Genomic DNA, 57,361 nt, shown 5'->3' on the forward strand with positions numbered 1-57,361 from the left:
CCAGCGTTCAATCTGAGCCATGATCAAACTCTTCAGTTCAATACTGCTTGGGTTTTTAAGAAACCCTAAACTTGGCTCAGCAATCTCAAATGACTATGTGATTTCTCGCATCGTCACTTGTGATGCTGATAATCTTTGTGACTATCAGCCCGTACTCACAAGCACCCACACGAATTGCTTGATTCAATTTGTTAAAGAGCGTTTGGTTAAGAGCTTTTCGTCTCAACCGAGGCGCGCATTCTACGCTTTCCTCAGAGCCTGTCAAGCGTTTATTTTGAAGTCTTTAGCGAGAAACTCGTTTAGCTTCAAACACTTGGCTCGCTGCGATCTCTCGTAGCGGGAGGCGAATCATACAGCGTTTAGAAGCGCTGTCAACCACCATTTCAACCGCTGACGATCTTTCGATCGAAGCCCTTCAAACTTCGTCTTCACTATTTAACCCATTGAATCTCAAGGAGTTTTTCGTTCCGACTACGCTGGAAGTGGGGCGCATTATAAGGGGATTCGAAACCCCGTCAACCTTTAATTTCACGAAACCTTAATATCGCTAAAAAGCAAAGCGGGGAGGCCTTCGGCCTCCCCGCTATTCCACTTCTCTATATAGGCTCAAAGCACCCCAGCACTGCGCAAGCGGTGCACGGCATCCGTATCCAACCCAAGCACCTCACTCAATACCGCCTCGGTGTGCTCACCCAACAGCGGCGGCGCCCGCCGGTACTCCACCGGCGTCTCCGACAGGCGAATAGGGCTGGCTACCTGCGGCACACTCCCCGCCAGTGGATGCGGGATAGTCACCGCCAACCCTCGAGCCACCACCTGCGGATCCTGGAACATCTGCGCCAGGTCATTGATTGGCCCACACGGCACCCCAGCCTTCTCCAACTGGCTCACCCACTCCGCCGTGGTCTTGAACACCGTAGCCTGACGAATCAACGGAATCAGCTCACCACGGTTGGCCACACGCAGCTTATTTGTAGCGAAGCGCGGATCATCCGCCCACTGCGGCTGCCCAGCCACCTCGGCAAACTTGCGAAACTGACCATCATTACCCACGGTAAGGATGAAATCGCCGTCTGCTGTAGGGAAGTCCTGGTAAGGCACGATATTGGGATGCGCATTACCCAGGCGCCGGGGCGGGGTGCCCGTGGTCAGATAGTTCATGGCCTGGTTCGCCAGGCAGGCCACCTGAACATCGAGCAATGCCATGTCGACATGCTGACCGATCCCGGTCTGGTCCCGATGGGCGAGGGCAGCCAAAATCGCCACAGTCGAGTACAGCCCAGTAAGAATGTCAGTCAGCGCCACGCCAACCTTTACCGGCCCAGCACCTTCTTCCCCCTCAGGCCGACCGGTCAGGCTCATCAACCCACCCAGCCCTTGGATCATGAAGTCATAGCCCGCGCGCTTGGCATAGGGCCCGGTCTGGCCAAAGCCGGTAATGGAGCAATAGATAAGCTTTGGGTTGAGCGCTTTCAGGCTTTGGTAATCCAGCCCATAGGCTGCGAGGCCACCGACCTTGAAGTTCTCGATGACGATATCCGACTTCGCCGCCAGCTCACGCACCAAGCGTTGCCCTTCAGGCTGTGTGAAGTCGATCGTCACCGAACGCTTGTTGCGATTGGCCGAAAGGTAATAGGCGGCCTCACTGGTGTTCTCACCCCGGGCATCCCTGAGGAAAGGCGGCCCCCACGAGCGGGTATCATCGCCATTACCAGGGCGCTCGACCTTGATCACGTCAGCCCCAAGGTCAGCGAGAATCTGGCCAGACCATGGGCCGGCCAACACGCGCGAAAGGTCCAGCACCCGCAGATGTGATAGCGCGCCCATGGGCTGGCTCCTTATTAATAGAAGGCCTGGATGCCGGTCTGAGCACGCCCCAGGATCAATGCATGCACGTCATGGGTACCTTCATAGGTGTTGACCACCTCAAGGTTCACCAGATGGCGAGCCACGCCGAACTCATCGGAAATGCCGTTACCCCCCAGCATGTCACGTGCCATGCGGGCGATGTCCAAGGCTTTACCGCAAGAGTTACGCTTCATGATCGAGGTGATCTCGACAGCCGCCGTGCCTTCATCCTTCATGCGCCCCAAGCGCAAGCAGCCCTGCAGTGCCAGGGTGATCTCGGTCTGCATGTCGGCCAGCTTTTTCTGGATCAGCTGATTGGCTGCCAGCGGGCGGCCGAACTGCTGACGGTCCAGGGTGTATTGGCGCGCGGTATGCCAGCAGGCCTCGGCAGCGCCCAACGCCCCCCAGGAGATGCCATAGCGTGCCGAGTTCAGGCAGGTGAACGGGCCCTTGAGGCCGCGCACGTCTGGGAAGATGTTCTCCTCAGGCACGAACACGTTGTCCATCACGATCTCGCCTGTAATCGAAGCACGCAGGCCCACCTTGCCGTGGATCGCCGGGGCGCTCAGGCCTTCCCAACCCTTTTCCAGCACGAAGCCGCGGATATCGCCAGCGTCATCCTTGCCCCACACCACGAACACATCGGCGATCGGGCTGTTGGTGATCCACATCTTGCTGCCGGTCAGGCGGTAGCCGCCGTCCACCTTTCTGGCCCGGGTGATCATCGAGCCCGGGTCGGAGCCGTGGTTAGGCTCGGTCAGACCAAAGCAGCCGATCCACTCACCCGTGGCGAGCTTGGGCAGGTACTTCTGCTTCTGCGCCTCAGTGCCGAATTCGTTGATCGGTACCATCACCAGGGAAGACTGCACACTCATCATCGAGCGATAGCCAGAGTCGATCCGCTCGACCTCGCGAGCGATCAGCCCGTAACACACATAATTAAGACCGCTGCCGCCATACTGCTCGGGGATGGTGGCACCCAGCAAACCGATTTCACCCATCTCGCGGAAGATCGCCGGGTCGGTCTGCTCATGGCGGAAGGCTTCGAGCACGCGCGGCGCCAGCTTGTCCTGGGCGAACTGATAAGCGCTGTCACGCACCATGCGCTCTTCTTCAGTGAGCTGCTGATCGAGCAGCAGCGGATCGATCCAGTTGAAGCTTGCTTTACCGGCCATGAGCGAAATCCTCGAAAAGAGAGAGCAAATTCTTGTGCCCTTGAGCCTAGGCCTGATCGGCCGTCGGGACAAACGAGGATTGCGCACGGATTAGTGATAATTTGTCACTTCGTAAATCAGCAAAACGCCACATTGACAGCCTTACAAGTGAGGTTGACGTACATGCGCCGCAAGATCCCCAGCACTGCCGCCCTGGTCTGTTTCGAGGCGGCGGCGCGTAACGAGAGCTTCACCAAGGCCGCGCAAGAACTCGCGCTGACCCAGGGCGCCGTTTGTCGGCAGATCGGCGGCCTGGAGGCCTTCCTTAATGTGGAACTGTTTCGCCGCTCAAGGCGCGGGGTGAAGCTGACCGAGGCTGGCCTTTCCTACAGCCGCCAGGTTGCCGCGCAGCTGGATGCGGTAGAGCGCGATACCTTGTCGGTCATGCGCCAGCAGGGCGCCAATGTGATCGAACTGGCCGTGGTACCCACCTTCGGCACCCAATGGCTGCTCCCCAGGCTCAAGGACTTCCAGCAGCGCCACCCCGAGGTCACCGTCAACCTGACCAACCGCACACGGCCATTTCTGTTTGCCGACACAGCCTTTGATGCAGCCATCTATTTCGGCGATGCCGACTGGTCCGGCACCCAGTCGCATAGGCTGATGGGCGAGAACCCTGTCCCCGTTTGCAGCCCGGCGTTGCTGGACGGGCAGGGCATGCTAGACGCCCGCCGCATTGCGCAACTGCCCTTGCTGCAGCAGACCACGCGCCCCTATGCCTGGCGGCAATGGTTCGGCGGCCTGGGCATGAACGTGGAGCGCGACATGACAGGCCCGCGTTATGAACTATTCTCGATGCTCGCGCAGGCGGCGATGCACGAAATGGGGATCGCGCTGATCCCGCCCTTTCTAATCCAGCGGGAGTTGCAGGAGGGTAGGTTGGTGGTCGCTAACAGGCATGCCCTGAGCAGTGACAAGGCCTACTATCTGATGATTCCCGAACGCAAAGTGGAGTCTGCCTCGCTACGGGCTTTCCGCGACTGGCTGGTAGCACAAGCGCAGGCTTACACCACCGCCTCTGCCTAGTCGCAGCCAACCAACCTGACTTCGTAGTCAATTATTTTAAACACCTACAGATATATGTATTTGTCGCATATTCGAAAACTGTTACGCAAGCCTGAAAATCCCGTTTAACCCTGCTGACTGCGCGGCTTTCAGGCTTAAATTGCGACATTGAGCGAACCGTAAGCGAAATACCGCAATTTTTTTTAGTTTTATCTCCTAATCTCCCAATGGCCCATGGTTGACGGGCTGCAACCGAAGGCTTGCGACATACGGTCACAGGGTGACTTGTAGTTTTAACTTCGTTTCGCTCCAGAACCGGTTGAAGCCCCTTGGGTTCATCTGCAAAATGCCTGGCCCGCCTAGGATTCGGCGGGTTGGACCGCACCAGCGCACCAGCCGAAGTACGCTGGCTTCAACAAAGACAAAAGGTCACCGCAGGAGACATAGTCGTGCACATTGGTGTTCCTCTCGAGACGCAGACGGGTGAGACAAGGGTCGCCGCGACCCCTGAAACCATCAAAAAACTGGTTGCCCAGGGCCATCAGGTCACCGTCCAACGGGGGGCAGGGCTAAACGCCAGCATTCCGGACAGTGCCTATGAGGCTGTGGGTGCCTCCCTGGGTACCGCCGCCGATGCCTACGGCGCGCAACTGGTACTTAAAGTAGTCGCGCCCAGCGACCAGGAGATGGCGCTGATCAACAGCGGCAGCCTGCTGGTGGGCATGCTCAACCCGTTCAACAGTGAACTGATCGACAAGATGGCCGAGCGCGGTATCACCGCCTTCGCCCTCGAAGCAGCGCCGCGTACCTCGCGGGCACAAAGCCTCGATGTGCTGTCGTCCCAGGCCAACATCGCCGGTTACAAGGCGGTGCTGCTGGCAGCGCACTACTACCCTCGCTTCATGCCCATGCTGATGACGGCCGCCGGTACCGTGAAGGCTGCCCGCGTGCTGATCCTCGGTGCAGGCGTTGCAGGCCTGCAGGCCATTGCTACCGCCAAGCGCATGGGTGCCGTGATAGAGGCGTCGGATGTACGCCCCGCCGTCAAAGAGCAGATCGAATCGCTGGGCGCCAAGTTCATCGACGTGCCTTACGAAACCGATGAGGAACGTGAGTGCGCCGAGGGTGTTGGTGGCTATGCGCGGCCGATGCCGGCCAGCTGGATGCAGCGCCAGGCCCAGGCCGTACACGAACGCGCCAAGCAGGCCGACATCGTCATCACCACCGCACTGATCCCTGGCCGCAAGGCGCCGACCCTGCTCAGCGCCGAAACCGTCGCGCAGATGAAGCCTGGGTCGGTGGTCATCGACCTGGCCGCCGCCCAAGGCGGTAACTGCCCACTGACCGTCGCCGACCAGGTGGTGCAGGAAAACGGCGTAACCATCGTCGGCCCGACCAACCTGCCTGCCCAGGTGGGGGCCGATGCATCGGCGCTGTACGCACGCAACCTGCTGGACTTCATGAAGCTGTTGTTCGACAAGGACAACGCGCTGGTCATCAACCTCGAAGACGACATCGTCGCGGCCTGCCTCATGTGCCGCGATGGCCAAGTCGTCCGCAAGAACGGCTAAGGAGCACGACAAATGGAAGACATGCTGATTTCCCATGGCATCTACAACCTGATCATTTTCGTGCTAGCCATCTATGTGGGCTACCACGTGGTGTGGAACGTCACCCCGGCGCTGCACACGCCGCTGATGGCGGTCACCAACGCCATCTCGGCCATCGTCATCGTCGGTGCCATGCTGGCGGCGGCGCTGACCGTAACGCCCGCCGGCAAGCTGATGGGCACGCTGGCCGTGGCCTTGGCGGCGGTCAACGTGTTCGGTGGCTTCCTGGTCACCCGTCGCATGCTTGAGATGTTCAAGAAGAAAGCCAAGAACGAGGCGAAGAAGTAAGCATGAGCATGAATCTGGTAACGCTTCTCTACCTGGTCGCCTCGATCTGCTTCATCCAGGCGCTCAAGGGCCTTTCGCACCCGACCACGTCACGCCGCGGCAACCTGTTCGGCATGATCGGCATGGGCTTGGCAATCGTCACCACGGTTGGCCTCATTTATAAGCTGGGCGCAGAACTGGCAACGGCCGGTATCGGCTACGTGATCGTCGGCCTGCTGGTCGGTGGTACCGCCGGTTCGATCATGGCCAAGCGGGTCGAGATGACCAAGATGCCGGAACTGGTCGCCTTCATGCACAGCATGATCGGCCTGGCCGCGGTGTTCATCGCCATTGCCGCCGTGCTGGAGCCGCAGTCGATGGGCATCGTCGCCAGCATCAGCGACCCGATCCCGACGGGTAACCGCCTGGAACTGTTCCTCGGCGCGGCAATTGGTGCCATCACCTTCTCCGGTTCCGTGATCGCCTTCGGCAAGCTGTCGGGCAAGTACAAGTTTCGCCTGTTCCAAGGCGCACCGGTACAGTTCGCCGGCCAGCACAAGCTGAACCTGATCCTGGGCCTGACCACCATCGCCCTGGGCCTGCTGTTCACCTTCACCGGCCACTACAGTGCCTTTACCCTGATGCTGGTTCTGGCCTTCATCATGGGCGTGCTGATCATTATTCCGATCGGTGGCGCGGACATGCCGGTGGTGGTGTCGATGCTCAACAGCTATTCGGGCTGGGCAGCAGCGGGTATCGGCTTCTCGCTGAACAACTCGATGCTGATCATCGCAGGCTCGCTGGTCGGCTCCAGCGGTGCCATCCTCTCGTACATCATGTGCAAGGCGATGAACCGTTCGTTCTTCAATGTCATCCTCGGCGGCTTCGGCGGCGCGACCGATGCCGGTGGCCCCGCAGGCACCCAGGAAGCTCGCCCGGTAAAATCGGGTTCGGCCGACGACGCTACCTTCCTGCTCAGCAATGCCGACACGGTGATCATCGTGCCGGGTTACGGCCTGGCAGTCGCCCGTGCCCAGCACGCGCTGAAGGAGCTGACCGAGAAGCTGACCCACAACGGTGTGACCGTGAAGTACGCGATTCACCCGGTGGCAGGCCGCATGCCGGGGCACATGAACGTGTTGCTGGCCGAAGCCGAAGTGCCGTACGACCAGGTGTTCGAGATGGACGACATCAACGCCGAATTCGGCCAGGCCGACGTGGTACTGGTGTTGGGCGCCAACGATGTGGTCAACCCGGCAGCGAAAAACGATCCCAAGTCGCCGATTGCCGGCATGCCGATCCTGGAAGCGTTCAAGGCCAAGACCATCATCGTCAACAAGCGCTCCATGGCCAGCGGCTATGCAGGCCTGGACAACGAACTGTTCTACCTGGACAAGACCATGATGGTATTCGGTGATGCCAAGAAGGTAATCGAGGATATGGTCAAAGCCGTGGAGTAACCCACTGGCTGCAAACCGTGCGCTATATAAGAAGCCCCGCCGAGAAATCTGCGGGGCTTTTACATTTGCCTGATCCAGATCAACGGCTCTACTTCCGGGCTTCTCATACGACCATGGTCGTGGGACGGCAACCGGCGAAATCTCTAGACTGCGCTCCAGTAGCTTCAGTAGCCTGAGATAACAATCCATGTACCGTGATCGTATCCGCTTGTCCTCCCTGCACAGCAAGGTAATGAGTGCGGCTGATGCCGCTGGTCTGATCGAGGACGGCATGACCGTCGGCATGAGCGGCTTCACCCGCGCCGGCGAAGCCAAGGCCGTACCCCATGCCCTGGCCGAACGTGCCAAGCAGTCGCCGCTGAAAATCAGCCTGATGACCGGCGCCAGCCTGGGCAATGACCTGGACAAGCAGCTGACCGAGGCCGGCGTGCTGGCTCGCCGCATGCCCTTCCAGGTCGACAGCACCCTGCGCAAGGCCATCAACGACGGCCAGGTGATGTTCATCGACCAGCACCTGTCGGAAACCGTCGAGCAATTGCGCAACCAGCAGCTCAAGCTGCCGGACATCGCCGTCATCGAAGCCGTGGCCATCACCGAACAAGGCCATATCGTGCCGACCACCTCGGTAGGCAACTCGGCCAGCTTCGCGATCTTCGCCAAGCAAGTGATCGTCGAGATCAACCTGTCGCACAACGCCAACCTCGAAGGCCTGCACGACATCTATATCCCGACCTACCGCCCAACCCGCACACCGATCCCGCTGGTCAAGGTCGATGATCGCATCGGCAGCACCGCCATCCCGATCGACCCGGCCAAGATCGTCGGTATCGTCATCAGCGACCAGCCGGACTCGCCATCCACTGTATTGCCGCCGGACGACGAAACCCAGGGCATCGCCGACCACCTGATCAACTTCCTCAAGAAGGAAGTCGACGCTGGCCGCATGACCAACAAGCTCGGCCCACTGCAGGCCGGTATCGGCAGCATCGCCAACGCGGTGATGTGCGGCTTGATCGATTCGCCGTTCGAAGACCTGACTATGTACTCCGAAGTACTGCAGGATTCGACCTTCGACCTGATCGACGCCGGCAAGCTGAGCTTCGCCTCCGGCAGCTCAATCACCCTGTCGACCCGCCGCAATGCCGATGTGTTCGGTAACCTGGAGCGCTACAAGGACAAGCTGGTGCTGCGCCCACAGGAGATCTCCAACCACCCAGAGGTGGTCCGTCGCCTGGGCATCATTGGTATCAACACCGCGCTGGAGTTCGATATCTACGGCAACGTCAACTCCACCCACGTGTGCGGCACGCGGATGATGAACGGCATCGGTGGTTCTGGCGATTTCGCCCGTAACGCGCACCTGGCCGTGTTCGTCACCAAGTCGATTGCCAAGGGTGGCGCGATTTCCAGCGTGGTGCCGATGGTCAGCCACGTCGACCACACCGAGCACGACGTCGACATCCTGGTCACTGAGCAGGGGCTTGCAGACTTGCGCGGCCTGGCGCCACGCGAGCGTGCCCGGGCAATCATCGACAACTGTGTGCACCCGGATTACCGCGCAGCGCTGAACGACTACTTCGATCGCGCCTGCCAGCGCGGCGGCCATACGCCGCACATTCTGCGCGAAGCATTGAGCTGGCACGAAAACCTGGAAGAGACCGGGCGCATGCTCGCCAGCTGATACCCACACGCCTGTAGTTACACCGCTCCAAACAAGCCGCCTTCAGCGGGAACAGCGCGCGATTCGTCGTCAGCGCCGTGCCGGTTGAAGACGGTTTGCCGGCGATACGGCCGGTACAGTCAAAGCCCTCGCTCGATACAACGTCTAAGCAAGCTACAAAACTGTACTACTGTACTGTTATTTTTAGCTGACCCTCTGCTGACCACCTCTCCCTACCGAGCATTTTGCACCATATAAGTGCAGACCAGTACAGTTGCGCCTATTTCGAGTGCAACAGTAGGATTACACAGTTAACTGAACCATCGTAATGCCGCAGAACTGTATCTACTGTTATGGACAAGAGAGGAGGATCATTGGCATCAGTTAAATCACTACCTAATCCCGCCATAAGCGGAAGGATGAAACATCATGGAACGTACACTCAGTTCCGGTCTGGTTTTTGAAAGCAACGCCCAACAATCCAACGCTTCGATGCCTCTGCGCGCCCTGTCCACCCTGCTGTTGTGGCAGCGTCGCATGGCCAGCCGCCGTCAACTGGCTCGCCTGGACTCCCGCCTGCTGGCCGACGCCGGTATCAGCGAGTCGCAGCGTTACGAAGAGCTGAGCAAGCCTTTCTGGCGCTAAGCTCCGGCTTGCCGGCTATGCCCGGCACCGCGAATTCCTAAACCCGTTGCAGGTGACTGCAGCGGGTTTTTTGTTTGTACCCTACGTGCCAGAGCGGCTCTCAGCCATACAGGTACAGTTTCTTATAAAGCAAAAACATACCAGTACAGTACTAGGAAGGGCTGTTGATTAACATCCAGAAACATCGACGCGTGATACGCTTGGCTTAACAGTCTGGTAGAAACCAGATGTTGAAAAGTACCGAGACGCGCAGTGCGAGCGTCCGATTAGCAGAATCCCCTAGGAGTCCACGATCATGTCCCTTAAACACCTGATTGGCGCCGCCCTGATGCTGAGCTTGGCCGGCACCGCCAGCGCCACCAGCTTCGTCGTCACCACTGACGCAGTCGTGGGCGCTGTCGCTGCATCCACCGACGCCACCTCCGACGTATCGTCGTCGTTCCGCGACGACAAGATCGTCCAAGCCGCCCGTGACGATGCCGCCAGCTTCGTTGGCAGCCAAGGCGACATTCGCGGCGCCAAGCTGGAAAGCGCCTTCCTGCACATTCGCGCACAAATGCCGACCCTGCAGGCTACCGACGCACAGCTGGCACAGGCCATCCTGGCCATCTGACCTGCACTGAGCCCTGCGGCTGTACGGGTGCTCGCCCACAGCCGCAGGTGTCTTCACCCCCTCGTTCCCAGCCGTCAGAAGCCCATGCGTTATCTGTTGCCGTTGTTGTTAGTCGCCGTTGGCATCCCCCTGAGCATGGCACCTGCCCATGCGTTGGACACCACCACGCAAAGCCTGGTCATCACAGGCTATGTCACCAGCCAAGTCACCACCGCGCCGTTCGACCGCAAACTGGTCAGTCAGGCCCGTGACGATGCTGCGGCATTCGTCGCCAGCGATGGCCTGATCCTCGGTGCGCGCCTGGAAGCGGCCTTCACCTCGCTGCGCCAGCACGGTGCCGCACAGGCTGTCGGCGACCTGGAACTGGCGCAGGCAATTCTCGTCCAATGACTACACCTGACTCCCTGTATTTTTCGGAGATGCTCCATGCGTAAACCGCTGATTGCCGCTACCCTCGGCATGCTGCTGCTGGCCGACCTGGCCCAGGCACAGACGCTGGTGGCCACCAGCAACATCATCGTGCGTGCCTTTGGCCGTTCGATCGATTTCACGTCCGACACCACCACCTCGATCCGTGATTCCAAAGTCGTGCGTGAAGCGCACGACGATGCCGCCAGCTTTGTCGCCAGCAACGGTGATATCCGTGGCGCCCAGCTTGAAGCTGCGTTCAATACCCTGCGCGAGCGCCTGCCTGAAGCGCGAGGCGCCAGCGACCAAGTGCTGGCTGAAGCCATTCTCGCGCTGTGAACCAGGTGCGTGCCTGGCTGCTCGGCTGCGCCCTGACGCTGCTCGGCACACCCGCCCTGGCCGACCTGCAGCTTGAGCTGCAGGCTTCCGGCCTCGACCCTCAACAACGCCAAGCCAGCCAGGCACTGCTCGACGAAGCACTGAGCAAGCTGCCGCCGCGCTTCAAGCAGCAACTGGACCGGGGTGTGCAGGTCAGCTGGACTGCGCGCATGCCCGCCGACGCCTATGGCCAGGCGTCGCTGGTTTCTACCCTGGAGCTCAACAGCCGCTTGCTGCCGGGGCTGGTCGACGGCAGCGCCGCCCGCGAACGCACCCACCGCCCACACGGCACCGTGCGCGAAGAGCTGTTGGCGACTGTCCTGCATGAACTGACCCATATTTACGACCGGGCCCGGTTGTGGCCGGCCACCGAGCGCTCGCTGATCGCCCGTTGCAAGCGCCAGCAGGGCACCGTGGGCAAAATCGGCTTGCCAGAGGCGTGCCGCGGCCAGGCCGAACGGCGCTTCACCTTGAGCGATGACCCACGCCTGCTCGACCTTGCGGGCTGGCAGCAATATGTCGGCCGCCGCGGTGAGCGCGAGCAGCACAACGGCCAGTTCGTGCGCAGCCCAGACACCTATGAGCTGAGCAGCCCTAAGGAATTCATCGCGGTCAACATGGAGTACTTCCTCCTCGACCCGAGCTATGCTTGCCGGCGCCCCGCCTTGAACCAGTACCTGCGCGACCACTTCGGCTGGGCACCCGCACAAGAGAGCTGCGCCAAGGGCTTGCCATTCCTCAACGCGGGCAGCGACTTCGCTCGCCAGCCACTGGGCGAAATCGACCCCGAACGCGTTTATGAAGTCGACTACCTGCTGGCCGAGGCCAATCAGAACTGGGTCAGCCGCTGGGGCCACAGCATGCTGCGCCTGGTCATCTGCAAACCTGGGCGACCGCGCGGCCCGGATTGCCGCCTAGACCTCGACCAGCACCTGGTGCTGTCGTACCGCGCCTTCGTCAACGATGTGCAGTTGTCCAGCTGGGACGGCCTGGTCGGTGCTTATCCGTCGCGGCTGTTCGTGTTGCCGTTGGGCCAGGTCATCGACGAGTACACCAAGACCGAGCTACGCAGCCTGGCGTCGATCCCCCTCAAGCTCGACCGCCAGGAAGTCGAGAACCTGGTGCGCCAGGCGGCGGAAATGCACTGGAGCTACGACGGCAATTACTACTTCCTGTCCAACAATTGCGCGGTCGAATCGCTGAAACTGCTGCGCAGTGGCACCGCCAACCCGCGCCTGAACGACCTCGACAGCATCATGCCCAACGGCCTGCTGGAAGTGCTCAAAGGGCGGGGCATTGCCGATACCAGTGTGCTCGATGACCCCCGCGAAGCCCTGCGCCTGGGTTACCGCTTCGACTCCTACCGTGACCGCTACCAGGCCATGTTCGACGTGCTGAAAAAGCAGCTGCCGATCAAGCAGGACAAGGTCGAGGACTGGCTGGCCCTGGATGCCGAACAGCGCCGCGGCTGGTTCGCCCAGGCCGACCTGCGCACCAGCGCTGCCTTGCTGCTGCTCGAGCAGGCGAGCCTACGCCGCCAGCTGTTGCTGGCCCAGGACGAGGTCAAGCAGCGCTACCTGAACGCGGCGGCGCTGAAGGATGGCAGTATCGACAAAGCCAACCAGACGCTGCAGCAGATGCTCGCCAACAGCGGCTTCCTCAGCCGCCCGGCAGAACTGCTGGACGCCAAAGGCTATGGTCTACCGCAGCCCGATGAGCGCAAGCACCTGGAGAAAGTCAGCAGCGAGCGGCAGGCCCAGTTGCTGCGCCTGAGCACCGACCTGGACAAAGAGGTGAGGGCGCTGCTGGACCCCTCGCGGGCCAAGGAGATTGCCGCGATCGAGACCAACGTGAAGCAGGTGGGTGAGCATCTGCGAACGCTGCACAAGGCCGCAGGCGGGTTGCAGTTGTAGTCGTGACAGCACCAGCCTCTTCGCGGGCTTGCCCGCGAAGGCCATGTGACCAAACAGATGACCTACAAGCTTTCCCCAACCTCCCCAGGCAAATCCTCATCCAGGTGCAACCAGGGCAACCGGCTACCCGTCCAGATATGCCGGTTGGCCCGCACCCGCTCCGGGTGATCCAGCGTCGCCACCGTCACGTCGATGCTGTCCGGGCTGTGCGAAGTGACCAATGCCACATGCGCCCCACACTGCCCACAAAAATACCGGCTGCAACTGGCCGGCGCCACATAGCAGCGCGGCTCGCCCGCCAACCACTGGAATGCGGAACGCGGCACCGTCAGCCAAGTCACCACCAACCCGCCACTGACGCGCCGACAGATCGAACAATGGCAGTGGGCGACATCCGTCAGCGCCCCCTCCAGCCGATACCGCAAGCCACCACAGTGGCAGCCACCTTCGGTCACATTCTGCATCACCTACCTCCCGTCGCCTTTGTCACAGCGAAAGCTGGCTGAAAGCTTGCCCTCTTAGGATAGCGCCCACTACCGGCACAAGACCGGTCAGCCAGGGCACCCGGAATCTTCCGCGCCCGGCCCAATCAACAACAACAATGGTGATTCTGATGTATTCCTGTGCCCGCCTTCATGTCGTCCCCCTCCGCATGCTCCCTGCACAGCGCCTGACGCGCTGATCCGCCCGAATCGACTGTCCTTTCGCCGCGCCACGCCTGGAGTATTGCCATGCTGACCTTCCTCGGCTTTGCCATGGTCATCACCTTCATGTACCTGATCATGACCAAGCGCCTGTCGGCCTTGATCGCGCTGATTCTGGTACCGATCCTGTTCGCCCTGTTCGGCGGTTTCTCCGCCAAGATCGGCCCCATGATGCTCGAGGGCATCAGCAAGCTCGCGCCAACCGGCGTGATGTTGATGTTCGCCATCCTCTACTTTGCCCTGATGATCGACTCCGGCCTGTTCGACCCGGCCGTGCGCAAGATCCTCAAGCTGGTCAAAGGCGACCCGCTGAAAGTCTCGGTCGGCACCGCCGTGCTGGCCCTGGTGGTCTCGCTCGACGGTGACGGCGCCACCACCTACATGATCTGCTGCGCCGCCATGCTGCCCATGTACAGCCGCTTGGGCATGAGCCCGCGGATCATGGCCGGCCTGATCATCCTGGCCGGCGGGGTGATGAACATGACCCCCTGGGGTGGCCCGACCGCACGCGCCGCCAGCGCACTGCACGTGGACCCGTCGGACATTTTCGTGCCCATGATCCCAGCCATGCTGTTCGGCGTACTGGCGATCCTGGCCATTGCCTATATGTACGGCAAACGTGAACGTGCCCGCCTGGGCGAACTGCACCTGCCGACCGACGACATCGACCACAGCGAAATCACCGTGTCGCAGTTCCCGGAGGCGCGCCGGCCAAAACTGTTGTACTTCAACGGTGCCCTGACGGCAGCCCTGATGGTTGCCCTGATCGCAGGCGTGCTGCCACTGCCGGTGCTGTTCATGATCGCCTTCAGCATCGCCATGATCGTCAACTACCCCTGCCTGCAGCAGCAAAAAGACCGCATTGCCGCCCACGCCGGCAGCGTTCTGGCGGTAACCGGGCTGATCTTCGCCGCCGGTATCTTCACCGGCATCCTGTCCGGCACCGGCATGGTCGATGCCATGTCCAAGAGCCTGCTGGCGGTCATCCCCGAGGCCCTGGGCCCGTACCTGGCGGTAATCACCGCGATCGTGAGCATGCCGTTCACGTTCTTCATGTCCAACGACGCCTTCTACTACGGCGTGTTGCCGGTACTTGCCGAGGCAGCCAGCCACTACGGCATCAGCCCGGTCGAGATGGCCCGCGCGTCGATCGTCGGCCAGCCGGTACATCTGCTCAGCCCCTTGGTACCCTCCACGTACCTGCTGGTGGCCCTGGCCGGCATCGAGTTCGGTGACCACCAGCGCTTCACCCTGAAGTGGGCAGTTCTGGTGTGCCTGTGCATAATGCTCGCCGCGCTGCTGATGGGGATTTTCCCGCTGTTCAGTAGTCTTTAATAAACACGTATTACCCCTCCCGCGATGCGCCCCAAATTGGGGCGCATCGCCTTTACCGTTCGAAGGAATACACATGGAATGGCTGACCAGCCCGGAAATCTGGGTTGCCTTTTTCACCCTCACCGCGCTTGAGATCGTTCTCGGGATCGACAACATCATCATGATCTCGATCCTGGTCAGCCGCATGCCCAAGCACATGCAGCCACGTACCCGGATCTTCGGCCTGGCCCTGGCCATGGTCACGCGTATCATGCTGTTGCTGTCGATCACCTGGGTCATGCGCCTGACCGCCGACCTGTTCGTGGTCTTCGGCCAAGGCATCTCCGGCCGCGACCTGATCCTGTTCTTCGGCGGCCTGTTCCTGTTGTGGAAGAGCTCCCAGGAGATCTACCACGGCCTGGAAGGCGAAGACGAAAGCTCGGACGAACCGAAAGGCGCGGGCGGCAAGTTCTTCTACACCATCATCCAGATCGCCATCATCGACATCGTGTTCTCGCTGGACTCGGTGATCACCGCTGTGGGCATGGTCTCCCATGTGCCGGTGATGATCGCCGCCATTGTCGTCGCCGTGCTGGTGATGATGCTGTGCGCCGGTGCCATCAGTAACTTCATCGACAAGCACCCTTCGCTGAAGATGCTCGCGCTGTCGTTCCTGATCGTGGTCGGTACCGTGCTGATCGCCGAATCGTTCGACGTGCATGTGCCAAAAGGCTACGTCTACTTCGCCATGGCGTTCTCGCTGGCGGTAGAAGCGATCAATATCCGTATGCGCACCGCCCTGTCGCGCAAAGATGGCAAAGAGCATGACCCGGTGAAACTGCGCAAGGACATTCCGGGTCAATAAACCCAGGAAGCGCGTTTCAAGCAAGGGCCCTTCGGGGCCCTTTTTCGTGCCTGCCCGGCGGGTATGCAGTTTTTTGTGCCGGCCTCTTCGCGGGTAAACCCGCGCCCACAGGCCGCCAACGATCCCTGTGGGAGCGGGTTTACCCGCGAAGAGGCCAGCAGGGCAATCATTCATGACCGGTTGTTTCAAATCGCCGACAGCCATGCGAAGCTGGCAAGCGCTGCACAAAACAACTAAAGCTTTGAGTGGGCACTGAAATTTTCCAAAACGCCCACGCTCCACTTATTGGCCTACATGGGCCATTGGCAACAGGGGGTTTCGCCATGCTGACCCTGCTCAACCTGCTCTCGGCCGTGACGCTATTGGTCTGGGGCACACACATCGTGCGTACCGGCATCCTCCGGGTTTTCGGCTCTGACCTGCGCCGCATCATCAGCCAGAACATGAACAAACGCCCCCTGGCGTTCATCGCCGGGATTCTGGTTACCGCCATGGTGCAGAGCAGCAACGCCACCGCGATGCTGGTCACATCCTTCGTCGGCCAAGGCCTGATGGCCATGACACCGGCCTTGGCGATCATGCTTGGCGCCGATGTCGGTACCGCGCTCATGGCCCGGGTGCTGACCTTCGACCTGTCGTGGCTGTCGCCCCTGCTGATCTTCCTAGGGGTGATCTTCTTCCTCTCGCGCAAACAAACCCGCGTCGGCCAGCTGGGGCGCGTAGGGATTGGCCTTGGCTTGATCATCCTGGCCCTGGAGCTGATCGTGCAAGCCGCTGCGCCCATCACCCATGCCCAAGGGGTGAAAGTCCTGTTCGCGTCGTTGACCGGGGACATCTTGCTCGACGCCTTGGTCGGCGCGCTGTTCGCGATGATCTCCTATTCCAGCCTGGCGGCGGTGTTGCTCACCGCGACCCTGGCCGGCGCTGAAGTGATCAGCCTGCCGGTGGCCATCGGCCTGGTGGTGGGTGCCAACATCGGCAGCGGCTTGCTGGCCTTCATCAGCACCAGCATGCAGAACGCCGCCGGGCGGCGCGTCGCGCTGGGCAGCCTGCTGTACAAGCTGTTCGGCCTGTTGCTGATCATTCCGGTGCTGCACCCACTGGTGGAGTGGATGGACACCTTGAGCTTCAGCCCTCAGGAGCTAGTGATCGGGTTCCACCTGCTCTACAACACCCTGCGCTGCTTGCTCATGCTGCCAACCGTCAAACCCATGGGCCGGCTGTGCAACTTCTTACTGCCCGAGCGCGAAAACGGCAATGGCCAAGTACGCCCGCGCCACCTCGATGCCTCAGCGCTGGAAACGCCCAGCCTGGCACTGGCCAACGCGGCCCGCGAAACCCTGCGCCTGGGCGACATCGTCGACAGCCTGCTCGAAGCCATGCTCGGGGCCTTGCGCGGCACGCAGACCGCCCTGCCACAGCAGGTGCGCGCCTTGGCCGAGGACGCCGAGGCCCTGTACAGCGCCATCAAACTGTACCTGGCGCAGATGACACGGGAGGACCTTAGCGAGCGCGATAACCGGCGCTGGGCCGAAATCATCGAGTTAGCGATCAACCTCAAGCTGGCCTGCGACCTGGTCGAACGCATGCTGCGCAAAGTCCAGCAGCAGAAAACCAGCCAGCGCCGCGCGTTTTCCCAGGTCGGCCTGGAGGAACTGACCGGCCTGCAGGAGCAGTTGCTGTCGAATCTGCGCCTAGGCCTGTCCGTATTCCTCAGCGCCGACCCCGAAAGCGCGCAGCTGTTGCTGCGTGAAAAACGCCGGTTTCGTGCACAGGAACGGCGCCTTGCCCACGCCCATGTCAGCCGCCTGCAACGCAAGGTGGTGCAAAGTATCGAGACCAGTTCGCTACACTTGGAGCTGATCGCTGACATGAAGCGGTTGAACTCTTTGTTCTGCAGCAGTGCCTATGTGGTACTCGGTGGCTCGGACACGGGCGGGCTAATGCTCGACAGCGTGCCGGACGAAGCCCGCTTGCCGTGATTTCGCCAACCAGGAGATCCAAGCTCGCCCATGCGTTGCCTGATGTTCGTTTGCCTACTGATCTGCAGCCTGCCCACGCTCGCCCTCGACCGCTCGCGGGTTGAAGGCTACCTGCTGCCCAACGGCCTGCAGGTCATCCTCAAGAACGGCTATGAACGCGACCACGTGGCCATCCGCCTGGTGGTGGGGGTCGGCCTGGATGACTTCAGTTGCGAGCAGAAAGAGCTGCCGCACTTGCTCGAGCACTTGCTGTTCAGCGGCATCGACGAAACGGGCGAGGGCGGCCTGGAAGAGCGCCTGCAAGCCCTGGGCGGCGAGTGGAATGCCTACACCAGCAGCGCCGATACCACCTTCGTGGTCGAAGCGCCGGCGCGCAACCAGCGTAAAGTCCTCGACTTGCTGCTGGCGATAATCCGCGACACCCCGATCGACGCCAACGCCCTGGCCACGGCGAAAAGGATCATCGAGCGCGAAGATGGCGGCCACTATGGCCACCTGCAGCGCTGGCTCGACCGCCAGGACATCGGCCACCCCGCCAGTGACCAGTTGGCCACCGAGCTGGGCCTCAAGTGCGCCGAGCGCTCGAACATCGACGACATGACCCTGGAACAGGTGCAGGCCCTGCGCGACCGCTGGTACGCGGCCAACAACATGACCCTGATCCTGGTCGGTGGCCTCGACCGCCTGCTGCCGGCCTACCTGGAGCGGACTTTTGGCGAGCTGCCTGCCACCGAACCGGAAGAGCGCCGCAACCTCGAGAGCATCAGCCAGCAGGCCGACCAACGCCGCGACCTGACCCGCGGCTGGCTGGGCGACAGCGTCAAGTTGCACTGGCTGTTCATCGAGCCGGTGCTGGACAACGACCACCAGCCGACCCTCGACCTGCTGTCACGCTACCTGGACTGGGCACTGTACGACCAGTTGCGCCTGCGCAATGGGCTGTCCTACGGCCCATCGGTGCAGCGCGAAAGCTTCGGCGACAGTGGCATGCTCAGCCTTAACGCCGACCTGGAACGCGACGACATCGACAAGGCGGTCAAGGTGATGCAGGGCTTGTTCGATCACCTGCGCAAGGAAGGCCTCGACCCGGACACCTTCGCCCGTATCAAGGACGCCAGCGTTGCCCGGGAAAGCTGGAGTACCCAAGGCAACAGTGCCTTGGCCGACTATTACTGGGGCGCGTTGAACGACTACACCGACGGCCGCTTTGCCAACCCTGCGCGCAAGTTGCGCCAGGTCAGCCTGGCACAGGCCAATGAGGCACTGAAGGAATTGCTCAAGGACCCGGGTTACCTGCGCATCGAGAAACCGCTGCTGGGTTACGACGAGCTGTACGGGCTGCTCGCCCTGCTGCTGGGGCTGTTCCTGGCGGCAGGGTTGCTGCGTTGGCGCCGGCACACCTCGCAACCACCGAGCGGTGCTACACGGCAGAAGTGATTCGGCGGTATCCTTTAGCCAGTACCGGCCTGTTCGCGGCCCCGCTCCCACAACGGTAGACATTGCCCCTGTGGGCGCGGGCTTGCCCGCGAAGCGGCCGGCACAGCCACCCTATCTCTCCTGTTGTAGACCCATGCCCCCAATTCCCCGCTTCGTCCAGCGCGTCATCGAACTGCTTAAACGCTACCCCGGCATCATTGCGCTTGGGGGTTTCCTCTCTGGCATCGGCAGCTTCATCCTGGTCGACCGCCAGGCCGGCCTGGCCAGCTGGGTAGCCGTCCTGATGCTGGTCAGTTGGGTCTGGCTGATGCTGGAAAACACCCTTACCGGCCTGTTCGCCCGCACCTTCAACCGCGAAATCCCGCAGCCCTTGCTGCGCTACGCGACGCAGATGATCCACCAGGAAACCCTGTTCTTCGTCCTGCCGTTCTTCTTCATCACCACCACCTGGAACAGCGGCCAGCTGGTGTTTACCGGCTTGCTGGGCGCTGCCGGGCTGATTTCGATCGTCGACCCGCTGTACTACAAGTGGCTGGCCCCACGGCGCTGGCTGTTCCTCGCGCTGCACACCCTGACGTTGTTCGCAGCATTGCTGACCGCGCTGCCAATCATTTTGCACCTGACCACCGCCCAGAGCTTCAAGCTGGCGTTGATCATCGCCATGGCCCTGTCCTTCCCAAGCCTGGCCAGCAGCTTCCCGGTGAATACCTGGCGGCGCGGCGTGGCCCTGGTGCTGGTGACGCTGTCGGTCGGGGCCGGAGGCTGGTTGCTCCGCTCCTGGGTACCACCGGCGACGCTGTGGATGACCGAAGTGGCCGTCAGTACCGAAGTGCTCAACCGCCAGCCCGGCGAGTCGCTGGACGAGATCGCTGCCAGCCGCATCAAGAGCAGCGGGTTGTATGCGTACACCTCGATCAATGCACCACGAGGCCTGAACGAGCGGATCTATCACGTGTGGCAAAAGGACGGCACGGAAGTCGACCGTATTGCCCTGGACATCCACGGTGGGCGCAAGGAAGGCTACCGCGCCTGGACCCACAAGCAGAACTTCCCGCCTAACCCGGTGGGCAAATGGCAGGTGAGGGTGCTGACCGAAGACGGGCAGGTGATTGGTGTGCTGCGCTTCAAGGTGGTCGACGACGCTGCGGCAAAGTGATGGTTGGGGCTTGCCGGGGCGCTAAACCGCTGCGATGGGCCGCAAAGCGGCCCCCAGCGCCCACACTCAGCACATAATCAACAAACCAGCCCATGCCCTCTGCGCTATGATCAGCCCCTAAGCCTTAGTGCCGAGTCAGTTGCATGGAGCCTATGACCACCCCTCCCAGCGCCACCCTGGACACCAACCAGCACCCCGCCTGCCTGCGCATTACCGGTGATTGGACCCTGGCCCACTACGCCAGCCTCAAGCGCGAAAGCGACCAATTGCGCACGCAATGCAGCAGCGACACCGTTGCCGACCTCAGCCAGCTGGGCCGCCTCGACACCGCCGGCGCCTCGCTGCTGGCCGAACTGCTCGGTTCCGAGCGCCTGTCCCATTGCACCGACAGCCTGCCCGACGCCAGCCGCGCCCTGCTCAAGAACGTCTACTGCTCCGTCCAGGACTACTGCATCCCGGTCAAGGAAGCAGAACGCCCGGTGCTGCTGTTGCTGCTGGAGCGCATCGGCCGTGCCGTCAATACCCTTTGGCAAGACACCCGGCAATTGCTCGGCTTCGTCGGCCTGATTCTGGAAACCCTGCTGCGAAGGGCCTTCCAGCCGCACCGCTGGCGGCTTACCCCGGTGGTCGCTCACATTGAGCAGACCGGCCTGGACGCCGCCCCCATCGTGGCCTTGCTGACCTTCCTGGTAGGCGCGGTGGTGGCGTTTCTCGGCGCCACGGTGCTGGCTGCCTTTGGCGCGACCATCTTTACCGTCGACCTGGTGGCGTTCTCGTTTCTGCGTGAATTCGCCGTGCTGTTGACCGCAATCCTCATGGCCGGCCGCACGGCCAGTGCCTTCACCGCGCAGATCGGCTCGATGAAGGCCAACGAAGAAATCGACGCCATCCGCACCCTGGGCCTGAACCCGATGGAGTTGCTGGTCGTGCCCCGGGTGTTGGCCCTGCTGATCTCGTTGCCGCTGCTGACCTTCCTCGCGATGATCTGTGGCATCGTCGGCGGCGCGGTGGTCTGCGCGCTGTCGCTGGACATCTCACCGGCCATGTTCCTGTCGCTGCTGCAAACCGACATCGGTGTGCAGCACTTCCTCGTCGGCCTGGCCAAGGCGCCGTTTTTCGCCTTCCTGATCGCTGCCATCGGCTGCCTTGAAGGCTTCAAGGTCAGTGGCAGTGCAGAATCCGTAGGGGCACACACCACCTCGGCAGTGGTGCAGTCGATTTTCGTGGTCATCGTGCTGGACGCGGTGGCGGCACTGTTCTTCATGGAGATGGGCTGGTGAGCGGGCGCGAAACAGTCATCGAGGCCCGGGGCATCTGTAACCGCTTCGGCAGCCAGAGCGTGCATGAAAACCTCGACCTGGACCTGTACCGGGGCGAGATCCTGGCCGTGGTCGGCGGCTCGGGTAGCGGCAAATCGGTGCTGCTGCGCAGCATCATTGGCCTGCGCCGGCCCAACGAAGGGCAGATCAAGGTATTCGGCCAAGACCTGGCCGAGCTGCGCGAAGAGCAGCGTTCGTTGGTCGAGCGGCGCTTCGGCGTGCTGTTCCAGAAGGGTGCGCTGTTCTCGTCGCTGACCATCACCGAAAACGTCGCCTTGCCGCTGATCGAGCATGCTGGCTTGTCCCGCGCGGATGCCGAGCACCTGGCCGGGGTCAAGCTGGCCCTGGCCGGGCTGCCGATTTCGGCCGCCGACAAATACCCGGCCTCGCTGTCCGGCGGCATGATCAAGCGCGCGGCGCTGGCACGCGCCTTGGCCCTGGACCCGGACATCCTGTTCCTCGATGAACCCACCGCGGGCCTCGACCCGATCGGCGCCGCCGCGTTCGACCAGTTGATCCTGACCCTGCGCGACGCACTGGGCCTCTCGGTGTTCCTCATCACCCACGACCTGGACACCCTCTACACCATCACCGACCGCATCGCGGTGCTGTCGCAGAAGAAGGTGCTGGTGGCCGGCCCCCTGGCCGAGGTCGAGCAAGCCAACGACCCCTGGATTCAAGAATACTTTCACGGCCCCCGCGGGCGTGCAGCCGAACAGGCCGCCGCCCGCCCGAGGCAGGAGCGCTGAACGATGGAAACCCGAGCACATCATGTCCTCATTGGCCTGGTCACCGTCCTGGTGGTGGCCGGTGCCATGCTGTTCGGCCTGTGGCTGACCAAGTCCAGTGTCGACGATGCCTTCAAGGATTACGAAGTGGTGTTCAACGAAGCCGTCTCGGGCCTGTCCCGGGGTAGCCCGGTGCAGTACAACGGCATCAAGGTCGGCGACGTGTCGACCCTGCGCCTCGACCCCAAAGACCCGCGCCGCGTGCTCGCCCGCGTACGGCTGAGCGGCGATACACCGGTCAAGGAAGACACCCAGGCCAAGCTGACCCTGGCCGGGGTCACCGGCAACTCGTTCATCCAGCTCAGCGGCGGCACGCCCCACAGCCCGGAGCTCAAGGGCAAGGACGGCAAGTTGCCCGTGATCATCGCGTCGCCTTCGCCGATCTCACGCCTGCTCAACGACAGCAGCGACCTGGTGACCAACATCAACCTGCTGCTGCACAACGCCAACCAGATGTTCTCTGACGACAACATTGGCCACCTCAGCAGCACCCTGGCCAACCTCGACAAGACCACCAGTGCCTTCGCCGGCCAGAACGGCGGCATTGCCCAGGCCATCGAACAACTGGTGCAGGTTGGCAAACAGGCAAGCGCCACCCTGGCCGAAACCCAGGCACTGATGCGCAACGCCAACGGCCTGCTCGGCAGCGAAGGCAAGCAAGCCATCGGCAATGCCGGGCAGGCCATGCAGTCGCTGGCCGACAGCACGGCAACCATCAACCAGTTGCTCAAGAACAACAGTGAGGCCATTGGCGACGGTGCCCAGGGCCTGAACCAGCTAACCCCCGCAATCCGCGAGCTGCGCGAGACCCTCAACGCACTGAAGGGCATTTCCCGGCAACTGGAGGCCGACCCAAGCGGCTACCTGCTCGGCCGCGACAACAACAAGGAGTTCCAGCCATGAAACCTTCGCTGCGCCTTTTGGCCCTGGCGGCCGCGATGAGCCTGGCCAGTGCCTGCTCGATCCTGCCGCCAAGCGAACCTGTGGACCTCTATCGCCTGCCCGTGAACCAGCCAAGCCGCGTTGCCACACCGCTGGACTGGTCGCTGCGGCTGAACAAACCGCTGGCCAGCGAAGTGCTGGCCGGCCCACGGATCACGGTGATTCCACAAGGGGACGTGGTCAGCAGCTACAAGGGCGCACGCTGGAGCGACGCTGTGCCGGTACTGTTACGCAACCGCCTGCTCGACGGGTTCCAGCGTGACGGCCAGGTGCAGCGCCTGAGCGCCGACGACAGCAACCTGCAGGCGGACTACGAGCTGGCCGGCGAACTGCAGGCGTTTCAAAGCGAGTACCGCCCGGACGGGGCAGTGGAGGTGGTGATTCGTTACGATGCGCGGCTGGTCCAGGGCCGTAGCCAGCGCATCCTGGCCAGCAAACGGTTCGAAATCCGCCGGCCGTTGGCCGACAAGCAGGTCGCGGCTGTCGTCGCAGGCTTCGGCGCGGCCAGCGACCAGCTGGCAGGGCAGGTGGTGGCCTGGACAGTCGCCCAGGCCGCGCAGGCTCAGCCGAAGAACCAGTAGCAGACGAAGATCGCCGCGACCACCCCGGAGAACTCCGCCAGCAGTGCGCAACCGACCGCGTGGCGCACCCGCTGGATGCCCACCGCACCGAAGTACACCGCCAGCACATAGAACGTGGTCTCGGTACTGCCCTGGATGGTCGCTGCGACCAGCGCCGGGAAGCTGTCCACGCCTTGCGTCTGCATGGTCTCGATCAACATCGCCCGCGCGGCACTGCCGGAGAACGGCTTGACCAGCGCGGTGGGCAGGCCTTCGACGAAGCGTGTATCCAGGCCCATCCAGTTCACCGCATGGCGAATGCCATCCAGCGCCAGCTCCAGGGCGCCCGAGGCGCGCAGCACACCCACCGCCACCAGCATGGCCACAAGGTAGGGCAGCAGGTTCTTGGCCACGTCGAAGCCTTCCTTGGCCCCTTCGACAAACGCTTCGTACACCTTGACCCGCTTCAGCGCGCCGATTACCAGAAACAGCATGATCACGCCAAACAGCGTCAGGTTGCCCAGGATCGACGACAGGCTCGACAGCGCGGCCGCCGACAACGTGCCGAGAAAGGCCATGAAGCAGCCCAACAGCAGCGCACCGGGGATCAGATACGCCAGTACCACCGGGTCCCACAAACGCAGGCGCTGCATGACGGCCACCGACAGCAGGCCGACCAGGGTCGACACGCTGGTGGCCAGCAGGATCGGCAGGAACACCATCGTCGGGTCGGCCGCGCCTTGTTGCGCGCGGTACATGAAGATGGTCACCGGCAACAGGGTCAGCGACGAGGCGTTAAGCACCAGGAACAGGATCTGCGCGTTGCTCGCGGTGGTGCTGCTGGGGTTCAGCTCCTGCAGCGCCCGCATGGCCTTCAGGCCGATCGGCGTGGCCGCGTTGTCCAGGCCCAGGCCATTGGCGGCAAAGTTCATGGTGATCAGGCCCAGGGCAGGGTGGCCCTTGGGTACCTCTGGCATCAGCCTGGCGAACAGCGGGCCAAGCACCTTGGCCAGCCATTCGACGATGCCGGCCTTCTCGGCGATTTTCAGAAAGCCCAGCCACAGGGTCAGGGTGCCGAACAGCAGGACCATCACCTCCACCGACAGCTTGGCCATGGCAAAGATGCTCTCGACCATCGCCGCGAAGATGCCGGCGTTACCGCCGATCAGCCATTGGGCCAGGGCGGACACGGCCGCCACCAGGAAAAAGCCGAGCCAAAGGCCGTTGAGCATCCGTGTATTCCCCCTGAAAAATGCCCGAATGATAGCGTATCGAGCTGTTCATTAGCGCCAAACGTAGCCCACCCCCCTGTAGGAGCAGCCTTGTGCTGCGAAGAGGCCGGGGCAGGCGCTGAGAACAGGACAGTTGTCACCGGCCTCTTCGCAGCACAAGGCTGCTCCCACAGTGTCCGCACATGCCCTGTAAATAGGGGCATGACGCGGTCGGTGTAGGAGCGGCCTTGCGTCGCGAAAGGGGCGCAAAGCGCCCCCGGCAATCCCACAGGCAATAAAAAGCCCCGACAAGTCGGGGCTTTTTGTTCAACGCTTTAGCTTCAGCGTTTGGCGGTCTGGCCAACCACTGCAGCTTCCTGCTTGTCGGCCATCAGCGAGGCGTAGTACTGCTCGCCCTTGGCAGCGTCGTACATGCCTTCCCAGCGTGCGATAACCAGCGCGGCCAGGGCATTGCCGACCACGTTCAGTGCGGTACGGGCCATGTCCATGATGCGGTCGACACCGGCGATGAAGGCCAGGCCTTCCAGCGGGATGCCTACGCTGCCCAGGGTCGCCAGCAGTACCACGAAGGATACGCCCGGCACACCGGCAATGCCTTTGGAGGTGACCATCAAGGTCAGGACCAGCAGCAGCTGCTGGCTCCACGACAGGTCAATGCCATACAGCTGGGCAATGAAGATTGCCGCGATGCTCTGGTACAGGGTCGAACCATCGAGGTTGAACGAGTAGCCAGTCGGTACCACGAACGAGCAGATCGACTTCGGCGCACCGTACTTCTCCATCTTCTCGATCACCCGTGGCAGCACGGTTTCGGAGCTGGAGGTGGAGTAGGCCAGGATCAGCTCATCTTTCATGATGCGCATGATCTTGATCACCGAGAAGCCGAACACGCGCGCCACCAGGCCCAGCACCATGAAGGCGAAGAAGGCGATGGCGAAGTACACCAGCAACACCAGCTTGGCCAGCGGCAGCAGCGAGCTGAAGCCGAAGTTGGCGACGGTCACGGCGATCAGGGCAAATACGCCAATCGGGGCGTAGTTCATGATCATGTGGGTGACCTTGAACATGGTCTCCGACACAGCCTGGAAGGTACGCACCAGCGGGTCGCGCAGTTCTGCCTGCAGGCTCGACAGGCCCAGGCCGAACATTACCGAGAAGAAGATGATCGGCAGCATTTCGCCACGCATCAGCGCTGCGAAGATGTTCGACGGGATCAGGTTCAGCAGGGTTTCGATGAACGCGTGCTCATGCTGCACTTCGGCCGCGGTGGCCTGGTACTTGGAGATGTCCACGGTACCCAGGGTGCTCATGTCGATGCCGGCGCCCGGGTGGAACAGGTTGGCCAACACCAGACCGACGACGATGGCGATGGTGGTCACCACTTCGAAGTAGATGATGGTCTTGAGGCCGATGCTGCCCAGTTTCTTCGCGTCGCCAACTCCGGCGATGCCCACGATCAGCGACGAAATCACGATCGGGACGACGATCATCTTGATCAGGCGAATGAAGATGTCACCAGCGGGCTGGAGGACGTTGCTGATCCACCATGCCTTTTCCGCACTGAAATGATTCAGTAGCGCGCCGATTGCAACGCCCAGGACCAGACCGATAACGATCTGCCAGGCGAGGCTCAGTTTTGCCTTCTTCATGTCTTTACCCTTTGTTCTAGTGGTCATGGGCGTCGAACGAAAACGCGCGTAACAGAGCCGTTGGCAACGTCACGGTGAGCGAAAAAGCTTCCGTCCGGCGACCTCATGTAAGGACACCGCGAGCGAGCGACAGGGCGCTCGGGCCAGCGAAAAGGCGGCAACTATTGCGATGGGGAAGGGGGAAATCTAATGCCGGAAACGCATACCCCATGCCGATACTGCATAACGGTTTGCGCTGAAAATGGCATGTCGCAAGTGCTTGATTTATAACGTTCGGAAACCCGAACAAGACCAAAGCGCCATTTTTGGGCCGATATGGCAGTGCATAGGGAGGGGGATGAATGGCTTGTTCGACAATCCGAATGGCCGAAATGACACTTGCGGCAGCGGCATCGAACGGAAAAAAAATGTGATGTACGGTCGAGACAAAATGTGTCCCGAAGCGAAAAACACGCAAGAAGGGCCATTGGACGATGGCATTGATGAAATGGCTGATGGCTCCTCGGAAGTCAGGTCGGTGCGGTGTCCCCGATGACACCCCCGACCTGAGGCTTCCGATTCCGCCTTTCCTGACCCGGCCCAATACTGGAGGCACTCCCTGTACCCCTAGGCCACTCCGATCTTGCAACAATCAGAACAGCCCGGCCCCATGGTCATGTGCTGCCCCTCCTCGGGGCGGCGCATCATAGAAGCCTGAACTATAAAAAGGTTCAGCTTCTATTACGTGACAGTGCGTTACCGTTCATCAGCGCTGGCTAAACGCTCAGTACCATTTCGGGTCACGCTTGAGTTGCTCGCGCAACATCGCCTTCATGCCGTCATCCGGCTTGCCAAGCCAGCGGTACTGCGCATGACGGGTAGGCGACTTATCGCTCGGCAAGCCTTCGGGTACCTCCACGAGCATCCCGTAGGCATCGTCCTTGTCCCAACTGAACGCCACGATCAGGCGTTTGTAGGTGCAGTTGTCCGCCGTTTCGCACAGGGGGCCGACCAGGTACTGGTCGCCGTCCTCGGTAACTGCCGACATCTGCTCCTGGGCACTGCCGGTGAGGTTGACTACCCAATCGGGCAGCCGTTCCTCGCCCTTGATCGTGTCCTCCCAGGCTTCCCGGTATTCAGGGTCCGAGCCGAGCAATTGGTCGACCCGGACCTGGCCGTCATTGGCCGCCATCGCCCCTGCACTGCCGCCCAGCAACAAGGCGGCAGCCAGGGCAGTGCAAAGCTTCCTGCTCATCGTCAACCTCGACCACGTCCAAAGAAGAAGGAGGCTACGAACAGGACCAGGAAGACGATGAACAGGATCTTCGCGATACCCGTAGCGGCGCCAGCGATACCACCGAAGCCCAGTACGGCGGCGACAATGGCGATGATGAGGAAAGTGATAGCCCAACTCAGCATGGTGGTTCTCCTTTCTTTTTTGAAATCAATCCGGCCCTAGGCGTCCAGGACAGGCTCAGAACACCCAGCGATCCTGGGGTACGACAGTTTCTACGGTGGCCGGCGAGGCATTGGCCTTAGGCGAAGGCAGCGGGTCAGCCGCCCTGACCAGGGTGCTGGCACGGGTTGCCTGAATCTGCGTCAACAGCGCGGTCTGCGCCGCCACTTGATCTGCCAGACGCGCGGTCTGCCAGCTGTAGTAGAAGAGGCCGGCGGCCAAGGTCATCAGCAGCGCCATGCCGAGAAACAGGAACTGGCGCAAAGGCAGTGCGGCGTTCTGCGAGCGGTTGACAGATTGGCGGTTCATGCCGGCTCCTCCTGCTGTAATTGTTGTTCAAACCTGAACAGGTAATTGCAGCCTGCATGCCAGCCTTTGAATTCAATAAAATTCCTTTAAAATCATATACTTAAGATAATCACGCATGGCACCGAAGGACGTATCCTGCACGATGCCGTCCCTGACGTCGTGCGAATTGCACGATCAGCCCTCGACCTTGGTCGCGACCTTGAGCAGGTCGGCGTCCACACCGCGCACGCCGATGATCTGCCGGGCGATCTCCACGGCGATGGTTTTCTGCTCGCTGCTGACCACCTCTCCCGACAGCCGTACCAGGCCCTCTTGGCTGGCCACCTTGAGGTTCAGGCCATCGAGGTTGCGGCTGAAACGGAAGCTGTTCTGGATCTTGTCGACGATCCAGCTATCGCTGGGTTGCGGCCCGGTCGGGGCACCCACCGGGTTCTCGCGAGCCTTGGCCATGGCGGCGGTATCCAGGCTGACCAGGTTGTTGACCAGGTGCACGCCGTCGGTGGTTCGCGCCACCACCCCGGCCAGCTCCTTGGCCTCCGCGCTGTCGACCCTGCCGCGAAGCGTCACCACGCCATCGCTGCTTTGCACCTCGATAGGCGCTTTCTCGGTCGTGCGGCTCCACAGCAGCCGTGCCCTGATCACAGCAGCCAACGTTGCATCTTCCAGCCGCTGTGCATAAGCCCGCAGTTCCAGCGGGCGCTCCACCAGCTGGGCATTGACCTTCAACTGGTTGTCGACCTGTTCGATACCGCGGGTAGCCAGGGCGACATGCTCGGCCAACTGGCGCTCGACATCGTTCTCGACCTCACCGGTCAGCCGCGCCTGCTGGCCGTCCACCTCGACATCGATGCGAAACGGGTTGAGCATCCTGTTGAGCGATAACGCGGTTTGCAGCGAGCCCTCCAGGCGGGCGTCCTGCACAGGGTCAGCGAATGCCGGGGTCAATACCGGCAGCAAGGTGGCCGCCAACACGGCCAGTCGTGGGGAAAAGGGCATGGCTGTGGCTCCTTTGTTGGCAAAAACAGAAAATAGTCGCAACCAATGTGCCAGCGCGTAGCTCTAAGCAAATCATCGAGATATCGCGGTTTTCGGGCTTACTTTGGCCATTGGCTAGCATGCAAAGGACAGAATCCTTCAGAATTGACCATGCAACTTGCCCGATTTTTCCCACACTAATTGAAGATCTATCCTAAGGAGCGCAGGAAATGGAATCAGCCCAGGACAACCAAGGCCGCATTCTGCTGGTGGATGACGAGTCCGCGATCCTGCGCACCTTCCGCTACTGCCTCGAAGACGAAGGCTATAGCGTGGCCACCGCCAACAGTGCCGCCCAAGCCGAAACCTTGTTGCAACGCCAGGTGTTCGACCTGTGCTTCCTCGACCTGCGCCTGGGCGAGGACAACGGCCTCGACGTGCTGGCGCAGATGCGCATCCAGGCCCCCTGGATGCGGGTGGTGATCGTGACCGCGCATTCGGCGATCGACACCGCGGTGGATGCCATCCAGGCAGGGGCGGCCGATTACCTGGTCAAGCCCTGCAGCCCAGACCAGCTGCGCCTGGCCACCGCCAAACAGCTGGAAGTGCGCCAACTGTCGGCACGCCTCGAAGCCCTTGAAGGCGAGGTGCGCAAACCCAAGGACGGCCTCGACTCGCACAGCCCGGCCATGATGGTGGTGCTGGAAACGGCGCGCCAGGTTGCAACCACCGATGCCAACATCCTCATCCTGGGCGAGTCCGGCACCGGTAAGGGCGAGCTGGCCCGCGCCATTCATGGCTGGAGCAAGCGTGCGCGCAAAGCCTGCGTCACCATCAACTGCCCCTCGCTGAATGCCGAGCTCATGGAAAGCGAGCTGTTCGGCCATACCCGCGGCGCCTTCACCGGTGCCAGCGAGAGCACCCTTGGCCGGGTCAGCCAGGCCGACGGCGGCACGTTGTTCCTGGATGAAATCGGTGATTTCCCACTGACCTTGCAGCCTAAGCTGCTGCGCTTTATCCAGGACAAGGAGTACGAGCGTGTGGGTGACCCGGTCACCCGACGCGCCGATGTTCGCATTCTGGCTGCCACCAACCTCAACCTCGAGGAGATGGTGCGCGAAAGCCGCTTCCGCGAAGACCTGCTGTACCGCCTGAACGTGATCACCTTGCACCTGCCGCCCCTGCGCGAGCGCAGCGAAGACATCCTGACCCTGGCCGATCGTTTTCTGGCCCGCTTCGTCAAGGAATACTCCCGGCCCGCCCGCGGCTTCAGCGACGAAGCCCGTGCAGCCCTGCTCAACTACCGCTGGCCTGGCAACATCCGTGAACTGCGCAACGTGGTCGAACGCGCCAGCATCATCTGCCCGCAGGAGCGCGTCGAGATCAGCCACCTGGGCATGGGCGAACAACCCGCCGGCAACGCACCTCGGGTTGGCGCAGCCTTGAGCCTGGATGAACTGGAACGCGCCCACATCGGTGCGGTGCTGGCTGCCAGCGATACCCTTGACCAGGCCGCCAAAACCCTGGGCATCGATGCCTCGACCCTTTATCGCAAACGTAAGCAGTACAACCTATGAAGTGGCAGATGAAGCTGCGCACGCGGCTTTTCCTCAGCATTTCGGCGCTGGTCACGGTGGCCTTGCTCGGCCTGATGCTGGGCCTGGTGAGCGTGCTGCAGATGGCCTCGGTGCAACAGCAGCTCGTGCGTGACACCACCCACGCCTTGGAAGTGGGGCTTAAATTGCGGCAGAACCTCGGCGAACAGCTGACCCTGATCCTTGACGAGGACACCGCGCCGCAAAGCCTGCAAGTGCTGCAAGACAACTTCCAGTCCCTGCTCAACCAAGGGCTTGAACAAGGCGGCGAACGCACCGGCTTCAGCAAGGCCAGCAGCAATTACCAGACCTTCCTCGAGGCCTACCGAGACAGCCCTGCACCGGCGCGCAGCATGGGTATGGACCAGCCCCTGGGGGCTGCCTTCAACCAAGTGCGCACCGACCTCATCGACGCCCACAAGCAAGCGCTGGATCACATTACCCGCAGCGAGGAACATACCCGCGATCGCGCCTTGATGGTCAGCGGCGTCCTTGGCCTGATGGGCTTGGTGATCCTCGTGCTGGGTTTCATCACGGCGCACAACATCGCGCGACGCTTCGGCCAACCGATCGAAGCCTTGGCCAAGGCGGCCGATCAATTGGGCAAGGGCGACTTCGACGTAACACTGCCAGTTACCCAGGCCATCGAGCTGAACCAACTGACCCGCCGCTTCGGGCTCATGGCCGACGCCTTGCGCAAGCACCAGGCAACCAATGTCGATGAACTGCTGGCCGGCCAGCAACGCCTGCAGGCCGTGCTCGACAGCATCGACGATGGCCTGCTGATCATTGACCGCCAAGGCCGCCTGGAACACCTCAACCCTGTGGCGCAGCGCCAGCTGGGCTGGAGCGACAGCCGCCTAGGCAACACCCTGGCCGAAGCCTTGCAACGCCCGGAGCTGGAGCAACAGCTACGCCAAGTGCTGCGCGGTGGCAACCTTGATCGCCCACCCGACGACCTGAGCATCGACGTCGATGAAGAAACCCGCCTGCTGACCTACAGCCTGACACCGGTCAGCCACCCCCAGGGGCCGATCCTGGGTGCGGTGATGGTGCTGCACGATGTCACCGAACAACGGGCCTTCGAGCGCGTACGCAGCGAGTTCGTGCTGCGTGCCTCGCACGAACTGCGCACCCCGGTCACGGGTATGCACATGGCGTTCGGCCTGCTGCGTGAGCGGGTGAAGTTCCCGCCCGAGGCGCGCGAGTACGACCTGCTCGAGACCATCGGCGAGGAAATGCAGCGGCTGACCCAACTGATCAACGACCTGCTCAATTTCTCGCGCTACCAGAGCGGCCTGCAGAAGCTTGACCTCGCCCCCTGTGCCATCGATGAGCTGCTGGAGCGCGCGCAGCTGCGTTTTACCGAGCAGGCCGCGCACAAGCAGATCGAATTGATCAAGGAGCTGGAACTGCCGCTGCCACGTATTCAGGCCGACATCGCCCAGCTCGACCGGGTGTTGGACAACCTGCTGCACAACGCCGTCCGCCATACCCCCAGCGGTGGCCGTATACGGCTTCACGCCAGGCGGCATGCGGAGCGCGTGATCATCAGTGTCGAAGACAACGGCGAGGGTATCGCCTATGGGCAGCAAGGGCGCATCTTCGAGCCGTTTGTGCAGGTAGGGCGCAAAAAAGGTGGCGCGGGGCTTGGCTTGGCGTTGTGCAAAGAAATCGTGCAACTGCACGGTGGCAGAATGGGCGTATTTTCCCGGCCGGGGCAGGGCACTCAGTTCTACATGGCATTGCCGGTCTGACGACAGGGTTTGCCCTCAAGACTCATCGGTACCCCGCCGCGCCGGCACCGCCCGCCACCCGCGGGTCACCAGCTCGGCAAATTGACGGGCGTTCAACGGCCGGGCGAACAACCAGCCTTGGCCGTAATTGACCCCTTCACTGTTGAGCAACACCGCCTGGTCTTCGCATTCGATGCCTTCGGCAATCACCCGCAGGTGCAGGTCGTGGGCCATGCGGATGATGTGCGGGGCCACACCACTGCTGGCGGCATCGTGCCCCAAGGCATCAATGAAGGCCTTGTCGATCTTCAGGCAGTCCACGGGCAGCGTCTGCAGGTAGGCGAGGCTGCAGTAACCCGTGCCAAAATCGTCGATCAACACTTGGTGGCCCACCGCACGCAGAGCCTGCAGGTTGTCGCGCGCCACCACCACGTCGATCAGGCCGCGTTCGGTCACCTCGAAGGCGATCTGGCTGGCCGCCACCCGGTGCAAGGCCAGCAGCCGCGCCGCCACCCGGCCAATGCGCGGGACCATCACATCACACGCCGCAAGGTTTACCGAGATGTACAGGTTGCGGTGCGAACGCAGCAACTGGCCCAACTGCTCAAGCACCCGCTGCAAGACAAAGTCAGTGATCTGGCGGATCTGCCCGGTATTTTCGGCCAACGGAATGAACAGGTCCGGGCTGGTCAAGGTGCCGTCCGGGCGGCGCCAGCGCACCAGGGCCTCGGCACCGACACAACGCCGTGTGTCGAGCTCGATGATCGGCTGGTAAAGCACCTGCAGTTCGCCCCGGCGCAGTGCGTTCTGCAGCTCCGAGCTCATCGAGCGGCGCTGCAGAATCAGCTGCAACACCAGCCAGCCAATGCAGCAGGCGGCCAGTACGCTGCCAGGGAACAGCAGCCAGAGCATGCCGTTCATGCGCAGGGGCAGGCTGGCGCGTGGCGCAATCAGCACCAATTGGTAATCCGGCGATTTGGTCGGCATGCGGTAGATGAGGCGGTCGCTCAATTCGAGCAGCGACTTGTGGCTGGCCGACCAGGCCGAGGGCGGTGGCCACACCTGCGGCGGGCCTAGTACCGGGATGGCCCGGGTACCGTTGTCCAGCACCACCACTAGGCTGCCACCGGGCGGCAGGTCGACAACATCGGTCAGGTGCCCGCGCGACGTGGACACCACGAAATTGCCACGCCCCAGCATCAGGGCTGCCAGATTTTCGTCGGGTTCGATCGTGGTGTTCAACCAATAGCTGTAGGTCGGCCCCTTGATGTCGGGCGCGCGCAGTGGTTCGAAGGCCCGTTCATCCCCCCGGTTGGAGCAGGCGACATGGGCATCGACGTACGCGGCTTCATAAATGAAGCGCGAACTCAGGCCCACCTGCTGCAATGCCGCCAGCATCTCTGGGCTGCAGCCGCGCAAGGGCTGCGCCTGCAGGGTGTCGACCCCTTCACGAAGCTGGCCGAATACCTGCTCAAGGCGATCGAGAAAGCGCTCGCCCTGCGCATTCATCTGTTCACTCTCGCTTTGTTTCATCTGCTGCAGGGCAATACCGATGCTGGCGCTGAGCAACAGTGCGGCGCTGGCCAGTGCTGCCAGTGAGGCCAGCATCCAGGGACGGTAAAAAATTTGGCGCAGCGTGGCGATGAGGGCTGACATCAAGGGCATCCAGTTGATTACCAAGGTATAGCAACTGAATCGAGAATCATCCTCGCCGTTGGGCGATTAACGGGTCAAGGGCTGCTGCGCAGCCCATTCCCCCTGCATCAACGCATGCGGTTGAGCACTTGCAGCATGGCGGCCGTCTGGGCATCGGGCATGCCGTCGAAGCGTTGTGGGCGGAAGCGCATCTGGAACGCCGCGATCACATGCCGGGTGGCCACGTCGAGTTCACCGGTTTGCGCGATCGCATAGCCGAAACGCGCCAGCTCCTGCTGGTACCAGCTCACGCTCGGCGGGTTGACGCTGAAGAAGGCTTGTTGCCGCGCCACTGCGTTAGGCTCGGGCCAGATACCGATACCCGCGTCGGCCAGGCGCTTCCACGGGAACAACGGGCCTGGGTCGAGCTTGCGCAACGGCGCGATATCGCTGTGGCCAACGATATGCCGGGGGTCGATGTTGTTGCGTTTGACGATGTCTTTGAGCAGCGCGATCAAGGCCTGAACCTGGGCTTCGCTGTAGGGGTGCCAGACTCGGCCATTCGGCGTATCGGTGAACCCTGGGTTGACGATTTCGATACCGATCGAGGTCGAATTCAACCAGGTGCGCCCTTGCCATTGGCTGTCACCGGCGTGCCAAGCGCGGCGGCTTTCATCCACCAGCTGATAGACCGTGGCCGGGCCATCGCCGATCAGGTAGTGGCTGCTGACCTCGCCATGGGTCAGTAGCGCCAATGAGCGCTCGAGCGAGGCATTGGTGTAGTGCAGGACGACAAACTGGATACGCTCGTCCTGGTTGGCCGACGGGTGGCTGCGGTCGATGCGCAGGCCCGTCGAGCAACCTGCAACAGCAACCAGCAAGCAGGTGAGCAGTGTTTTTTTAACGGTGGAAAGCACGTCGGCGGCCTCAGCGTGTAAGCGCTACAGTATAACGTGCTCTGAATGGCCTGTGCTCGCCGTGAGTCAGTGCCGCCCTTACCCCTGCTCGACTCGGTTGCGCCCCAAGTCCTTGGCACGGTACAGCGCGGTGTCGGCGCGCTTGAGCACCTGGTCACCGCGCTCGCCGGAACGGAATGCACCCAAGCCAATGGAGGCGGTGATCACCACGCGCTCGCCTTTGAAATGGAACGGGCAGGCTTCGATGGTCGCACGCAGTAGCTCAGCCATCTGTGCGGCCGCGGCGGGTGAAGTCTGCGGGAACAACAGGACGAACTCCTCACCGCCAAAGCGGGCGATGAAGTCGCGCCCGCGCAGGCGCTTGCGCAGCTGGTCAGCGACGATCTTCAGCACCTTGTCACCCGCCAGGTGCCCGTAGTTGTCGTTGATGCGCTTGAAGTGGTCCAGGTCGAGAATCGCCATGGCCAAGTGGCCGCCGTTTTCCTGCCAGTCGAGCATCTCGCGTTCCAGGTGCTCGCTCCAGGCCGCACGATTGGGCAGGCCGGTCAGCGGGTCGAGCAAGGCCTTTTGCCGCTGCTCTTCAAGGTGCTCGCGATAGCCAAGCGCCTCGTGCTCCATGTTCGCCACACGCTCGGACAGGCCCTGCAGGCGACCGGCAAGTTCCTGCTCGCGGCGATCACGCTCGTGCTTGTGCTCGTCCATGGTCACCAGCAAGCCCTCGAGCCGGTTTTCCAGGATGTGCTTGAGGCTGTCCACGTCGGCGGCGCCCTTCACACTGCTCTGCAGCCCATCGACCTGCTGGCGGAGCTGGGTGTCCAGCGCCTCGGCGGCGGTGCTGTTGTCGGCATGCCCGGCACTGGCTTCGTGCAGGTGGCTCTGGAAACCTTCCAGGCGCTCGTTGAGCTGTTGCAGGTAGGTCTCGAATTCGTGCTGGCCGCTGTCGGTGATCGCCAGCATCAGCACCGCCAAGTCGTCGAGCACCGGGATCAGTTCGTACCAGTTCAGCCCCCGCGCCACCCGCTCGCGCATTTCCAGGGCCTGGGCCTTGTGCCGCTCGGGCAGGCTGAGGTCGTCGAGCAAGCCGATCAGCGTCTGCTCGATATGGGCGGCCACTTGGCTGTAGGGCGGCTCTACCGCGTAGGGCAGGGCATAGGGGCCATCTTCACCGAACGTTTCTTCCAACGTTTGCGGCGGTGCGGCCTCTGGCGTGGGTTGGCTGAGGGCTGGCTCTGGCGCTGTCGCCTCATCCGGCACAGGCTCGGGTTGTGGCGCGCTCGGCACGTCTGCGGTTTCGATCAGTGCCGGCCCTTCCAGCTCCGCTACCAAGGCTGGCTCAGCCAGTGCTGGGGGTGCCAAGGGCAGCAGTGCGTCTACATCCTCGGGCTGCGGGTCTTCAGCAACGCGCTGAACGGGGGCGGCAACGGGCGGCGCCACGGCCTCAGCCATTGCCACAACAGGCGCCGCCGCCAGTGCAACCTCTGCTTCGTCGGGCTGCTCGCTGTCACGACCACCAAACAAGCGCTGCAAAAAGCCTGGCCGCTCTTCTTCAGGCTTGCCCAACGCATCCAGCGCGCGACCTTGCAGGCCGCTCAGCTCCCCCAGCAACGGGGGCAGCTCACGCGACTGGGCAACCCCGCCGTCGAGTTTTTTCGCCAGTTTTTTCAGCGGCCGCGAAATGTCGCTTGGCAGCGGCAAGCCTTGCAGCTGAGTGACCAGCGCCGTCAGCGCATCGCTGACCTGGTTCATGCGGGTTTCCCGGCGTTGCTCGGAATCCAGCACGGCTTTTTCCAGGCGCGGAATCAGCCCGGCAAGGCCAGCGTCCATGTTGTCGCTGCGGATGACCTCGCGCATTTCCTTCATGCACTGGTCCACCACCTTGTCACTGCCTTCGGCAGCCAGGGTGCTGCGCACCAGCCCACGACGCAACAGGTCGAGACGTGCGTCCCAACGGCGTTCAAGCTTCTCTTGCTGCTCGATGCTCTTAAGGTATTTCTCTTTCCAGCGCTCAGCGTCGTCAGTCATGCCCGGGCCCGCAAACGGTGATGGCAATTAGCTCAAAACCGGCAGCGTATCCACAGTCAATGCATCAGGCAATCGAATCTCGACGGCAACGGGAAGGTGATCGGAAATTGGCTGCGCCAACACCTCCACGCGCTCAAGGGTGAGGCTTGGGCTGAGCAGGATATGGTCCAGGCAACGCTGCGGTCGCCAACTGGGGAAGGTGGCCTCGACTTGCGGGGCAACCAGGCCCAGGTCGCGCAGGGGGGAGTGCTCCAGCAGGTCGGTGGCATGGGTGTTCATGTCACCCATCAACACCTGATGGCGGTAGCCGCCAATCAGCTCGCGAATGTAGCCAAGCTGCAGGGCGCGGGTTTTGGCGCCGAGCGCCAGGTGCATCATCACCACGATCAGCGCATCTTCACCCTCGCCGAAACGCACCAGAATGGCACCGCGACCGGCCGGGCCGGGCAGGGGGTGGTCTTCGAGGTGTTGCGGCTTGAGGCGGCTGAGCACGCCGTTGCTGTGCTGGGCGAAGCGCCCGAGGTTACGGTTGAGCTGCTGGTACCAGTAAGGGAAGGCGCCCAGTTGGGCCAGGTGTTCGACCTGGTTGATGTAGCCTGAACGCAGGCTGCCGCCATCGGCTTCCTGCAAGGCCACCAGGTCGAAGTCACTGAGCAGCTTGCCGATTTTTTGCAGGTTGCTGGCACGCCCGGTGTGCGGCAGCAGGTGCTGCCAGCTGCGGGTCAGGTAATGCCGGTAGCGCTCAGTGCTGATGCCAACCTGAATATTGAAACTGAGCAGCCGCAGGCGCCCATCCTCTGGCAGGCCAGGCGCCTGCAGGTGATGTTCGTTGACCTGCGGCTGGTGCAGGCCAATGCCACGCGTGCTTCGGAAGCGGGGCATGGGTACGCCGCTTACTTAGCGGCGCGCTCCTTGGCGATCAGCTGGTCGGCAACATTCAGCACGCCCTCTGGCCCGCCTGCGGTGCCCAGGTCGAAGCGGTACTTGCCGTTGACGACCATGCTCGGTACGCCGGTGATTTCGTACTTCTTCGCCAGTTCCTTGGCCTGGTTGACCTGGCCTTTGATGGCGAAGGAGTTGAAGGTGGCGAGGAATTTGTCCTTGTCCACGCCTTGGGTGGCGAGGAAGTCGGCCATGTCCTGAGGGTCGGTCAGGCGCTTTTTCTGGTTCTGGATGGCGTCGAAGACGGCGGCATGCACCTTGTGCTCGACGCCCATGGCTTCGAGGGTCAGGAACATCTGGCCGTGAGCGTCCCACGGGCCACCGAACATGGCCGGTACGCGCTTGAAGTTGACGTCTTTCGGCAGTTTTTCAGCCCACGGGTTGATTACCGGCTCGAAGTGGTAGCAGTGAGGGCAGCCGTACCAGAACAGCTCGACCACTTCGATCTTGCCAGGCACGGAAACTGGAACAGGGTTGCTCAGCTCGAGATATTCCTTGCCGGCAACAGGCTCGGCGGCCTGTACGGCGGTCATACCGAATACGCTGGCGGCGACCAGCGCAGCGCTGAGAATCAGTTTACGCATGCTTTACTCCTGAGCATTCATGGGTCGCCTCGACGCGACCTGTGTTGAGACAGGCCGGGCCAGGCCCGAGTTCTGTAGTGTAACGGCTGCGGACGTAAAAAAGGGCGGTCCGGCCACCCTTTCATCTTTGGCTTACAACATTAACCGAATGTTAATACGCCATCCTCTTCGCGGGTTTGGCCGCGAAGCACTCGCCATTTACCTCAGTGCAGGCCCTGGATGTAGCTGGCCAACGCTTCGATATCGTGGTTGCTCAGCTTGCCCGCGATGGTACGCATGGTCATGGCATCGCCATCGTTGGTACGCACGCCTTCACGGAACTCGGTCAGTTGCTTGGTCACGTATTGCGAGTGCTGCCCGCCCAGGTGCGGGAAGCCCGCCAGGGCGATGCCTGCGCCGTTCGGTGAGTGGCAGCCGGTACAGGCGGGCATGCCTTTTTCCAGGTCGCCGCCATTGAACAAGGCGCGACCGCGTTCGACGAGCTTGGGGTCGGCCGCCCCGACGCTACCTTTTTGGCTAGCGAAGTACGCCGCGATATCGGCCAGGTCCTGGTCATTGAAGGCAGCCAGCATGCCGGTCATCTCCAGCACGGTGCGCTTGCCGGACTTGATATCGTGCAGTTGTTTTTCGAGGTAACGCTGGCCCTGGCCTGCCAGTTTCGGGAAGTTCGGTGCCAGGCTATTGCCGTCGGGGTTGTGGCAGGCACCACAGACGGCCGTCTTGGCCTGGCCGGCGGCGGCATCGCCTTTGATAGGTTCCGCAGCAATGGCCGCACCTGCGACACCCATGGTCAACAGCAGACTCACGACTAGTTTGTTCATCAGCTAATCCAACACGGCTAAGGGTGAAATGTTATGTATCGGGACTGCCGCTCATCCAAAGGATGACCAAACGGTAGTCCTCGGCACTGCAGTCCATGCACAATCCACGCGGCGGCATAGCCTTGAAACCCTGGGTCACATGCCTCACGAGTACATCCACACCTTGCGCCAGCCTTGGCTCCCATGCTGCCCGGTCACCCCGCTGGGGGGCCTGTGGCAACTGACCGGCGTGACAGGCCGCACACGTGCGGTTGTACAACACCTCGGGATCCTGTGTAGCCTGTGCGCTGAAAAACGGCAGGAACATACCGACAGCAAGCAGCCATTTCGCCATGCGGAACGACCTTCAGGGTTGGGGGCCGCGCTGCGTTCTGATGCGCGAGCTATTGTTCGACACCCCATGCTCGCTCTCCTTCGCTGGGAGAATGAGCACACAAAAACTGGGGCATTATATACTTCCGCCATCCAAACGGAAACGACACCGCTTGCCAGGCTCGAGCCTTCAGAGTCAGGCAACACCCACATCGGATATCCCATGCAAGTCAAGAACCCCATCCTCGGCCTCTGCCAGAAAGCCACATTCGCCCTCAGCGCAGCCAAGGTCGAACAATGCCCGGACGACCAGGGTTACGAGGTGGCTTTCGCCGGCCGTTCCAACGCCGGCAAATCCAGCGCCCTCAATACCCTGACTCATGCCAGCCTGGCGCGTACCTCGAAAACCCCGGGGCGCACCCAGCTGTTGAATTTCTTCAGTCTGGACGATGAACGGCGTTTGGTCGACCTGCCGGGCTACGGTTATGCAAAAGTACCGATTCCACTCAAGCAGCACTGGCAGCGCCACCTGGAAGCCTACCTGGGCAGCCGTGAGTGCCTGCGCGGTGTGATCTTGATGATGGACGTGCGCCATCCGATGACCGACTTCGACAAGATGATGCTCGACTGGGCCAAGGCCAGCGGCATGCCGATGCACATCCTGCTGACCAAGGCCGACAAACTCACCCACGGCGCCGGCAAGAACACCTTGCTCAAGGTGCAGTCGGAGATCCGCAAGGGCTGGGGCGACGCAGTCACCATCCAGCTGTTCTCGGCACCGAAGCGCCTGGGGCTGGACGAAGCCTACCGCGTGCTGGCGGACTGGATGGAGCTGGAAGACAAGCCCGTGGCCTGAAAGCCTGGATAGACTCCAGTAGGAGCAGCCTTGTGCTGCGAAGAGGCCATGTCAGGCTGTAGATATCTGTTGCCCATATTGGCCCTTTCGCAGCACAAGGCTGCTCCTACAGTGGGGAGCAGCAGCGCCTGTCAGGCAAATCGCAGGCAAAAAAAACCCCGGACTTCGTATGGGGAGGGGGAAGTTCGGGGTCCAAGTCCGGACCGCTAGGGCGGGGTCCAGATATCTGCCAACACTTAACACAACATAGGAGCATCGAAGGGCTTCACCAGCCATTCAGTTACTCTGAGTTCCGCTTCACCGGTTTAGTTCCGAAGCCCTGAAAACTATTTGCGATAGTTTCATGAAACTCCAGCACTAATGGCATCTAGCCATGCCAGGATCCGCGTCACCACGTCGCAGATCCTACACAGCTTTGCCGGCTCAATCAGTGAGCTTCGTCCCAATTCGCGCCAATGCCTGCCTCCACCAGCAACGGTACATCCAGTTGCGCGGCACGGCTCATGTGCAGGCGAATTTCATCTTTTACCTGCTCGACCAGCTCCTCACGCACCTCCAGCACCAATTCATCGTGCACCTGGAGGATCACGCGGGCATCCAGGCCGCTCTCGGTCAGCCAGTTGTCCACATTGACCATCGCCCGCTTGATGATATCGGCAGCCGTACCCTGCATCGGTGCGTTGATCGCCGTCCGCTCAGCGCCTTTGCGCAGGGCCGGGTTCTTGGCGTTGATGTCTGGCAGGTACAGGCGACGGCCGAAGAGCGTTTCGACGAAGCCTTGCTCGGCAGCCTGGGCGCGGGTGCGCTCCATGTAGGCCAGCACGCCCGGGTAGCGGGCGAAGTAGCGGTCGATGTAGTCCTGGGACTGCTTGCGGTCGACGCCAATCTGCTTGGCTAGGCCAAAGGCGCTCATGCCGTAGATCAGGCCGAAGTTGATGGCCTTGGCGCTGCGGCGCTGGTCGGTGGTTACCGCCTCAAGCGGCACGCCGAACACTTCAGCTGCAGTGGCGCGGTGCACGTCGAGGTTGTTGCGGAAGGCATGCAGCAAACCTTCGTCCTTGGCCAGGTGAGCCATGATGCGCAGCTCGATCTGCGAATAGTCCGCCGCCAGCAGCTTGTAGCCAGGGCTGGCCACGAAGGCCTGGCGGATACGCCGCCCTTCGGCGGTGCGAATCGGGATGTTCTGCAGGTTCGGGTCGCTCGACGACAGGCGCCCGGTAGCCGCCACCGCCTGTTGGTAAGAGGTGTGAATGCGCCCGGTGCGTGGGTTGATCTGCCCTGGCAGTTTGTCGGTGTAGGTGCTCTTGAGCTTGCTCAAGCTGCGGTACTGCATCAGTACCTCAGGCAGCGGGTAGCCTTGCTCGGCCAGTTCGTCGAGTACCGCCTCGGCGGTAGACGGCTGGCCCTTGGCGGTCTTGCTCAGCACCGGCATGCCCAGTTTGTCGTAGAGGATCGCACCCAACTGCTTGGGCGAGCCCAGGTTGAATGTCTCGCCAGCCAGTTCGTAGGCGCGGCGCTCCAGTTCGGCCATCTTCACGCCCAGTTCGCCGCTCTGCACGTGCAGCAGCTCGGCATCCACCAGCGCACCCTGGCGCTCGATCTTGGCCAGCACCGGCACTAGCGGCATCTCGATGTCCATCAACACCGGCTGCACGCTTGGGGTTTTGGCCAGGCGCGCCTGCAGCGCCTGGTGCAGGCGCAGGGTGATGTCGGCGTCCTCGGCGGCGTACGGGCCGGCCTTGTCCAACGGGATCTGGTTGAAGGTCAGCTGTTTCGCGCCCTTGCCGGCAATCTGCTCGAAGGTGATGGTGGTGTGGTCGAGGTACTTCTGCGCCAGGCTGTCCATGTCGTGGCGGGTGGCCGTGGAGTCCAGCACATAGGACTCGAGCATGGTGTCGTAGGCCACGCCGCGCATGTGGATAGCCGGGGCGTCATTGGCCAGGATGTTGATATCGTACTTGGCGTTTTGCCCGACCTTGGCTTTGGCCGGGTCTTCCAGCAGGGGTTTGAGCGCCAGCAGCACAGCCTCGCGGTCCAGCTGAACCGGCGCGCCTTCGTAGTCATGGGTCAGCGGCACATAGGCGGCTTCGAACGGCTCGACCGCGAACGACAGGCCGACCAGTTGCGCCTGCTGCGCGTCCAGGCCGGTGGTTTCGGTGTCGAACGCAAACAGCGGGGCCTGGCGCAGTTTGTCCAGCCAGGCGTCGAAACGGGCCTGGTCGAGGACCGTCTCGTACTTCGGTTCGGCCTTGGCCGCCGGCGCCGCTTCTTCAGGCACGGCCACGGTTGCCCCGGCCCTGGCAGCTTCACGCTGAACGTCGGCGACCCAGCTCTTGAACTCCATCTCGGTGTACAACGCCAGCAGCGCATCGCGGTCTGGCTCGCCGCAAACCAGCGCCTCGACTTCGATATCCAGCGGCACATCGATCTTGATGGTGGCCAGCTCATAGGACAGGAACGCCGCCTCACGGTGTTCCTCAAGCTTGGCCGGCAAGGTCTTGGCGCCACGGATGCTCAGGCCCGGGACCTTGTCGAGGTTGTCGTAGACATCACGCAGGCCGCCACCGATACCGGTCAGCAGGCCGGCAGCGGTCTTCTCGCCCACACCCGGCACGCCCGGGATGTTGTCGACCTTGTCGCCCATCAGGGCCAGGAAATCGATGATGTGCTCGGGGCCGACGCCGAATTTTTCGTGCACGCCGGCAACATCCATCACGCTGCCGGTCATGGTGTTGACCAGGGTGACGTGACCGTCCACCAACTGCGCCATGTCCTTGTCACCCGTCGAGATGATCACCGGCCGGCCTTGCGCCGCGCTGCTGCGCGCCAGGGTGCCGATCACATCGTCGGCCTCCACGCCTTCGACGCACAACAAGGGGTAGCCCAAGGCCTTGACGCTGGCATGCAGGGGTTCGATCTGCACCCGCAGGTCATCGGGCATGCTCGGGCGGTTGGCCTTGTACTCGGCGAACATGGCATCGCGGAAGGTACCGCCCTTGGCGTCGAACACCACTGCAAACAGGCTGTCAGGGTATTGCTTGCGCAGGCTCTTGAGCATGTTCAGCACACCCTTGACCGCGCCGGTAGGCATGCCTTTGGAGGTGGTCAGCGGCGGCAATGCGTGGAAAGCGCGGTAGAGGTAGGAGGAACCGTCCACCAGGACGAGGGGCGCTTGGCTCATGAGCAGAATCAACCTTTTCGGCGGGTCCGGAGCTAGAATAGCCGGATCAATGACGACAAAGGGACAAGGTTATCATGCGTACACTCAATCGCCTGTTACTGCTCGGTCTGTTGGCAACCATGCCAGTCGTCACCCTGGCGGCGGACGACGCCCCCTCGGCCGATCCCGAGGTGACCATTCGCACGGAAGGCGATAAAACCATCCAGGAATACCGTCAGAACGGCTTCCTGTATGCGATCAAGATCACGCCAAAAAACGGCAAGCCTTATTTCCTGGTACGCGCCGACGGCACTGATGCCAATTTCATTCGTTCCGACCAGCCGGACATGCTGATTCCGTCCTGGAAGATCTTCGAGTGGTAAGCTGACGCGTATCGTTCACATTAACCTGGCACTTCCCGGCGGAAGTGCCCGTATGGGCATTTTTCATCATGTCAGTTTTCACCCCCGTGACCCGGCCTGAGCTGGAAACCTTTCTGGCGCCGTACCAGCTGGGCCGTCTGCTCGACTTCCAGGGCATCGCCGCCGGTACCGAAAACAGCAACTTCTTCGTCAGCCTGGAACAGGGTGAGTTCGTCCTGACGCTGATCGAGCGCGGCCCGAGCGAAGACATGCCGTTCTTCATCGAGCTGCTCGACGTGCTGCATGACGCCGACATGCCCGTGCCGTACGCCCTGCGTGACCGTGATGGCAATGGCCTGCGCGAACTGTGTGGCAAGCCTGCGTTGCTGCAGCCGCGGCTGTCGGGCAAACACATCAAGGTACCCAACAACCAGCACTGCGCCCAGGTTGGCGAGTTGCTCGCGCACATCCACCTGGCCACCCGCAACCACGTCATCGAGCGCAAGACCGACCGTGGCCTGGACTGGATGCTGGCGTCTGGCGCCGAGCTGATGCCGCGCCTGAGTGCCGAACAGATTGCGCTGTTGCAGCCAGCGCTGGACGAAATCAATGCACACAAGGCGCAGATCCTGGCCTTGCCACGGGCCAACCTGCACGCCGACCTGTTCCGCGACAACGTGATGTTCGAAGGCACCCACCTGACCGGTGTGATCGACTTCTACAACGCCTGCTCGGGGCCGATGCTATATGACATCGCCATCACCGTGAACGACTGGTGTATCGATGAGCACGGGGCCCTCGATGTGCCACGCGCCCAGGCGCTGCTGGCGGCCTACGCGGCGCTGCGCCCGTTCACCGCCGCCGAGGCCGAGCTGTGGCCCGAGATGTTGCGGGTCGGGTGTGTGCGTTTCTGGCTGTCGCGCCTGATCGCGGCGGAATCGTTTGCCGGGATGGATGTGATGATCCATGACCCGAGCGAGTTCGAGGTGCGCCTGGCGCAGCGCCAGCAGGTGGCATTACACCTGCCGTTCGCCCTCTGAACGCACCAAGGGCGATGATGAACCTGTAGGAGCAGCCTTGCGCTGCGAAGAGGCCGGTAATAACAGCAAAGATTTTCTGTGTTTTTACCGGCCTCTTCGCAGCACAAGGCTGCTCCTACCAGGATCGCGCATGGCCGCAGGCAGGGCGCAACCCCACCAAAAAGCCGCGCGCCTTAGAGCTGTTCCAGGCACCCCGCCAGGTCGCTACCCAGCTTCTCCAGCAGGCGCTCATAGCCCTTGGCATCCACCGGGTCCGTGCCACCCAAGGCATCCAGCTCGGCCAACCGCACCGGCAACCCCGCCGTCAGCGTCTCCGCCAGGCGCGGCCGCAGCGGCGGCTCGCTGAACACGCAGGTCTTGCCCACTTCCTGCAGGCGCTTGCGCATGGCGGCCACATGCTGCGCGCCCGGCTGCACCTCGGAAGCCACACTGAATACCCCGGTGTGCTTCAGACCATAATTGGCCTCGAAGTAATCGAACGCCTCGTGGAACACGAAGTACGGCTTGTCGGCGATACCCGCCACCCGCGCCTTGATACGCCCATCCAGGGCATCCAGACGCTCGCCAAAGGCCTTCAGGTTGGCCTGGTAACGCGGGGCATTGGCCGGGTCGACCTCAGCCAGGTCCGCCGCCATCTTCGCTGCGATCACCCGGGCATTGACCGACGACAGCCACAGGTGCGCGTCAAGGCTGCCTGGGCGGTGATCGTGGTCATGGTCGTCGTGGTCGTCTTCATCATGCGAGTGGCTGTCTTCACCAAAATGGCGCAACTGCATGCCAGTCAGCGACTGGACCGCAACGGTGGCCTTGTCCCGCCCTTTCAGCACGCGCTGCAGAAAGTTCTCCATGTCCGGCCCGATCCAGTACAGCAGGTCGGCATCCGCGACGCGCCGTACGTCGGAGGGGCGCAGGGCGTAATGGTGCGGCGAAGCGCCAGGCGGCAACAGCACATCCGGGCTGCCTACCCCGTCCTGAACGGCGGCGGCAATCTGCTGCAGCGGTTTGATACTGGTCAGCACACGCACGTCGGCCTGGGCTGAAAATGCGATGAAAGCGACAAAAAGGGCTAGGAATCGGGACACGGTGAATACTCGGCTCGACAGAAACAGGTAACATAATAACGTCTCCATCCAGAACCGTCGCTGCCCATGTCCATCACGCCGCTGGCCAACCGCCCCCACGATCACTCCCATTGCGTACACAGCGCACTGGCCGAAGCCGATGCCTTGTGCACCCGCCAGGGGTTGCGCCTGACCGCACTGCGCCGCCGTGTGCTGGAGCTGGTCTGGCAAAGCCACAAGCCGCTGGGGGCCTACGACATTCTCGCCGTGCTCAGCGAGCAGGACGGCCGCCGCGCCGCACCGCCTACCGTGTACCGCGCCTTGGATTTTCTCCTCGACAACGGCCTGGTGCACCGCATCGCCTCGCTCAACGCCTTCATCGGCTGCAGCCACCCAGAGCATGTGCACCAGGGCCAGTTCCTGATCTGCCGCACCTGCCATGTGGCCATCGAGCTGGAGCAGGACAGCATCAGCGACGCCATCATCAGCAGCGCCAAGGGCGTCGGCTTCAGCGTCGAAACCCAGACCGTGGAAGTGGTCGGCCTGTGCAGCAACTGCCGGAGCGCGGCATGAGCGACGCACTGATCCGCCTGGAGCAGGTCGGTGTGACCTTCGCCGGCGAGGCGGTGCTCGACAGCATCGACCTGTCAGTGGCACCGGGCCAGATCGTGACCCTGATCGGCCCCAACGGGGCAGGCAAGACCACCTTGGTTCGCGCCGTGCTGGGGCTGCTCAAGCCACACCGGGGCAAAGTCTGGCGCAAGCCGAAGCTGCGCATTGGCTACATGCCGCAAAAAATCCAGGTGGATGCCACGCTGCCGCTGTCGGTGCTGCGCTTTTTGCGCCTGGTACCCGGCGTAGACCGCGCAGCTGCCTTGTCGGCGCTGCAGGAAGTAGGGGCCGAGCAGGTCATCGACAACCCGATCCAGACCATTTCCGGCGGCGAGATGCAGCGCGTGCTGCTGGCCCGGGCGCTGCTGCGCGAGCCACAACTGCTGGTGCTCGATGAGCCGGTGCAAGGGGTCGACGTGGTCGGCCAGACCGAGCTGTACAACCTCATCACCCGCCTGCGCGACCGCCACGGTTGCGGCGTGCTTATGGTTTCGCACGACCTGCACCTGGTGATGAGCGCCACCGACCAGGTGGTCTGCCTCAACCGGCATGTGTGCTGCTCTGGCCACCCCGAGCAGGTCAGCAACGACCCGGCCTTCGTCGAACTGTTCGGCCAGAACGCGCCAAGCCTGGCGATCTATCACCACCATCACGACCACAGCCACGACCTGCACGGCTCGGTGGTCGCCCCTGGCACCCATGTTCACGGAGAGCACTGCAAGCATGGCTGATTTTCTTCTTTATGCCCTGCTTGCCGGTCTGTCCCTGGCGTTGGTGGCCGGCCCTCTGGGGTCGTTCGTGGTGTGGCGGCGCATGGCCTATTTCGGCGATACCCTGTCCCACGCCGCGCTGCTCGGGGTAGCCCTGGGTTTTGCCCTGGACGTCAGCCCAGCACTGGCGGTAACCGTGGGCTGCCTGCTGCTGGCAATCCTGTTGGTGACCTTGCAGCAACGCCAACCGCTGGCCTCCGACACCCTGCTTGGCATCCTCGCCCCCAGTACGCTTTCGCTGGGCCTGGTGGTGCTGAGCTTCATGCACGATGTGCGCATCGACCTGATGGCCTACCTGTTCGGTGACCTGCTGGCCATCAGCACCACCGACCTTGCCTGGATCCTCGGCGGCAGCGTGCTGGTATTGCTGCTGCTCGCCGCGCTGTGGCGGCCGTTGCTGGCCGTGACCGTGCATGAAGAATTAGCCATGGTCGAGGGCCTGCCAGTGGCGGGCCTGCGCCTGGCCTTGATGCTGTTGATTGCCGTGGTGATCGCCGTGGCAATGAAGATCGTCGGTGTGCTGTTGATTACCTCGCTGCTGATCATCCCCGCCGCCGCCGCGCAACGCCACGCCCGCTCGCCCGAGCAGATGGCCTTGGGCGCCAGCCTGCTGGGGGTGACGGCGGTGTGTGGCGGCCTGGCCATGTCCTGGTTCAAGGACACACCGGCCGGCCCTTCCATCGTGGTCTGCGCGGCAGTGCTATTCTTGCTGAGCCTGGCCCTGCCAAAACGCTGAAAACCGGGGTGCGCAACAGCGCACCCTGCAACCTTTTCGCGGGTAAAAGGTCTGTAAGACTTGTTTTCGAGCGTGCGCACCTGGGTGTAGACTTGCTCGCTTTTTGCGCAAATAGAGAGTCGCAGGAATGAAGCCGTTCGCCTCCCGTTATCTGCTTGTTGCCGCGTTTTCCCTGTTCCTGGCTGCCTGTTCCAGTGCCCCGGTCGAACAGGCCGATGCACCTGCCCAAGCCGATGCCTGGCAGCAGTTGCAACAGAACATCGCCAGCAATGAGCTGGCTACCGCCGAAGACCAGTTGGCTGCCTTGCAGGCCCAGTCACCCGTTGACCCGCGCCTGGAGCAGTACCAGCGGCAGCTGGCCGAAGCGTACCTGCAGCGTAGCCAGATCGTCCTGCAGAAGGGCGACGTCAACGCTGCAGCCACCGCCTTGGCACGTGCCCGCGCGCTGATGCCCCAGGCCCCGGCGGTCACCGGTGGCGATGCCGTTAGCCAGGCCCGCAAGGCCGAGCTGGAAAAGGCCGAGGCTGCGCTGAAGGCGGCCGAGGCCAAGCCCCAGGCGCGCGTGATCGACCCGACTGCACCGAGCACCGTGATTGCGCTGAAGACCACGGACATTGCCGCCATGCGCCGCCAGCTCGATGAGATTGCTGCCGATGTGGTGAGTTATCAGTGCGACGTGGTGTTCCAAGTGCCGCGCACCGAGGATGCGCCTTGGTTGAAGACGCTGCTGGAAAAGCGGGTGCACAAGATTGACAGCGGGTTCAAGCTAAACCAAAAGCACGAAATTCAGCGCAAGCTGCCAGCCCAGGTGGTACTGGTCCCGCATCAGCGCTGAAAAGCTTCGCGGGGCAAGCCCGCTCCCACAATGCCACCACTGCCCTCAGGAACTGTGGTGCACTTGTAGGAGCTGGCTTGCCGGCGATGGGCTGCAAAGCAGCCCCCCTTAGGCCGGCACCGCCTCAGCAGCCGCCTCCCGCTCCCAAACCCGATGCCCCTCTACCGCTTTCACAAAGGCATCCACGGTTTTCTGATCATCCCCCAGCAGCAAGCCCTTGTCCTCCTTGAGCCCCAAGCTGCCCAGCAATGCCTTGCCTTCCTTGGCCAACGCGATCGCCTTCAGGTGCTTGTAGCCTTCCAGCAAGAAGTGCTTGGCCAGCCCACTGGCGCCCAACGCCTCCAGCGACGCCTTGCCAGCCGGTACCAGAATGCCGTCGAACATGATCGAAGGCATGCCCTCCATCGACGCATCCACCGGCAGTGGCTTGCCTTGGGCGGTGTTAACCGGCGCCGAACTTGGCCCCAGCACCAGAATGCGCGCACTGTGCGCCTCCAGCGCCTTGACCAACTGATCGACACTCGCCCCATCCACCCCATCGGCCACCAGTACGGCAATCTTGCGGCCTTTGATACCAACACTGCCTGGGTGATTCATCTGGCTCAAGGCCGGTGATTGCGCCAACTTGCTGCCTTTGACCTGCACCGTGCCAGCCTTGGGCGCAGGCAAGCCGAGGTTGGCTGCCACCGCTGCTGCCAGCTTCAGGTCGATGTTGGCCAGAATCTCGTTCACCTCACGCACGCGGATGTGCTCGCGCTCCACCTTGCCCAGCTCGAAGCTGTAGGCCTTGATGATGTGCTGCTGCTCATTGGGGCTCATGCTGTGGAAGAACAATCGCGCCTGCGAGAAGTGATCGCCGAACGACTCGCTGCGCTGGCGAATCTTGACCGCGTCGATGCGTTCCTGATAGCTCTCAAAGCCGCCATCCTGGGCCGCGGCAGGGGTTTCTTTCGGCCAGCCGCCGTCAATCGAGTTGGGTTCGTAGGACGCACGACCCTTGTGGATAGTCTGCCGGTGCAGCGCGTCACGCTGGTTGTTATGGTTCGGCGCGACCGGGCGGTTGATCGGGATCTCATGGAAGTTCGGCCCACCCAGCCGGCTCAGTTGCGTGTCGGTATAGGAGAACAACCGGCCTTGCAGCAGGGGGTCATTGGAAAAGTCGATGCCCGGCACGATATGCCCCGGGCAGAACGCGACCTGCTCCACTTCGGCAAAGAAATTGTCGGGGTTACGGTTGAGCACCATCTTGCCCAACGGTGTAACCGGCACCAGTTCTTCGGGGATGATCTTGGTGGGGTCGAGCAGGTCGAACTCGAATTTGTGCTCATCGGCTTCCGGCACGATCTGTACGCCCAGCTCCCACTCAGGGTAGTCGCCGGTCTCGATGGCCTCACTCAGGTCGCGGCGGTGGAAGTCGGTGTCCTTGCCCGCAAGCTTTTGCGCTTCGTCCCACAGCACGGAGTGCACGCCTTGGCGCGGCTTCCAGTGGAACTTGACGAAGCTGGCCACGCCTTCGGCATTGATCAGGCGGAAGGTATGGATACCAAAGCCCTCCATCATCCGCAGGCTGCGCGGAATGGCGCGGTCAGACATGGCCCACATGACCATGTGCGCCGACTCGGGCACCAGTGAAACGAAGTCCCAGAATGTGTCGTGGGCCGAGCCACCTGTAGGGATTTCATTGTGCGGTTCGGGTTTGACCGCGTGCACGAAGTCGGGGAACTTGATCGCATCCTGGATGAAGAACACCGGCATGTTGTTGCCAACCAGGTCGAAATTGCCTTCATCGGTATAGAACTTGACGGCAAAACCACGCACATCGCGCACCGTGTCACCCGACCCACGCGGGCCCTGCACGGTGGAAAAGCGTACGAACACCGGGGTGATCTTCTCAGGGTCCTGCAGGAAACCGGCCTTGGTCAGCTCGGCGTGGTTGCCGTAGCTCTGGAAGTAACCATGGGCGCCGGTGCCTCGGGCATGGACGATGCGTTCAGGGATGCGCTCATGATCGAAGTGGGTGATCTTCTCGCGCATGATGAAGTCTTCGAGCAGCGAAGGCCCACGTGGCCCGGCCTTTAGGGTGTTCTGGTTGTCGGCGATCTTCACGCCTTGATTGGTGCGCAGGGCCTGGCCTGTGGCATCGCTGCGCACGCCTTCAAGGCTCTGCAGCTTGGTATTGGTATTGGCATGATCAGGGCTGTTGACCCCGGCGGCCTGGCTTTCTTTGGGTGCATCAACTTTCTTGCTGGGCATGGTCGGCTTTCCTCATCAGTCATCAGGCATTGCCCGTGAGGGCTTGTTCTATTAGTGACTGGAGCGCGATTGGCTACGTTCAATAAGCTTTACCGGTTGTCGCGTTATGCCCGCCGGGTTGGTGCATTACGAAATAAATGCTAAGAACAGCTATGGGAAAAGGCTAAAATGCGCCACCCCAGCTAACCGCTGCCCCAAATTCCATGCGCCCCACAAGGTTCGCTACGTGATCGAGTTCCAACATGTGCACAAGACCTACCGCGTCGCCGGTAGGGAAATCCCCGCCCTCAACCCGACCAGCCTGACCATCGAAGATGGCCAGGTGTTCGGCCTGATCGGCCACTCCGGCGCTGGCAAAAGCACCCTGCTGCGCCTGATCAACCGCCTCGAAGAGCCTTCGGGCGGCAAGATCATCGTCGATGGCGAGGACGTCACCGCGTTCAACGCCAACCAGCTGCGCGGCTTCCGGCAGCAGGTCGGGATGATTTTCCAACACTTCAACCTGCTGGCCTCCAAGACCGTGGCCGACAACGTGGCCCTGCCATTGACCCTGGCCGGCGAGCTGTCGCGCAGCGAAATCGACAAGCGCGTCACCGAGCTGCTGGCCCGCGTCGGCTTGCAAGACCACGCCAAGAAGTACCCCGCGCAGTTGTCGGGCGGCCAGAAGCAGCGCGTCGGCATCGCCCGCGCCCTGTCTACCAACCCTAAGATCCTGCTGTGCGACGAAGCCACCAGCGCGCTTGACCCGCAGACCACTGCATCGGTGCTGCAACTGCTGGCCGAGATCAACCGTGAGCTGAAGCTGACCATCGTCCTGATCACCCACGAAATGGACGTGATCCGCCGTGTCTGCGACCGCGTGGCCGTGATGGACGCTGGGCAGATCGTCGAACAAGGGCCGGTGGCCGATGTGTTCTTGCACCCGCAGCACGCGACTACCAAGCGTTTCGTCCAGGAGGACGAGCAGGTCGATGAAGGCGAGCAGCGTGATGACTTCGCCCACGTACCCGGCCGCATCGTACGCCTGACCTTCCAGGGCGAGGCCACCTACGCACCGCTGCTGGGCACCGTCGCCCGCGAGACGGGCGTTGACTACAGCATCCTGGCCGGGCGTATCGACCGCATCAAGGATGTCCCCTATGGGCAGCTGACCCTGGCCGTCACCGGCGGCGACATGGAAGCGGCGTTCGACCGCTTCAAGGCAGCTGACGTACATATGGAGGTACTGCGTTGATGGACGCCCTGAATTTCTTTGCCAACGTCGACTGGGCCGAAATCTGGCTGGCCACCATCGACACCATGATCATGCTGTTCGGCTCGCTGTTCTTCACCGTGCTGCTGGGCCTGCCGTTGGGCGTGCTGCTGTTTCTTTGCGGCCCGCGCCAGATGTTCGAGCAAAAAGGCGTGTACGCGCTGCTGTCGCTGGTCGTCAACATCCTGCGTTCGCTGCCGTTCATCATTTTGCTGATCGTGATGATTCCGATCACCGTGCTGATCACCGGCACCTCGCTGGGCGTCGCCGGCGCCATTCCGCCACTGGTGGTCGGGGCCACGCCGTTCTTCGCACGCCTGGTCGAAACCGCCCTGCGTGAAGTGGACCGCGGCATCATCGAAGCCACCCAGTCGATGGGCGCCACAACGCGCCAGATCATCACCAGCGCGCTGCTGCCCGAAGCCCGTCCCGGCATCTTCGCGGCCATCACCGTGACCGCCATTACCTTGGTGTCGTACACCGCCATGGCCGGTGTGGTCGGCGCGGGCGGCCTGGGCGACCTGGCCATCCGCTTTGGCTACCAGCGCTTCCAGACCGATGTCATGGTCGTGACCGTGGTGCTGTTGCTGGTGCTGGTTCAAGTCCTGCAGAGCGTGGGCGACAAACTGGTCGTGCATTTTTCCCGTAAGTAACCCCAATGGGGTCGGCCTGGCCGACCCGTTCGGGGGCCGTCGCGGCCCTCACAAGGAGTGATCAATGAAGAAGCTGCTTGCTGTTGCTGCCGCTGTCGCGGCCTTCTCGGCCCACGCCGATACCCTGACCGTCGCCGCCACCCCGGTGCCGCACGCCGAGATCCTCAACTTCGTCAAACCGCAGCTGGCGAAAGAAGGCGTGGAGCTGAAGGTCAAGGAGTTCACCGACTACATCCAGCCAAACGTGCAGGTGGCCGAAAAGCGCCTGGACGCCAACTTCTTCCAGCACCAGCCGTACCTGGATGAGTTCAACAAGGCCAAGGGCACCGACCTGGTCAGCGTGACCGGCGTGCACATCGAGCCCCTGGGCGTTTACTCGACCAAGGTCAAGAAGCTCGACGAGCTGCCCTCCGGCGCTACCGTGGTCATCCCCAACGACGCCACCAACGGCGGCCGCGCGCTGCTGCTGCTAGACAAGGCCGGCGTGATCAAGCTCAAGGACAACAAGAACATCCTGTCGACCGTTAAGGATGTTGCACAAAACCCGAAAAACGTGAAGTTCCGTGAGCTGGAAGCGGCCACCATCCCGCGCGTGCTGACCCAGGTCGATGCGGCCCTGATCAACACCAACTATGCGCTGGAAGCCAAGCTGAACCCAGAGAAAGACGCGCTGGCCATCGAAGGCAGCGACTCGCCATACGTGAACATCCTGGTTGCCCGCCCGGACAACAAAGACTCCGAAGACATGAAGAAACTGGCGGCCGCGCTGCACTCGCCAGAGGTGAAGCAGTTCATCAACGAGAAGTACAAGGGCGCTGTCGTACCGGCGTTCTGAGCCTCTAGATCAGGCTGGATTCTTCGCGGGGCAAGCCCGCTCCCACAGGTACATCGCTAGCCTCAGGCTTTGGGATGATGCCGTGGGAGCGGGCTTGCCCCGCGAAGCTTTTAAAGCCTGTTTAGTCCCGCTTGACCAGCCCCGGCAACTGCGCCACCAGCTTCTGGTTGTTGAACGGCGCACGAATGAACCCGCGCTGACGCCCATCCGGCCCAACGATCGCCAGGTTGCCGCTGTGATCCACGGTATACCCCGGCTTACTGGTATCGGCCGGAATGAACGGAATGCTCAAGGCATTCGCCAGCTTCTGGGTGTCTTCGATCGACCCCGCCACCCCCACAAAATCTTTGTCGAAGTAGCCCAGGTACTGCTTGAGCTGGTTCGGCGTGTCGCGGTTCGGGTCCACGCTCACCAGCACCACCTGCAACCGGTCCACGGCTTCCTTGGGCAATTCGCTCTTCACCTGGCGCAACTGGGCCAGGGTGGTGGGGCAGATGTCTGGGCAATAGGTGTAGCCGAAGAACAGCAACGACCATTTCCCCTTGAGGTCATCCAGTTGCACGGGCTGGCCATCCTGGTTGGTCATGGTCACGTCCGCCACCGTACGGCTCTGCGGCAAGAGGATGATGCCGGCGTCGATCAGCTCGGTGGGGTTCGGCTGATCGCGGCCATTGAGCACCTTGTTGACGGTCAGGCCCAGGATCAACGCGACCAGGGCGACGAGGATGAAGACGGTTTTCTGGGTTCGGGTCATAGGTTCAACAACAGGTAGTGGTCAATGAGCAACGCGATGAACAGCGCGAACAAGTAGCCGATAGAGTACTTGAAGGTGCCAATCGCTGCGTGCGGCCGGCTGCCACGGTACAACACCCAGGCCCACTGCAGGAAGCGCAGGCCCAAGGCGAGGGCACAGGCAAGGTACAACGGGCCGCTCATGTGGATGGCATAGGGCAGCAGGCTCACCGCCAGCAAAATCAGGGTGTAGAGCAGGATATGCAACGTGGTGTAGCGCTCGCCATGGGTCACCGGCAGCATCGGGATATCGGCCTTGGCGTACTCCGCTTTGCGGTGGATGGCCAAGGCCCAGAAGTGCGGTGGGGTCCAGGCGAAGATAATCAGCACCAGCAACAGTGGCTCGGCACTGACATGGCCGCTGACCGCCACCCAGCCAAGCAGTGGCGGCGCCGCGCCGGCCAGGCCACCAATCACGATGTTCTGCGGCGTGGCACGCTTCAAGAAGCCGGTGTAAAGCACCGCATAGCCCAGCAACGACGCCAGGGTCAGCCAGGCGGTCAGGCTGTTGGTGAACACCAGCAACAGCGCCATGCCCAGCACCGCCAGTGCCAACGCAAAGGCCAGCGCCGGTAGCGGCGCGACCCGGCCTGTGGCCAACGGCCGTTTGTGGGTACGCGCCATCAAGGCGTCGATGCGCCGGTCTACCACGTGGTTGACCACCGCCGCGGCGCCCGCACACAGGCCAATGCCCAGGTTGCCGAACAGCAGCACGCTCCAGGCAACGCCTGCGCGGCTGGCGAGGAACATGCCTGCCAGGGAGGTGATCAACATCAGCACCACCACCTTGGGCTTGGTCAGCTCCAGATAATCGCGCCAACCTGCCCGTCGTACGCTTAGAAGCGTCGCCACGAATCGTTCCTCATAGGGTGGGAGATATCCACGCCCACCACCGGCGTCAGGCGCCAGCCATGGCCGACGCGCACTTTGTCGACCACGCGGATGCGGTAATTGACCAGCACCATGCTCATCAACAGCATGGCCCCGCCTGCGTTGTGGGCCACTGCCACGCCAAGCGGCAGGTGGAACAGCACGTTGCTAATGCCCAGGCCGACCTGCACGGCCAAGGCCAGCAACACCAGCCGGGCCAGGCCAGAAAGGCCGCAGCGGTAAAGCTTGAAGCTCAGCATCAGCAGCACGGCACTGACCAGCAAGGCACCCAGCCGGTGGCTGATGTGGATGGCCGTGCGCGCATCGCTGTCCAGCTGCCCGCCCAAGTAGTTGGGGCCGACGTGCTGGGTCAGGTGAAAACCGTTGCTGAAGTCCGCTGCCGGCCACCATTGGCCGTGGCAGGTCGGCAAGTCGATACAGGCGACCGCCGCATAATTGGCGCTGACCCAGCCCCCCAGGGCGATCTGGCCGATCACCACCAACAGCGCCAGGGCCGCGATCCGGCGCAGGCTCAACGGCAGTTTTGGCAATGGCGCAAAGGCCCGGGATAGACGCAGAGACAGCAGAAACAGCAGGCTCAAGGTGGTGAACCCACCCAGCAGGTGCGCGGTGACCACTTGTGGCCACAGCTTGAGGGTTACTGTCCACATGCCAAACGCCGCCTGGGCCAACACCACCCCCAGCAACAGCACCGGCAAGCGGTAGGGCTGGCCATCACGTGCATGCCGGCGCACGGCCTGCAACGCCAGCCAGGCAATCACCAGCGCCAGGGTGCCGGCGAAGTAGCGATGGACCATCTCGGCCCAGCCCTTGGCGGCTTCCACCGGGTGCTCGGGGAAGTGCATTTCGGCATGGGCCAGCTGGGCGTCGGTCTTCGGCACACTGATAAAGCCATAGCAGCCGGGCCAATCGGGGCAGCCCAGGCCTGCATGGGTCAGGCGGGTATAGGCGCCCAGCAGCACGACCAGCAGTGCCAGCAGGGTGGCGAACACAGCAAGGCG

At 62.3% G+C, this 57,361-nt stretch carries 53 protein-coding genes (1 of these 53 cut by a window edge); 31 read left to right on the forward strand and 22 right to left on the reverse strand.

Features of this window, described 5'->3' with window-relative positions:
• Positions 1-606: 606 nt before the first annotated feature.
• Positions 607-1,827 carry a CaiB/BaiF CoA transferase family protein gene (locus tag HU750_RS09720; protein WP_186679070.1) on the reverse strand — a complete coding sequence of 407 codons (1,221 nt, stop codon included), beginning with the start codon at positions 1,825-1,827 and terminating at the stop codon, positions 607-609.
• A 14-nt stretch (positions 1,828-1,841) separates the two neighbouring features.
• A complete protein-coding gene (locus HU750_RS09725; RefSeq protein ID WP_027591941.1) occupies positions 1,842-3,023 on the reverse strand; it encodes an acyl-CoA dehydrogenase in 1,182 nt (393 codons plus the stop codon).
• 162 nt (positions 3,024-3,185) lie between these two features.
• Here HU750_RS09725 and HU750_RS09730 point away from each other — a divergent pair, with 162 nt between their 5' ends.
• The 10 genes from HU750_RS09730 (at position 3,186) to HU750_RS09775 (ending at position 13,021) form a co-directional block, all read left to right on the forward strand.
• The gene (locus HU750_RS09730) at positions 3,186-4,088 is read left to right on the forward strand and encodes a LysR family transcriptional regulator (protein ID WP_186679073.1); all 903 of its coding nucleotides are present in this window, start codon (positions 3,186-3,188) and stop codon (positions 4,086-4,088) included.
• A 428-nt stretch (positions 4,089-4,516) separates the two neighbouring features.
• Positions 4,517-5,638 (forward strand): Re/Si-specific NAD(P)(+) transhydrogenase subunit alpha, encoded by a 1,122-nt coding sequence (locus tag HU750_RS09735; protein ID WP_186679083.1) that lies wholly within the window; start codon positions 4,517-4,519, stop codon positions 5,636-5,638.
• A 12-nt stretch (positions 5,639-5,650) separates the two neighbouring features.
• Positions 5,651-5,965: an NAD(P) transhydrogenase subunit alpha part 2 gene (locus tag HU750_RS09740; RefSeq protein ID WP_027591944.1), complete on the forward strand. Its 315-nt coding sequence runs from the start codon at positions 5,651-5,653 to the stop codon at positions 5,963-5,965.
• 2 nt (positions 5,966-5,967) lie between these two features.
• Positions 5,968-7,404, forward strand: a complete 1,437-nt coding sequence (locus HU750_RS09745; RefSeq protein WP_027591945.1) for an NAD(P)(+) transhydrogenase (Re/Si-specific) subunit beta — start codon at positions 5,968-5,970, stop codon at positions 7,402-7,404.
• Positions 7,405-7,591: 187 nt separating this feature from the next.
• On the forward strand, positions 7,592-9,085 hold the full coding sequence (gene scpC, locus HU750_RS09750) for a succinyl-CoA:acetate CoA-transferase ScpC (protein ID WP_027591946.1): 1,494 nt from the start codon (positions 7,592-7,594) through the stop codon (positions 9,083-9,085).
• A gap of 408 nt (positions 9,086-9,493) precedes the next feature.
• Positions 9,494-9,709, forward strand: coding sequence for a DUF1127 domain-containing protein (locus HU750_RS09755; protein WP_012269957.1), 216 nt, complete (start codon positions 9,494-9,496; stop codon positions 9,707-9,709).
• A gap of 295 nt (positions 9,710-10,004) precedes the next feature.
• Entirely contained in the window at positions 10,005-10,322 is a 318-nt protein-coding gene (locus HU750_RS09760) for a DUF2388 domain-containing protein (RefSeq protein WP_186679086.1), read from the forward strand.
• An 84-nt stretch (positions 10,323-10,406) separates the two neighbouring features.
• A complete protein-coding gene (locus HU750_RS09765) occupies positions 10,407-10,712 on the forward strand; it encodes a DUF2388 domain-containing protein (protein ID WP_186679088.1) in 306 nt (101 codons plus the stop codon).
• Between the two features lie 36 nt (positions 10,713-10,748).
• Positions 10,749-11,069, forward strand: a complete 321-nt coding sequence (locus HU750_RS09770; RefSeq protein WP_027591949.1) for a DUF2388 domain-containing protein — start codon at positions 10,749-10,751, stop codon at positions 11,067-11,069.
• Complete coding sequence (locus HU750_RS09775) at positions 11,066-13,021, forward strand: DUF7844 domain-containing protein (RefSeq protein WP_186679090.1); 1,956 nt, start codon at positions 11,066-11,068, stop codon at positions 13,019-13,021. Before HU750_RS09770 ends, HU750_RS09775 begins: the two co-directional genes overlap by 4 nt.
• Before the next feature lie 62 nt (positions 13,022-13,083).
• On the opposite strand, the gene HU750_RS09780 is transcribed toward HU750_RS09775, so the two are convergent.
• Positions 13,084-13,485: a GFA family protein gene (locus tag HU750_RS09780; RefSeq protein WP_085272099.1), complete on the reverse strand. Its 402-nt coding sequence runs from the start codon at positions 13,483-13,485 to the stop codon at positions 13,084-13,086.
• A 267-nt stretch (positions 13,486-13,752) separates the two neighbouring features.
• Between HU750_RS09780 and HU750_RS09785 the strand changes: the two genes are divergently transcribed.
• From HU750_RS09785 to HU750_RS09825, 9 genes are all read left to right on the forward strand, one after another.
• Positions 13,753-15,060: a CitMHS family transporter gene (locus HU750_RS09785; protein ID WP_085272100.1), complete on the forward strand. Its 1,308-nt coding sequence runs from the start codon at positions 13,753-13,755 to the stop codon at positions 15,058-15,060.
• 73 nt (positions 15,061-15,133) lie between these two features.
• Positions 15,134-15,904: a TerC family protein gene (locus HU750_RS09790; protein ID WP_027591953.1), complete on the forward strand. Its 771-nt coding sequence runs from the start codon at positions 15,134-15,136 to the stop codon at positions 15,902-15,904.
• A 323-nt stretch (positions 15,905-16,227) separates the two neighbouring features.
• Positions 16,228-17,886, forward strand: coding sequence for a Na/Pi cotransporter family protein (locus tag HU750_RS09795; RefSeq protein WP_027591954.1), 1,659 nt, complete (start codon positions 16,228-16,230; stop codon positions 17,884-17,886).
• Positions 17,887-17,916: 30 nt separating this feature from the next.
• A complete protein-coding gene (locus HU750_RS09800; RefSeq protein WP_186679091.1) occupies positions 17,917-19,323 on the forward strand; it encodes a M16 family metallopeptidase in 1,407 nt (468 codons plus the stop codon).
• 133 nt (positions 19,324-19,456) lie between these two features.
• A complete protein-coding gene (locus HU750_RS09805) occupies positions 19,457-20,479 on the forward strand; it encodes a DUF5924 family protein (RefSeq protein WP_099452569.1) in 1,023 nt (340 codons plus the stop codon).
• A 143-nt stretch (positions 20,480-20,622) separates the two neighbouring features.
• The gene (locus HU750_RS09810) at positions 20,623-21,759 is read left to right on the forward strand and encodes an ABC transporter permease (protein ID WP_186679092.1); all 1,137 of its coding nucleotides are present in this window, start codon (positions 20,623-20,625) and stop codon (positions 21,757-21,759) included.
• On the forward strand, positions 21,756-22,547 hold the full coding sequence (locus tag HU750_RS09815) for an ABC transporter ATP-binding protein (protein WP_027591958.1): 792 nt from the start codon (positions 21,756-21,758) through the stop codon (positions 22,545-22,547). Before HU750_RS09810 ends, HU750_RS09815 begins: the two co-directional genes overlap by 4 nt.
• A gap of 3 nt (positions 22,548-22,550) precedes the next feature.
• Complete coding sequence (locus HU750_RS09820) at positions 22,551-23,489, forward strand: MlaD family protein (protein WP_027591959.1); 939 nt, start codon at positions 22,551-22,553, stop codon at positions 23,487-23,489.
• The gene (locus HU750_RS09825; protein WP_027591960.1) at positions 23,486-24,109 is read left to right on the forward strand and encodes an ABC-type transport auxiliary lipoprotein family protein; all 624 of its coding nucleotides are present in this window, start codon (positions 23,486-23,488) and stop codon (positions 24,107-24,109) included. The genes HU750_RS09820 and HU750_RS09825 overlap by 4 nt, the downstream gene beginning before the upstream one ends.
• Here HU750_RS09825 and HU750_RS09830 read toward each other — a convergent pair.
• The 6 genes from HU750_RS09830 to HU750_RS09855 form a co-directional block, all read right to left on the reverse strand.
• Positions 24,091-25,320 carry a spore maturation protein gene (locus tag HU750_RS09830; RefSeq protein ID WP_099428017.1) on the reverse strand — a complete coding sequence of 410 codons (1,230 nt, stop codon included), beginning with the start codon at positions 25,318-25,320 and terminating at the stop codon, positions 24,091-24,093. The two genes, HU750_RS09825 and HU750_RS09830, sit on opposite strands and share 19 nt — an antisense overlap.
• Positions 25,321-25,640: 320 nt before the next feature.
• Positions 25,641-26,969 carry a glutamate/aspartate:proton symporter GltP gene (gene gltP, locus HU750_RS09835; RefSeq protein WP_027591962.1) on the reverse strand — a complete coding sequence of 443 codons (1,329 nt, stop codon included), beginning with the start codon at positions 26,967-26,969 and terminating at the stop codon, positions 25,641-25,643.
• A gap of 763 nt (positions 26,970-27,732) precedes the next feature.
• Complete coding sequence (locus HU750_RS09840; RefSeq protein WP_027591963.1) at positions 27,733-28,203, reverse strand: inhibitor of vertebrate lysozyme family protein; 471 nt, start codon at positions 28,201-28,203, stop codon at positions 27,733-27,735.
• A gap of 2 nt (positions 28,204-28,205) precedes the next feature.
• A complete protein-coding gene (locus HU750_RS09845; protein ID WP_003252966.1) occupies positions 28,206-28,367 on the reverse strand; it encodes a DUF1328 domain-containing protein in 162 nt (53 codons plus the stop codon).
• A gap of 55 nt (positions 28,368-28,422) precedes the next feature.
• Positions 28,423-28,713, reverse strand: a complete 291-nt coding sequence (locus HU750_RS09850; protein WP_085272104.1) for a hypothetical protein — start codon at positions 28,711-28,713, stop codon at positions 28,423-28,425.
• A 174-nt stretch (positions 28,714-28,887) separates the two neighbouring features.
• Positions 28,888-29,709 carry a BON domain-containing protein gene (locus tag HU750_RS09855; RefSeq protein WP_186679095.1) on the reverse strand — a complete coding sequence of 274 codons (822 nt, stop codon included), beginning with the start codon at positions 29,707-29,709 and terminating at the stop codon, positions 28,888-28,890.
• 209 nt (positions 29,710-29,918) lie between these two features.
• On the opposite strand from HU750_RS09855, the gene algB reads away from it, so the two are divergent.
• Complete coding sequence (gene algB / locus HU750_RS09860) at positions 29,919-31,265, forward strand: sigma-54-dependent response regulator transcription factor AlgB (RefSeq protein WP_027591966.1); 1,347 nt, start codon at positions 29,919-29,921, stop codon at positions 31,263-31,265.
• Complete coding sequence (locus HU750_RS09865; RefSeq protein ID WP_186679110.1) at positions 31,262-33,040, forward strand: KinB sensor domain-containing domain; 1,779 nt, start codon at positions 31,262-31,264, stop codon at positions 33,038-33,040. The genes algB and HU750_RS09865 overlap by 4 nt, the downstream gene beginning before the upstream one ends.
• 15 nt (positions 33,041-33,055) lie before the next feature.
• Here the strand turns inward: HU750_RS09865 and HU750_RS09870 are convergent, their stop codons facing one another.
• From HU750_RS09870 to HU750_RS09900, 7 genes are all read right to left on the reverse strand, one after another.
• Entirely contained in the window at positions 33,056-34,675 is a 1,620-nt protein-coding gene (locus HU750_RS09870) for an EAL domain-containing protein (RefSeq protein ID WP_027591968.1), read from the reverse strand.
• 107 nt (positions 34,676-34,782) lie between these two features.
• Positions 34,783-35,571: an N-acetylmuramoyl-L-alanine amidase gene (locus HU750_RS09875; RefSeq protein ID WP_027591969.1), complete on the reverse strand. Its 789-nt coding sequence runs from the start codon at positions 35,569-35,571 to the stop codon at positions 34,783-34,785.
• Positions 35,572-35,649: 78 nt separating this feature from the next.
• Entirely contained in the window at positions 35,650-37,593 is a 1,944-nt protein-coding gene (locus HU750_RS09880) for a GGDEF domain-containing protein (RefSeq protein ID WP_186679126.1), read from the reverse strand.
• 27 nt (positions 37,594-37,620) lie between these two features.
• A complete protein-coding gene (locus HU750_RS09885) occupies positions 37,621-38,475 on the reverse strand; it encodes an endonuclease/exonuclease/phosphatase family protein (protein WP_027591971.1) in 855 nt (284 codons plus the stop codon).
• Positions 38,476-38,486: 11 nt separating this feature from the next.
• Positions 38,487-39,119 (reverse strand): thiol:disulfide interchange protein DsbA, encoded by a 633-nt coding sequence (gene dsbA / locus HU750_RS09890; RefSeq protein ID WP_085272105.1) that lies wholly within the window; start codon positions 39,117-39,119, stop codon positions 38,487-38,489.
• 203 nt (positions 39,120-39,322) lie between these two features.
• On the reverse strand, positions 39,323-39,940 hold the full coding sequence (locus HU750_RS09895; protein WP_186679138.1) for a c-type cytochrome: 618 nt from the start codon (positions 39,938-39,940) through the stop codon (positions 39,323-39,325).
• A gap of 31 nt (positions 39,941-39,971) precedes the next feature.
• Positions 39,972-40,274, reverse strand: coding sequence for a c-type cytochrome (locus HU750_RS09900; RefSeq protein ID WP_186655332.1), 303 nt, complete (start codon positions 40,272-40,274; stop codon positions 39,972-39,974).
• Positions 40,275-40,475: 201 nt separating this feature from the next.
• On the opposite strand from HU750_RS09900, the gene yihA reads away from it, so the two are divergent.
• Complete coding sequence (yihA, locus tag HU750_RS09905; protein ID WP_099428013.1) at positions 40,476-41,108, forward strand: ribosome biogenesis GTP-binding protein YihA/YsxC; 633 nt, start codon at positions 40,476-40,478, stop codon at positions 41,106-41,108.
• A gap of 427 nt (positions 41,109-41,535) precedes the next feature.
• Here yihA and polA read toward each other — a convergent pair whose 3' ends face one another.
• Complete coding sequence (gene polA, locus HU750_RS09910; protein ID WP_186679140.1) at positions 41,536-44,289, reverse strand: DNA polymerase I; 2,754 nt, start codon at positions 44,287-44,289, stop codon at positions 41,536-41,538.
• A 74-nt stretch (positions 44,290-44,363) separates the two neighbouring features.
• Here polA and HU750_RS09915 point away from each other — a divergent pair, with 74 nt between their 5' ends.
• A complete protein-coding gene (locus HU750_RS09915; protein WP_010951520.1) occupies positions 44,364-44,651 on the forward strand; it encodes a DUF2782 domain-containing protein in 288 nt (95 codons plus the stop codon).
• Between the two features lie 68 nt (positions 44,652-44,719).
• Positions 44,720-45,670 (forward strand): homoserine kinase, encoded by a 951-nt coding sequence (locus tag HU750_RS09920; protein WP_027591977.1) that lies wholly within the window; start codon positions 44,720-44,722, stop codon positions 45,668-45,670.
• A 173-nt stretch (positions 45,671-45,843) separates the two neighbouring features.
• Here the strand turns inward: HU750_RS09920 and HU750_RS09925 are convergent, their stop codons facing one another.
• A complete protein-coding gene (locus HU750_RS09925; RefSeq protein ID WP_186679160.1) occupies positions 45,844-46,800 on the reverse strand; it encodes a zinc ABC transporter substrate-binding protein in 957 nt (318 codons plus the stop codon).
• Positions 46,801-46,818: 18 nt separating this feature from the next.
• On the opposite strand from HU750_RS09925, the gene zur reads away from it, so the two are divergent.
• The 4 genes from zur to HU750_RS09945 all read left to right on the forward strand — a co-directional run bounded on the left by zur (position 46,819) and on the right by HU750_RS09945 (position 49,684).
• Entirely contained in the window at positions 46,819-47,304 is a 486-nt protein-coding gene (gene zur / locus HU750_RS09930; RefSeq protein ID WP_186679163.1) for a zinc uptake transcriptional repressor Zur, read from the forward strand.
• Positions 47,301-48,074 (forward strand): zinc ABC transporter ATP-binding protein ZnuC, encoded by a 774-nt coding sequence (gene znuC / locus HU750_RS09935; RefSeq protein WP_027591980.1) that lies wholly within the window; start codon positions 47,301-47,303, stop codon positions 48,072-48,074. Before zur ends, znuC begins: the two co-directional genes overlap by 4 nt.
• Positions 48,067-48,849 (forward strand): zinc ABC transporter permease subunit ZnuB, encoded by a 783-nt coding sequence (gene znuB, locus HU750_RS09940; protein WP_085272110.1) that lies wholly within the window; start codon positions 48,067-48,069, stop codon positions 48,847-48,849. Before znuC ends, znuB begins: the two co-directional genes overlap by 8 nt.
• Positions 48,850-48,976: 127 nt before the next feature.
• Positions 48,977-49,684 (forward strand): PA5502 family lipoprotein, encoded by a 708-nt coding sequence (locus HU750_RS09945; protein ID WP_085272111.1) that lies wholly within the window; start codon positions 48,977-48,979, stop codon positions 49,682-49,684.
• Between the two features lie 108 nt (positions 49,685-49,792).
• Here the strand turns inward: HU750_RS09945 and katE are convergent, their stop codons facing one another.
• Positions 49,793-51,937 carry a catalase HPII gene (gene katE, locus HU750_RS09950; RefSeq protein ID WP_186679166.1) on the reverse strand — a complete coding sequence of 715 codons (2,145 nt, stop codon included), beginning with the start codon at positions 51,935-51,937 and terminating at the stop codon, positions 49,793-49,795.
• 226 nt (positions 51,938-52,163) lie between these two features.
• On the opposite strand from katE, the gene HU750_RS09955 reads away from it, so the two are divergent.
• The 3 genes from HU750_RS09955 (at position 52,164) to HU750_RS09965 (ending at position 54,677) form a co-directional block, all read left to right on the forward strand.
• Positions 52,164-53,171 carry a methionine ABC transporter ATP-binding protein gene (locus tag HU750_RS09955; RefSeq protein WP_085272112.1) on the forward strand — a complete coding sequence of 336 codons (1,008 nt, stop codon included), beginning with the start codon at positions 52,164-52,166 and terminating at the stop codon, positions 53,169-53,171.
• Entirely contained in the window at positions 53,171-53,842 is a 672-nt protein-coding gene (locus HU750_RS09960; protein ID WP_027591985.1) for a methionine ABC transporter permease, read from the forward strand. The genes HU750_RS09955 and HU750_RS09960 overlap by 1 nt, the downstream gene beginning before the upstream one ends.
• Positions 53,843-53,906: 64 nt before the next feature.
• Entirely contained in the window at positions 53,907-54,677 is a 771-nt protein-coding gene (locus HU750_RS09965; RefSeq protein ID WP_027591986.1) for a MetQ/NlpA family ABC transporter substrate-binding protein, read from the forward strand.
• 121 nt (positions 54,678-54,798) lie between these two features.
• Here HU750_RS09965 and HU750_RS09970 read toward each other — a convergent pair whose 3' ends face one another.
• The 3 genes in view from HU750_RS09970 to HU750_RS09980 are tightly spaced (each overlapping or abutting the next) and all read right to left on the reverse strand, a layout consistent with a single transcriptional unit that may run on beyond the window.
• The gene (locus tag HU750_RS09970) at positions 54,799-55,431 is read right to left on the reverse strand and encodes an SCO family protein (protein ID WP_027591987.1); all 633 of its coding nucleotides are present in this window, start codon (positions 55,429-55,431) and stop codon (positions 54,799-54,801) included.
• Complete coding sequence (cyoE, locus tag HU750_RS09975; RefSeq protein ID WP_027591988.1) at positions 55,428-56,321, reverse strand: heme o synthase; 894 nt, start codon at positions 56,319-56,321, stop codon at positions 55,428-55,430. The genes HU750_RS09970 and cyoE overlap by 4 nt, the downstream gene beginning before the upstream one ends.
• Positions 56,306-57,361: the 3' portion of a COX15/CtaA family protein gene (locus tag HU750_RS09980; RefSeq protein WP_027591989.1), read on the reverse strand. It continues 18 nt past the right edge of the window; 1,056 of the gene's 1,074 nt are visible here — the last part of the coding sequence; its start codon lies beyond the right edge, outside the window; its stop codon occupies positions 56,306-56,308. The genes cyoE and HU750_RS09980 overlap by 16 nt, the downstream gene beginning before the upstream one ends.

Source organism: Pseudomonas sp. SWRI50 (assembly GCF_014269095.1).
GTDB lineage: Bacteria > Pseudomonadota > Gammaproteobacteria > Pseudomonadales > Pseudomonadaceae > Aquipseudomonas > Aquipseudomonas kermanshahensis.

Coding starts and splice junctions, on each gene's coding strand:
- HU750_RS09720 (WP_186679070.1), bottom strand. CDS start 1,827: ATGGGCGCGCTATCACATCTGCGGGTGCTGGACCTTTCGCGCGTGTTG.
- HU750_RS09725 (WP_027591941.1), bottom strand. CDS start 3,023: ATGGCCGGTAAAGCAAGCTTCAACTGGATCGATCCGCTGCTGCTCGAT.
- HU750_RS09730 (WP_186679073.1), top strand. CDS start 3,186: ATGCGCCGCAAGATCCCCAGCACTGCCGCCCTGGTCTGTTTCGAGGCG.
- HU750_RS09740 (WP_027591944.1), top strand. CDS start 5,651: ATGGAAGACATGCTGATTTCCCATGGCATCTACAACCTGATCATTTTC.
- HU750_RS09745 (WP_027591945.1), top strand. CDS start 5,968: ATGAGCATGAATCTGGTAACGCTTCTCTACCTGGTCGCCTCGATCTGC.
- scpC (WP_027591946.1), top strand. CDS start 7,592: ATGTACCGTGATCGTATCCGCTTGTCCTCCCTGCACAGCAAGGTAATG.
- HU750_RS09755 (WP_012269957.1), top strand. CDS start 9,494: ATGGAACGTACACTCAGTTCCGGTCTGGTTTTTGAAAGCAACGCCCAA.
- HU750_RS09760 (WP_186679086.1), top strand. CDS start 10,005: ATGTCCCTTAAACACCTGATTGGCGCCGCCCTGATGCTGAGCTTGGCC.
- HU750_RS09765 (WP_186679088.1), top strand. CDS start 10,407: ATGCGTTATCTGTTGCCGTTGTTGTTAGTCGCCGTTGGCATCCCCCTG.
- HU750_RS09770 (WP_027591949.1), top strand. CDS start 10,749: ATGCGTAAACCGCTGATTGCCGCTACCCTCGGCATGCTGCTGCTGGCC.
- HU750_RS09780 (WP_085272099.1), bottom strand. CDS start 13,485: ATGCAGAATGTGACCGAAGGTGGCTGCCACTGTGGTGGCTTGCGGTAT.
- HU750_RS09785 (WP_085272100.1), top strand. CDS start 13,753: ATGCTGACCTTCCTCGGCTTTGCCATGGTCATCACCTTCATGTACCTG.
- HU750_RS09790 (WP_027591953.1), top strand. CDS start 15,134: ATGGAATGGCTGACCAGCCCGGAAATCTGGGTTGCCTTTTTCACCCTC.
- HU750_RS09795 (WP_027591954.1), top strand. CDS start 16,228: ATGCTGACCCTGCTCAACCTGCTCTCGGCCGTGACGCTATTGGTCTGG.
- HU750_RS09800 (WP_186679091.1), top strand. CDS start 17,917: ATGCGTTGCCTGATGTTCGTTTGCCTACTGATCTGCAGCCTGCCCACG.
- HU750_RS09805 (WP_099452569.1), top strand. CDS start 19,457: ATGCCCCCAATTCCCCGCTTCGTCCAGCGCGTCATCGAACTGCTTAAA.
- HU750_RS09810 (WP_186679092.1), top strand. CDS start 20,623: ATGGAGCCTATGACCACCCCTCCCAGCGCCACCCTGGACACCAACCAG.
- HU750_RS09820 (WP_027591959.1), top strand. CDS start 22,551: ATGGAAACCCGAGCACATCATGTCCTCATTGGCCTGGTCACCGTCCTG.
- HU750_RS09825 (WP_027591960.1), top strand. CDS start 23,486: ATGAAACCTTCGCTGCGCCTTTTGGCCCTGGCGGCCGCGATGAGCCTG.
- HU750_RS09830 (WP_099428017.1), bottom strand. CDS start 25,320: ATGCTCAACGGCCTTTGGCTCGGCTTTTTCCTGGTGGCGGCCGTGTCC.
- gltP (WP_027591962.1), bottom strand. CDS start 26,969: ATGAAGAAGGCAAAACTGAGCCTCGCCTGGCAGATCGTTATCGGTCTG.
- HU750_RS09840 (WP_027591963.1), bottom strand. CDS start 28,203: ATGAGCAGGAAGCTTTGCACTGCCCTGGCTGCCGCCTTGTTGCTGGGC.
- HU750_RS09845 (WP_003252966.1), bottom strand. CDS start 28,367: ATGCTGAGTTGGGCTATCACTTTCCTCATCATCGCCATTGTCGCCGCC.
- HU750_RS09850 (WP_085272104.1), bottom strand. CDS start 28,713: ATGAACCGCCAATCTGTCAACCGCTCGCAGAACGCCGCACTGCCTTTG.
- HU750_RS09855 (WP_186679095.1), bottom strand. CDS start 29,709: ATGCCCTTTTCCCCACGACTGGCCGTGTTGGCGGCCACCTTGCTGCCG.
- algB (WP_027591966.1), top strand. CDS start 29,919: ATGGAATCAGCCCAGGACAACCAAGGCCGCATTCTGCTGGTGGATGAC.
- HU750_RS09865 (WP_186679110.1), top strand. CDS start 31,262: ATGAAGTGGCAGATGAAGCTGCGCACGCGGCTTTTCCTCAGCATTTCG.
- HU750_RS09870 (WP_027591968.1), bottom strand. CDS start 34,675: ATGTCAGCCCTCATCGCCACGCTGCGCCAAATTTTTTACCGTCCCTGG.
- HU750_RS09880 (WP_186679126.1), bottom strand. CDS start 37,593: ATGACTGACGACGCTGAGCGCTGGAAAGAGAAATACCTTAAGAGCATC.
- HU750_RS09885 (WP_027591971.1), bottom strand. CDS start 38,475: ATGCCCCGCTTCCGAAGCACGCGTGGCATTGGCCTGCACCAGCCGCAG.
- dsbA (WP_085272105.1), bottom strand. CDS start 39,119: ATGCGTAAACTGATTCTCAGCGCTGCGCTGGTCGCCGCCAGCGTATTC.
- HU750_RS09895 (WP_186679138.1), bottom strand. CDS start 39,940: ATGAACAAACTAGTCGTGAGTCTGCTGTTGACCATGGGTGTCGCAGGT.
- HU750_RS09900 (WP_186655332.1), bottom strand. CDS start 40,274: ATGGCGAAATGGCTGCTTGCTGTCGGTATGTTCCTGCCGTTTTTCAGC.
- yihA (WP_099428013.1), top strand. CDS start 40,476: ATGCAAGTCAAGAACCCCATCCTCGGCCTCTGCCAGAAAGCCACATTC.
- polA (WP_186679140.1), bottom strand. CDS start 44,289: ATGAGCCAAGCGCCCCTCGTCCTGGTGGACGGTTCCTCCTACCTCTAC.
- HU750_RS09915 (WP_010951520.1), top strand. CDS start 44,364: ATGCGTACACTCAATCGCCTGTTACTGCTCGGTCTGTTGGCAACCATG.
- HU750_RS09920 (WP_027591977.1), top strand. CDS start 44,720: ATGTCAGTTTTCACCCCCGTGACCCGGCCTGAGCTGGAAACCTTTCTG.
- HU750_RS09925 (WP_186679160.1), bottom strand. CDS start 46,800: ATGGAGACGTTATTATGTTACCTGTTTCTGTCGAGCCGAGTATTCACC.
- zur (WP_186679163.1), top strand. CDS start 46,819: ATGTCCATCACGCCGCTGGCCAACCGCCCCCACGATCACTCCCATTGC.
- znuC (WP_027591980.1), top strand. CDS start 47,301: ATGAGCGACGCACTGATCCGCCTGGAGCAGGTCGGTGTGACCTTCGCC.
- znuB (WP_085272110.1), top strand. CDS start 48,067: ATGGCTGATTTTCTTCTTTATGCCCTGCTTGCCGGTCTGTCCCTGGCG.
- HU750_RS09945 (WP_085272111.1), top strand. CDS start 48,977: ATGAAGCCGTTCGCCTCCCGTTATCTGCTTGTTGCCGCGTTTTCCCTG.
- katE (WP_186679166.1), bottom strand. CDS start 51,937: ATGCCCAGCAAGAAAGTTGATGCACCCAAAGAAAGCCAGGCCGCCGGG.
- HU750_RS09960 (WP_027591985.1), top strand. CDS start 53,171: ATGGACGCCCTGAATTTCTTTGCCAACGTCGACTGGGCCGAAATCTGG.
- HU750_RS09965 (WP_027591986.1), top strand. CDS start 53,907: ATGAAGAAGCTGCTTGCTGTTGCTGCCGCTGTCGCGGCCTTCTCGGCC.
- HU750_RS09970 (WP_027591987.1), bottom strand. CDS start 55,431: ATGACCCGAACCCAGAAAACCGTCTTCATCCTCGTCGCCCTGGTCGCG.